Genomic DNA, 54910 nt, shown 5'->3' with positions numbered 1-54910 from the left:
CCGCCAGGACGCGTTGCTCCTGTGCCGCCGATGTCCGGCCGGGGCTGACATGCGGGCGCCGCGAACGATCCCGCATCGCCGCGCGAAGATCCTGTCCCTCATCGCCAGCGCGCCGCAGCCATTTGTAGCCGGTCTGCCGGCTGATCCCGATGCGGCGGCACAACTCGCTCACATTCGCCCCGGGCAACCGCGCCAAAAGCACAAATTCCAGTCGTTGATCCATGATCGACATCTCCCGCCATGGCATGTCGGCCTCCTCCGCCTATCCATGCCAAAACTGTCAACCATCTCCCCGAACGCTGTAAGCCATCTCCCCGGGACATACACCCCGAGCCGGGGCCTAATGCCCGCCGCGACACGGTATGCCGTCGGTTCGTAGAACGATGCCTTGGCGGACTCCGGATCAGGACCCGCACCGGGCTACCGTGTCGCGGCGGGCATTGGGCCCCGGGTCTCCGCTTCGCTCCGCCCGGGGTGACGGGAGAGGGTGAGGCGACGGGAACTCGAGCATCGTGAGCAAGCTTGCGGTTGGGCGCCCCGGACAACAGGCACCGACGATGATGCAGTGTCGACCGCCACCTATCACTCAAAATTGACTAATATTCATGTTTGAAACATCAATTCTTATTTGATATATGGGCATTATAAAATTTTTCCCGTGAGCACCTGAAAATGATAACCGCCGCACAGATGCGCGCCGCGCGCGCCCTTCTCGGCATCGACCAGAAGACGCTCGCCGCCCGCGCCGGCGTCTCCCTTCCCACCATCCAGCGCATGGAAGCCTCGAACGGCCATGTCCGGGGCGTCGTCGACACTCTGGTCAAGGTGGTGGAGGCGCTGGAGGCTTCCGGCATCGAATTGATCGGCGACGGCGCGGAAAGCCCGTCCGGCGGCCGCGGCGTGCGCCTGAAGGAACCCGCACCGCGGGAGGGACAGTCGTGAGCAACGCAGACATCACCCGCGCGACCCCTGCCGGCCCGAGCTTCCAGGAGCTGTTCACCCCGAAACTCATCACGGCCCTGAAGGAAGGCTATGGCCTTGCCCGCCTGAAGGCCGACGCCGTCGCCGGGCTGACCGTCGCCATCGTCGCCCTGCCGCTGTCGATGGCGATCGCCATCGCCTCCGGCGCCAGCCCGGCGCAGGGGCTCTATACGGCGATCGTCGGCGGCTTCTTCGTCTCGCTCCTCGGCGGCAGCCGGTTCCAGATCGGCGGTCCGGCCGGCGCCTTCATCGTGCTCGTCGCAACCACCGTCCAGACCCACGGCATGGACGGCTTGCTGATCGCCACCATCCTCTCCGGCCTGATGCTCGTCGCCATCGGCTTCCTGCGCCTCGGCACCTACATCAAGTTCGTGCCCTATCCGGTCACAGTCGGCTTCACCGCCGGCATCGCCGTCATCATCTTTTCCAGCCAGATCAAGGACCTCCTCGGCCTGACGCTTGCCCGTCCGGAACCCGGCCCGCTGCTCGACAAGCTGCCGGTGCTCTGGGAGAGCCTGCCGTCCCTCGATCCGGCAACCGTCTTCCTTGCCCTTGCCACCATCGTCGGCATCTCGGTCCTGAAGCACATCAGGCCGCACTGGCCGGGCCTCCTGCTCGCCGTTGCCGGTGCGGCGGCCGTCACCGCCCTCCTCGACCTCGACGTCGCCACCATCGGCAGCCGCTTCGGCGGCATCCCGAGCCATCCGCCGATCCCCTCGCTGCCCGCGGTGACGATGGACAAGGTCATCGCCGTCCTGCCGAGCGCCTTCGCCTTCACGCTGCTCGGCTCCATCGAATCCTTACTCTCGGCCGTCGTTGCCGACGGCATGACCGGCCGGCGCCACCGCTCCAACTGCGAACTGGTGGCGCAGGGCGTCGCCAATGTCGCATCCGGCATCTTCGGCGGCGTCTGCGTCACCGGCACCATCGCCCGAACGGCCACCAATGTGCGCGCCGGCGCGGCAACGCCGATCGCCGGCATGCTGCATTCCGGCTTCCTCCTGACCTTCATCCTCGTCGCCGCGCCGCTCGCCAGCTACATTCCGCTCGCCAGCCTTGCCGGCGTGCTGGCCATCGTCGCCTGGAACATGATCGAGAAGCAGGCGATCCGCACGCTGATGACCGCGTCCCGCGGCGACGCCGCGGTGCTGTTGACGACGTTCCTGTTGACCATCTTCCGCGACCTGACGGAGGCCATCGTCGTCGGCTTTGCCCTCGGCTCGGTGCTCTTCATCCACCGCATGTCGAAGACAACGGCCATCGAGACCGATACGCCCTTCGTCGCCGAGGACGAGGCCGACCCGGTCGGCGGCCGCGGCGGCGCGGCCCCCTCGGACCCGGAGGTCGTCGTGTTCCGGATATCCGGCGCCTTCTTCTTCGGTGCGGCGGCCTCGATCGGCTCGGTGCTCGACCGCATCGCCGACACCCACCGGGTGCTGATCGTCGACTTTGCCGCCGTGCCGTTCCTCGACTCAACGGCGGCGGAGACCATCCGCGGCATGGCCGAAAAGGCCGAGCGGCGCCATGTGCGGGTGATCATCACCGGGACCGACCACGGGCTCAGGCGCGTGCTCTTTGCCCATGGCGTCAAGCCGCCGCTTGTCGCCTATGAGCGCGCCATTGCGGACGCGTTGGAGAACACGAAGACCGCCTGACCGGACGCCTCAGCCGCGCGCCATGTCGAGGCCGGCGCCGTCGCGCAGCACCGCCTTCGCCCAGGCGCAGAAATCGCCGTCCGCCTCGTGCAGGACCCTGCCCTGCAGCAGGCGGAACGGCGCCCGGCTGCCCTTCCTGGCTGTGACGAGCACCCTGAGCGCCGGCGTGTCGGCATAGGGGTGAAGCGGCAGGACGGCGATGCCGCCGAAGCGCCCCGACAACGCGCCGAGAAGCGCCGCCAGCCGCTCCGCCGGCCAGACGACCGAGAGCCCGCCGCCGGGCACAAGCAGCGTCACCGCGGTCCGCATCCAGCGATCGAGGTCCTCATCGGACAGCACATGGGCGGCGGCCCGCGCCGCATTCGGCGAGGCGCGCACCCGGCCCTCCTCGCGGAACGGCGGGTTCATGATGACGGTATCGGCCATCGCGCGGGTGAGCCCCGCCGCCACCCGCACCTTTTCCGGCCCGACGATGTCCGTCTCCACCACGCTGACCCGGCCGGCAAATGCCATATTGTCGGCGAGCGCCAGCGCCCGCCGCGCCAGATCCGAGGCAACGGGATCATTATCGACCAGCACCACCCGTGCCGCCGGCGCCCGCGCGGCGACGCAGAAGCCGGCGACCCCGCTGCCGGCGCCGAGATCGACCACTGTCCCGTCCGTGTCGGCTGAGAGCGTCGCCGCGAGCATCACCGCATCGAGCCCGGAGCGGTGCCGGCCGCGCCCCGGCTGCAGCGCGGTGACCGCCCCGCCGAGGAACGCGTCGCGCGTCGCCCCTTCCGGCAGGACCGGATCCGATGCCTCCGAAGCCGCGCTCATCGCCACCGCCTCGCCGTCTTGCCGCAAATCGTCACAAGCCCTTCTGTTCCGGCGTCAGCTCGTGGCCGATGCCGGCATCGACGCAAAGCGCCCTTGCCTGCGTCAGCGCATCGCGTTCCACGAGCAGGCGCCGCGGGATGATGCCGAGCGAGCCTTCCACGATGCTCATGTGCTGGTCGACCACCAGATGCCCGATTCCCGCCTCTTCCAGCAGCGACGTGGCAAAGGAGAGGGTCACCGGATCGTTGGTCTTCAGGAGCTCTTCCATCGTCGCCTTTCGCTCGTTCCGTGCAGTCCCCGGCCGGCGCCATCATAGGCGACAAAGCAACATTTGCCGAACAATCAGAACGCGTGCGGCGAAAACGCGACCGAAAGGTGTTGACTTGCCGACCGCCTCTCCCCTTCCTATCCTCCCTTGCGAACAGGGACCGATGGAGTTTCAAGGCGTGGGCATCGTTTTATCTTTTGACGACAAAAAACCGGCCGAACCGGATCTTTCGGCGCTGCTCGCGCTTACCACCGAGGATATGGGCCGGGTCAACGAGCTGATCCTGTCCAAGGCCGCCTCCCATGTGGAGATGATCCCGGAGATCGCCAACCACCTGATCGCCTCCGGCGGCAAGCGCCTGCGCCCGATGCTGACGCTCGCCTCGGCCCAGATGTTCGGCTACGAGGGCGTCGGCCACGTCAAGCTGGCGACCAGCGTCGAATTCATGCACACGGCGACGCTGCTGCACGACGACGTCGTCGACGAGAGCGACATGCGCCGCGGCAAGAAGGCGGCGCGCATGCTCTGGGGCAACCAGGCGAGCGTGCTGGTCGGTGACTTCCTGCTCGGCCAGGCGTTCCGGATGATGGTCGACGTCGGCTCGCTCGAGGCGCTGCGCATCCTCTCCGATGCCGCCTCCATCATCGCCGAGGGCGAGGTGCTGCAGCTTTCCGCCGCCAAGAACATGGAGACCACCGAGGACGAGTACCTCGCCGTCATCAAGGCAAAGACCGCGGCGCTGTTTTCCGCCGCCGCCGAGGTCGGCCCGGTGATTTCCGGCGCCGACCGCGCCGAGCAGGCGGCGCTGCGCTCCTACGGCATCAATCTCGGCCTTGCCTTCCAGCTCATCGACGACGCGCTCGACTATGGCGGCAGCGCCAGCGCGCTCGGCAAGAATGTCGGCGACGACTTCCGCGAGGGCAAGATCACCCTGCCGGTGGTGCTGTCCTATCGCCGCGGCTCCGATGCCGACCGCGCCTTCTGGACCCGCTGCATGGAGCGCGGCGAGAACGAGGACGCGGAACTGCAGGAGGCGATCGCGCTGCTGCGCAAGCACAACGCCATCGAGGACACCGTGGAGCGCGCACGGCACTACGGCGCCGTCGCCCGCGACGCGCTGGCCCCCCTCGCCGACAACGAGCACAAGTCGGCCCTGCTCGACGTCATCTCGTTCTGCATCGCCCGCGCCTACTGACCGGACGATCGCCGGTCCTGGGCGCCGGGTCCGATCCCGACGACGGAGGACCCGCATCCCATGGTCACTGCCGAGCAACTGGCGTTCTTCGTGCCCGCCGCGCTGCTGGTCGCCGCCTCGCCCGGCGCCAACAACCTGCTTTCCCTCACCCACGGCATAAGGGCCGGCTTTGCGGTGACGGCCATGAGCCTTGCCGGCCGGCTCGCCGCCTTTCTGTTGATGATTATTGCGGTCGCTATCGGTCTCGGCGCCGTGTTGGCCGCCTCGGAGACCGCCTTCACGGTCATCAAATGGGCGGGCGTTGCCTATCTCGTCTATCTGGGCATCAGGACGTTCCGCTCGCGTGAGCTCCACATCGAGGCCGATGCCGGACAAGCAACGGCGCTCGGCCTTGCCCGGCGCGAGTTCCTTGTCGCCATCATGAACCCGAAGGCGGCGCTCCTCTTCACCGCCTTCATCCCGCAATTCGTCGATCCCGCGAACGGGTCCTTTGCCGCGCAGTTCCTGATTCTGGGACTGGTCTATCTGGCAACGGAATTCACGGCCGCCTGCGGCTACGCGGCGGTCGGCGCCACGGTCCGGCGCTTCGACATCACGCCGCGGCGCGCGCGAGCCATCAACCGCACCACCGGCTCCATGCTGCTCGGCGCGGCAACGGCGCTGGCATTTGCCAAAAGGGCCTGACTACTCCGCGTAGGCCGAAAGATCGACGTGCCGCCGTCGCGCGCCCCAATGGCCGACCGGACCGTCGAAGATGCCCGAAAGCTTCGTGCCGCAGGAAAGGCAATGGCCGGCATCGTCGAGATGCCAGCGGCCGATGGTGTAGCCGGTCCGCCCGATGACCTCCTCGCCGCAACCGTGGCAGTACGTCGACTGCCGTGCGCCGTCCAGCACATTGCCGAGATAGACGTGGCGGATGCCGTTCCGCTTGGCGATGCCATGGGCGCGGATCAGCCGGTCGTGCCGGGTCGGCGGCCGGTCGCGCATCCGGTAGTCGGGCCGGAAGGCGGAAAAATGCAGCGGCGTGTCGGGCCCAAGGTGTTCCACGAACCAGGTCGTCATCTCCTCGATCTCCCGGTCCGTGTCGTTGAGGCCGGGGATCAGCAGAGTGGTGACCTCGACCCAGACATCGGTCTCTGTCTTCAGGTAGACGAGCGTGTCGAGCACCGGCCCGAGCGCCGCCTTCGTCACGCTCTTGTAGAACTCCTCGGTGAACCCCTTGAGATCGACATTGGCCGCATCGATGCCGGCAAAGAAGGCCGGCCGCGACCAGTCGGTGAGATAGCCGGCAGTGACCGCCACGGTCCGGATGCCGCGCTCGTGGCAGGCGTCCGCAATGTCGGCGGCATATTCATGGAAGATGGTCGGGTCGTTGTAGGTGAAGGCGACCGACCGGCAGCCGAGATCGGCGGCGGCACGCGCCACCATCTCCGGCGAGGCCTTGTCCTGCAGGATGTCCATCTCGCGGCTGCGCGAAATGTCGTGGTTCTGGCAGAAATTGCAGGCAAGGCTGCAGCCGGCGGTGCCGAGCGACAGGATCGCCGAGCCCGGCAGGAAATGGTTGAGCGGCTTTTTCTCCACCGGATCGACGCAGAAGCCCGACGAGCGCCCGTAGGTCGTCAAGACGATCTGGTCGTCGAGCCGCGCCCGAACGAAGCAGAGCCCCCGAGCACCCTCCTTCAGCTTGCAGTAGCGCGGGCACATCTCGCATTGCACTCGCCCGTCGTCGAGCATCCGCCAGAACTCGGTCGGCACGATCGAATCGGGATCGCCGAGCGCCGCCCGCGCGCTGTCCGAAAGGCGCTTTGCGCCGGGTGTGTCGTCAAGCCGTATCGTTGCCATGGCTGCTACCGTTGAGGGGTCGTCTGCGGACATATGTTCCTATCCCATATAGGTATTGCCGGCATCCGCTTCCCGGCGCCTGCGCGCTTTCGCCCCGTGAAATATTATGGCTCCCCTGACGGACCGTTTGCACTTATATTGCAATCTGGGGATGCCGCATTGTGCATCCGCAAACGTCATGACCGACGGTTCGACCATGCGAAACGTTCATCCGCCCCAGGTTGCCGGCATGTTCTATCCCGGCGACGCCAAAACGCTTGACGCCATGCTCGACGATTGTTTTGCCGATGCCCGCACCGCCGATATCGGCACGCCCAAGGTGCTCGTGGTGCCCCATGCCGGCTATGTCTATTCCGGCGCCGTCGCCGCCTCCGCCTATCGCCTTTTGGAGCGCCGCGCCGACGCCATCCGCCGCGTCGTCCTCGTCGGCCCGGCCCACCGCTATCCGGTCCACGGCATCGCCACGACGAGCGCGGAGCGCTGGCACACCCCGCTCGGCGACGTCCCTGTCGACCTGGAAGCGGTCTCCGCGCTCGCCCGCATGCCGGAGCTGTCGATCAACGACAGCGCCTTTCGCGGCGAGCACAGCCTGGAGGTCCAGCTTCCCTTCCTGCAGGAAACCCTCGGCGACTTTTCCCTGGTGCCGCTGCTTGCCGGCGACATCCGGCCGGAGCGCCTCGCCGACGCCCTCTCCTATGTCTGGGGCGGCGCCGAGACGCTGATCGTCGTCTCCTCCGACCTCAGCCACTTCCACGACTACGACACGGCGAAACGGCTCGACGGCGCCACGGTGGCAAAGATCGAGACCCTTGCCGGCATCGACCTTGACGGCGGCGAGGCCTGCGGCTGCCGCGGCATCTCCGCCGCCCTCATCGAGGCCCGCCGGCGGGATCTGCGCGTCACTGCGCTTGACGTGCGCAATTCCGGCGACACCGCCGGCGACCGCAACCGCGTCGTCGGCTATGCGGCCTTTGCCATGGAGGACGCGGCGACCGCCGAACTGTCGAAGGCCGACCGCGATACGCTGATCCGGGCTGCCGGCAACGCCCTTGCCGAGGCCGTCGAGACACGGCAAATGCCCGAAGCCCGCCTGCCCGCGGACCTGTCGCCGCCGCTGCGCGCACCGCGGGCGACCTTCGTCACCCTGCATCTGGACGGCGCCTTGCGCGGCTGCATCGGCAACATCGTGCCGAGCCGCCCGCTCTATGCGGACGTTATCGAAAGCGCCTACAAGGCGGGCTTCGCCGACCGCCGCTTCGCGCCGCTGACGGCATCGGAACTGCCGCGGCTCACCATCGACATCTCGATCCTCTCCTGGCCGCGGCCGATCAGCTTCGCCGACGAGGCGGACCTCCTCACCAAACTGCGCCCGGGCGTCGACGGCCTCATCCTCGAAGCCGGCCCCCACCGCGGCCTGTTCCTGCCGGCGGTCTGGCAATCGCTGCCCGAACCGCGGGCGTTCCTCGCCCACCTGAAGGACAAGGCCGGCATCGGCGACGCCCCACTCCCCCACGACAGCGTCGTGCGCCGCTTCGTCACCGAAAGCTTCGGCGGGCCGTTCATGGCGTCGTGAGGGGTCGACGGTCCGGCGTCTTTGAAAAACGCACGCTCCCGCCCGCCAAAAACAACTGCCGTCACCCCGGACTTGATCCGGGGCCCATTGCCCATCTCAACGCGGTATGCCGTCGGTTGGTGGGAAAGGATATCGGCTCCGGGACAGGTCGTGTCGACACCGATACGGGCTACTGTGCGGAAAGGGGCAATGGGCCCCGGGTCTCCGCTTCGCTTCGCCCGGGGTGACGGGGAGAGTTTGGGGCAAAGGGCGCAACAATCGCCGCCGTCATTGCAAGTGAGCAACGCGAGCGCGGCACTCCAGATACCGCCCAATCACAGCCATGGGGGGCTCAATCCACCCGCCATTTCGGCAGAAACCGCTGCCCCTCCGAGGCCAGAAACGCCCGTAGCGCCTCGGCCGCGGGCAACAGCCTCTTGTCGGCACGCTTGACGACGAACCACTGGCGCATCAGGGGCAGGCCGTTGACCTTCAGCTCGACAAGCCGCCCGTCGGCGAGTTCGGCCGCGACCGTGTGGGCGGAGATGAAGGAGATGCCGAGCCCGGCCATCACCGCCTGCTTGATGGTCTCGTTGGAGCCGATCTCGATGCCGATCTTCGGGCTGACGTCGGCCTCGGCGAGCCGCCGCTCCATCAGCGTGCGGGTGCCGGAGCCGGGCTCGCGGACGAGGAAGGTCTCCCGGGCGAGTTCGGAGATGGCGATCGAGCGGCGCCCGACCAGCGGATGGTCCGGGGCAGCGATGATGATGTGTGGATGATCGCCGATCACCCAGCGTTCCACCTCGATGTCCTCCGGCGGCCGACCCATCACGGCGATGTCCACCGCGTCATTTCGTAGCACCGTGAAGAGGTCGTCGCGGTTGGAGACGAGGAGCTTCAATTCGATCGTCGGGTGCACCTTGCCGAAGGCGCCGAGCGCATGCGGGGCGAAATATTTCGCCGTGCTGACCACCGCCAGCGAGGCCTTGCCGCCGGTCAAGCCCTTCAGGGATCGAAGCACGTCGTCGCAATCGGAGAGCGCCGATTCGATCCGCGCGCCGGCCGCAAGAACCTGCCGTCCCGCCTCGGTCGGCTGGAACCGGTCGCCGACCCGTTCGATCAGCGGCAGCCCGGCCGCCTCCTCCAGTTGGCGCACCTGGGTGGTCACCGCCGGCGGTGTCAGGTTCAGCTCTTTTGCCGCACCCGAGACGGTGCCGATCCGGGCAAGAGCCTCAAGTCCGCGGAACTGCTTGAAAGTCGTGTTGCGCATGGCGTCACTTTAAAATTTTTTTTGGCAAAGGCAATTTTTTTTAAATTTACTTTTCGAGCCGCTTTGGTGATCGTCCGTCCATCGGCGGAAACGACGGGTCCATTGGATACGGGGGGCCCGGAACGGACAACAACAACGCCGACTGCGGGAAGATGTCGCTGGACCATGACCGTAGGAAACGTTGCCCGCCCGGCCTAGGTGTACGTCACTCAGCACTACACCGCCTGCGAGCGGGAAACGGGAGGAACGAAAATGACCACCTTCGTCGGTCTTGAGGAACACCTTGAGACCTGGGCGGGCGCGGACGAGACGTGCCGGGGGATCGCCCAGACCATTGTTTCGATCGCCGGCAACGGCATCGCCGTCGCCGAACTCATCGCCGCCGGGCCGCTCGCCGGCACCCTCGGGGCATCGCTCGGCGAGAACGCCGACGGCGACACCCAGAAGGAACTCGACGTCCGCGCCCACGAGATGATCGTGGACGGCCTGAAGAAGACGCCGGTCGCCTATATGGGTTCCGAAGAGGCCGAGGAACCGGTCGCCATCAACCCGGACACCGGCACGCTGGTCGTCGCCATCGATCCGCTCGACGGCTCGTCGAATATCGACACCAACGTCTCCGTCGGCACCATCTTTTCGATCCTGCCGGTGCAGCCGGGCTCCGACCGCGGCCCGCTCAGCGACCTCCTGCAGCCGGGCACGGCACAGCTTGCCGCCGGCATCATCGTCTACGGCCCGCAGACGACGCTGGTGCTGACCGTCGGCGAAGGCACCGAGATCTACACCCTCGACCGCGCCAACCGCCGCTTTCTCTTGGTCCGCGAGAAGGTCGAGATCCCGCTCAACAAGCCGGAATACGCCATCAACGCGTCGAACTACCGGTTCTGGGACGAGCCCGTGCGCGCTTATATCGACGACTGCATCGCCGGCGAGGAAGGCCCGCGCGCGACCAATTTCAACATGCGCTGGATCGCCTCGCTGGTTGCCGAGGTCTACCGCATCCTCGCCCGCGGCGGCATCTTCCTCTATCCGCGCGACTCCCGGAAGGGCTACCAGCGCGGCCGCCTGCGGCTGGTCTACGAGGCCAACCCGGTCGCCTTCATCATCGAGCAGGCGGGCGGCGGCGCCACCGACGGCACCGGCCGCATCATGGAGATCCAGCCGAGCGAATTGCACGAGCGCGTGCCGCTGATCTTCGGCGCCAAGCCGAAGACCGACCGCGTCATCCGCTACCACACCGAACCGCACAGTTTCGTCGATCGCGCGCCGCTCTTCGGCAAGCGCGGCCTGTTCCGCATGTAGCCTGCCGGGGGGAGCCTACAAGAATGTCCACCAAACACCCGATCATTTCCATCACCGGATCCTCCGGCGCCGGCACCACGTCGGTGAAGGCCACGTTCCAGCAGATCTTCTATCGCGAGAAGATCCATGCCGCCTTCATCGAGGGCGACGCCTTCCACGCCTATGACCGCGCCGAGATGAAGCGCGTCATGGCCGAGGAAGAGGCCAAGGGAAACAACACCTTCAGCCATTTCGGCCCGGAGGCGAACATCCTCGACAAGCTGGAGGCGGTGTTCAAGGAATACGCCGAGACCGGCTCCGGCAACACGCGCCACTACGTCCACGACGACAAGGAGGCGGAGAAGTTCGGCCACGCGCCGGGCACCTTCACCGACTGGCGGCCGTTCGAGGAGAACACCGACCTCCTCTTCTATGAGGGCCTGCACGGCGCGGTCGTCACCGATGCAGTCAACATCGCCCAGCACGCGGACCTCAAGATCGGCGTCGTGCCGGTGATCAATCTGGAGTGGATCCAGAAGATCCACCGCGACCGCGCCACCCGCGGCTACACCACCGAGGCTGTCACTGACACGATCCTCAGGCGCATGCATGACTACGTGCATTACATCTGCCCGCAGTTCACCCAGACCGACATCAATTTCCAGCGGGTGCCGACGGTCGATACCTCGAACCCCTTCATTGCCCGGTGGATCCCGACGGCCGACGAGTCGATCGTCGTCATCCGCTTCCGCGACCCGCGCGGCATCGACTTCCCCTATCTCCTGTCGATGATCCACGGCAGCTGGATGTCGCGCGCCAACTCCATCGTCATTCCGGGCAACAAGCTCGACATTGCCATGCAGGTGATCCTGACGCCGCTGATCCTGCAACTGGTCGATCGCCGCCGGCGGGCGATGTAACGGGAGGCCTTTTCCATGATCCTCAAGCAATCCGACACCATCGCCAGGGCCCCGGTCGACGCCGCCGCGGCGACCGCGGTGGAGATCACCGAACGCGACATGGCCAACGCCCTGCGCGCCCTTTCCATGGACGCCGTCCAGGCCGCCAATTCCGGCCATCCCGGCATGCCGATGGGCATGGCGGATGTCGCCACCGTGCTGTTCAACCGGTTCCTGAAGTTCGATCCGGCCGAGCCGCACTGGCCCGACCGCGACCGCTTCGTGCTGTCGGCCGGCCACGGCTCCATGCTGCTCTATTCGCTCCTGCACCTGACCGGCTACGCCGACTTCACGATGGAGGAGCTGAAGAACTTCCGCCAGTTCGGCTCCCGCACCGCCGGCCATCCGGAATTCGGCCACGGCGCCGGCATCGAGACCACCACCGGCCCGCTCGGCCAGGGCATCGCCACCGCCGTCGGCATGGCCATCGCCGAGCGCATGATGGCGGCCCGCTATGGCGACGACATTGTCGACCACAAGACCTATGTCATCGCCGGCGACGGCTGCCTGATGGAGGGCATCAGCCACGAGGCGATCGACCTCGCCGGCCATTTGAAGCTCAATAAGCTGATCGTGCTGTGGGACGACAACACCATCACCATCGATGGCTCGACGGGGCTCTCCACCTCCACCGACCAGCTCGAGCGCTTCAAGGCCCACGGCTGGGACGTTGCCCGCGTCGACGGCCACGATCCGGAGGCGGTCGCCGCCGCCATCGAGGCGGCAAATGCGAGCGACAAGCCGTCCCTGATCGCCTGCAAGACCATCATCGGCTTCGGCGCCCCGAACAAGCAGGGCACCGCCGCCACCCATGGCGCACCCCTCGGCGACGAGGAGATCGCGGCTGCCCGCAAGACCCTCGGCTGGACAGCCGCACCGTTCGAGATCCCGGGCGACATCGCCGATGCCTGGCTCCATGCCGGCGGCCGCGGCGGCGCCGAGCGCACTGCCTGGTCCGCGCGCCTCAACGCCAAGCCGGAGGACGTGCGCACCACCTTTGAAGCGGCAATCGCCGGCAAGGTGCCGGAGGCCGCCGACAAGGCGCTCGCCGACCTCATCGAGAGCTTTGCCGAGGAAAAGCCGAAGCTCGCCACCCGCCAGTCGTCCCAGAAGACGATCGAGGCGGTGCTGCCGGCAATGCCCGCCCTGATCGGCGGCTCGGCCGACCTCACTGGCTCCAACGGCACCCGCGCCAAGGGCCAGCCGGAGATCACCGCCGACGACTTTGCCGGCTCCTACATCCATTTCGGCGTCCGCGAGCACGGCATGGCGGCTGCCATGAACGGCATCGCGCTGCATGGCGGGTTCGTGCCCTATGGCGGCACCTTCCTGATCTTCACCGACTACTGCCGGCCGTCGATCCGCCTCTCCGCCCTGATGGGCGTGCGCGTCATCTACGTCATGACCCACGACTCCATCGGCCTCGGCGAGGACGGCCCTACCCACCAGCCGGTGGAGCACCTGGCGGCGCTTCGGGCGATCCCGAACCTCAACGTCATCCGCCCCGCCGACGCGGTGGAGGCTGCCGAAGCCTGGCAAGCGGCACTGCATGCCGAGGGAACGCCGACGGTGCTGTGCCTCTCGCGCCAGGGCCTTGCGACCCTGCGCTCCGACCCGACGACGGAGAACCTGACCGCCCGCGGCGGCTATGTCCTGAAGGACGGCGAGAAGCGCGACGTCACCCTGATCGGCACCGGTTCGGAAGTCGCCATTGCGCTTGCGGCCGCCGAACTGCTCGCCGCAGAAGGCATCCACGCCGCCGTCGTCTCCATGCCCTCGTTCGAACTGTTCGAGGCCCAGGACGCCGCCTACCAGGACGAGGTCCTCGGCGATGTCCCGTGTGTCGCCGTGGAAGCTGCCGTCCGCGACGGCTGGGACCGCTTCATCGGCCGCAAGGGCGCCTTCGTCGGCATGAAGAGCTTCGGTGCCTCGGCGCCGGCCAACGAGCTCTACGAGCATTTCGGCATCACCGCCGAGGCCGTTGCCGCAGAAGCCCGCCGCCTCGTCGGCTGAATCGAGACCCGGCGGACATCCGCCCTAGAGACCGTCAGGAGATCAAAGACATGGCCCGAATTACCCTTCGCCAGCTTCTCGATCACGCCGCCGAAAACGGCTACGGCATGCCGGCGTTCAACGTCAACAACATGGAGCAGGTCATCGCCATCATGGAGGCGGCCCGCGAGGTCGACGCTCCGGTGATCCTGCAGGCCAGCCGCGGCGCCCGCAACTACGCCAACGACATCATGCTCGCCAAGATGATCGAGGCGGCCGAGCTGATCTTTCCGGAGATCCCGATCTGCGTCCACCAGGACCACGGCAACAACGAGGCGACCTGCCTGACCGCCATCCAGCACGGCTTCACCTCCGTGATGATGGACGGCTCGCTGGAAGGCGACGGCAAGACCCCGGCCAGCTACGAGTACAATGTCGACATCACCAAGCGCGTCACCGACATGGCGCACTGGGTCGGCGCCTCGACCGAGGGTGAGCTCGGCGTCCTCGGCTCGCTGGAGACCGGCGAGGGCGAGAAGGAGGACGGCCACGGCTTTGAGGGCAAGCTCGACCACAGCCAGCTCCTCACCGATCCCGACCAGGCCGTCGACTTCGTGAAAAAGACCAAGGTCGACGCGCTGGCCATCGCCATGGGCACCTCGCACGGCGCCTACAAGTTCACGCGTGCGCCGGACGGCGACATCCTCGCCATGCACGTGATCAAGGAGATCAACGAGAAGCTGCCGAACACGCACCTCGTCATGCACGGCTCCTCCGCGGTGCCGCAGGAGCTGCAGGACATCATCAACGAGTTCGGCGGGGACATGCCGCAGACCTGGGGCGTGCCGGTGCACGAATGCCAGCTCGGCATCAAGCACGGCGTGCGCAAGATCAACATCGACACCGACTGCCGCCTCGCCATGAGCGGCCAGGTCCGCCGCGTGCTGACCCAGTCGCCGGCCGAGTTCGACCCCCGCAAGTACCTGAAGCCCGCCCTGGACGCCATGCGCGCGCTCTGCAAGCAGCGCTACCAGGAATTCGGCGCCGACGGCCAGGCATCGAAGATCAAGGTCATCCCGATCAAGGAGATGGCCGCCCGTTACGCTTCCGGCGCGCTCGACCCGCAGGTCGGCGTCGCGCAGGCAGCCGAGTAACGCCGCCAAGGCGGCCGAGTAACAACGACGTCGGACACGACCGTTCGACGCCATCCGCGAAGAGGAGAAGGCTATGGCTGGTGAAGCCAAGAGTGGCGGCTACGTCGCCGGCGTGAAAGAGTATCGGGAAACCTACTGGATGCCCGACTACACCCCGAAGGACACGGACCTGCTGGCCTGTTTCAAGGTCACCCCGCAGGCCGGCGTCCCGCGCGAAGAGGCGGCTGCGGCCGTGGCGGCCGAATCCTCGACCGGCACCTGGACCACCGTCTGGACCGACCTCCTGACCGACCTGGAGTACTACAAGGGCCGCGCCTACGCGATCGAGGACGTGCCCGGCGACGACGAGGCCTTCTACGCCTTCATCGCCTATCCCATCGACCTGTTCGAAGAGGGATCGGTGGTGAACGTGTTCACCTCGCTGGTCGGCAACGTCTTCGGCTTCAAGGCGGTGCGCGCCCTGCGCCTGGAAGATGTGCGCTTCCCGATCGCCTATGTGATGACCTGCAACGGCCCCCCGCACGGCATCCAGGTCGAGCGCGACATCATGAACAAGTACGGCCGCGCCCTCCTCGGCTGCACCATCAAGCCGAAGCTCGGCCTCTCGGCCAAGAACTACGGCCGCGCCGTCTATGAGTGCCTGCGCGGCGGCCTCGACTTCACCAAGGACGACGAGAACGTCAACTCCCAGCCCTTCATGCGCTGGAAGCAGCGCTTCGACTTCGTCATGGAGGCGATCGAGAAGGCCGAGGCCGAGACCGGCGAGCGCAAGGGCCACTACCTGAACGTCACCGCGCCGACCCCGGACGAGATGTTCAAGCGGGCCGAATACGCCAAGGAACTCGGCGCGCCGATCATCATGCACGACTACCTGACCGGCGGCTTCTGCGCCAATACCGGTCTGGCCCAGTGGTGCCGCGACAACGGCCTGCTGTTGCACATCCACCGCGCCATGCACGCCGTCATCGACCGCAACCCGCGCCACGGCATCCACTTCCGCGTTCTCGCCAAGGCGCTGCGCCTGTCCGGCGGCGACCACCTGCACACCGGCACCGTGGTCGGCAAGCTGGAAGGCGACCGGGCCTCGACCCTCGGCTGGATCGACCTGTTGCGCGACAAGTACGTCAAGGAAGACCGCTCGCGCGGCATCTTCTTCGACCAGGACTGGGGCGCCATGCCCGGCGCCTTCGCCGTCGCCTCCGGCGGCATCCATGTCTGGCACATGCCGGCGCTGGTCTCGATCTTCGGCGACGACGCTGTCCTGCAGTTCGGCGGTGGCACCCTCGGCCACCCCTGGGGCAATGCGGCCGGTGCCGCGGCCAACCGCGTCGCGCTGGAAGCCTGCGTGGAAGCCCGCAACCAGGGCCGCGTGCTGGAGAAGGAAGGCAAGGAAATCCTGACCGCCGCCGCCGAATCCAGCCCCGAGCTGAAGATGGCGATGGAGACCTGGAAAGAGATCAAGTTCGAGTTCGACACCGTCGACAAGCTCGACGTCGCCCACCGCTAGGAACCGCAGCCCGGGAATGAAGCGTTCGATGGCCGCCCCGACTTCCATATCCGCGTCATTGCCGGGCTTGACCCGGCAATCCATCAGGCCTGTCGGAACACTCCGCCGGCGCCGCATGGACCACCGGGTCAAGCCCGGTGGTGACGCGGAGTGGGCGGGACCGCCGGAGATGACGCGGCGAACGCCAACCCGGACAGCCAGGGTTTCCAACGCACTGACATCAAACGGGCCAGTCGCTTCCCGCGCTGCCCGAATGTATGAGGAATGAAGCAATGACCGAGATGCAGGACTACAAGTCGAGCCTTGCCGACGTTACCAGCCGCAAGTTCGAGACCTTTTCCTACCTGCCGGAGATGGATGACGAGCGCATCCGCAAGCAGGTCGCCTATATCGTCTCCAAGGGCTGGAACCCGGCCATCGAGCATGTCGAGCCGGAGAACGCCTTCGACCACTACTGGTACATGTGGAAGCTGCCGATGTTCGGCGAGACCGACGTCGACCGCATCCTCGCCGAGGTCGATGCCTGCCACAAGGCGCACCCGGACAACCACATCCGCCTCATCGGCTACGACAACTACCAGCAGACCAAGGGCGCCGAGATGGTCGTCCGCCGCGGCACCCCGGTCTGATCCGGCACGCTTCGCGGATGCACTTTCGTCATTGCGAGCGAAGCGAAGCAATCCAGGGCCGCAAGCGCCGAACTGGATTGCTTCGTCGGCTCCTCGGGCTCGCGTCACGCGCCGCTCGCCGTCCTTCGGACCCTCGCAATGACGGCCACGACTGAACAAACACCCAAGACCCAACCGACCAGCGACCAGACCCATGACCGAGATGTCCATCGACCAGTTCCGCCTGAAAGCCGAGCCCTACTACCGGCCCGTCGGCAACGAGGTCGACCTGTTCGAGGCCGCCTATGCCCGGCGCATGCCGGTGATGCTGAAGGGCCCGACCGGCTGCGGCAAGTCCCGCTTCGTGGAGTATATGGCGTTCAAGCTCGGCCGGCCGCTGATCACGGTCGCCTGCAACGAGGACATGACGGCGTCCGACCTCGTCGGCCGCTTCCTCCTCGACAAGGACGGGACCAGGTGGCAGGACGGCCCGCTGACGACCGCCGCCCGCATCGGCGCCATCTGCTACCTCGACGAGGTCGTCGAGGCGCGCCAGGACACCACAGTGGTGATCCACCCGCTGACCGACCACCGCCGCTGCCTGCCCCTCGACAAGAAGCAAGAGCTGCTTCAGGCGCACGAGGACTTCCAGCTCGTCATCTCCTACAACCCCGGCTACCAGAGCCTGATGAAGGACCTGAAGCCCTCGACCAAGCAGCGCTTCGGCGCGCTCGCCTTCGACTATCCGGAGGCCGAGCTTGAGACCGAGATCGTCGCCGCGGAGACCGGCGTCGACAGGGAGATCGCCGGAAAGCTGGTGCAGATCGCCCACCGCGCCCGCAACCTCAAGGGCCACGGCCTCGACGAGGGCATCTCCACCCGCCTCCTCGTCTATGCCGGCCAGATCATCGCCGAGGGCGTCGATCCGGTGCTCGCCTGCGAGATGACGCTGGTCACCCCGCTGACGGACGATCCCGACATGCAGGAGACCCTGGAGGCCGCCGTCGCCACCTACTTCTTCGCGTGAGGTAAGGCGATGCCGGCACGGGCAAAACCATGACCGTCGACCTTGAGGAGTACCGCGAGACCCTGTCGAAAAGGGCGCCGGAAATCGCCGACATCCTGACGGCGGTGTTCCCGGATGCGGCGCGCCACATGTCGCCGGCGGGCTTGAAGACCTGGCTCGACGGCGCCCGCGCCCTCGCCGACCTCGGCCGCGGCATCAATGTCGTGGAAGCGTTCCTGCGCGAAATGCCGACGGTCGCCAAGGAATGCGGCGACGACGTCATCGAGGACTGCGTCGTCGCGGCGATGAAGCTCTCCTCCATGACCTCCGGCGAGGTCATCACGCTTTTGATCGAGAGCCTCCCCGTCGCCGCCCGCCGGCTCGGCGACCCGGAGCTCCTGCGCGGCTACCTCGCCCTCATCCACCAGATCTCGGCCAAGGCCCCGCGCGGCCTTCGACCCATGCTCGGCATCATCGACGAGCTCCTCGACAAGCTGACGCTCTCCGGCCTCCGGCGCTGGGCCAATTTCGGCGCCGAGGCGCACCGCCGCGACCTCAATTCGCTGACCGCTTATTTCAGCCTCTCCGCCCCGGACAGCCAGGCGGTGCTGCGCAAGGAGCGCCGCGGAACGCTCTTCATCAACGTCCAGAGGAAGCTCAACTATTATCTGCGCGCCCTCTGGGGCCGCGACTTCTTCCTCCGCCCCACCGCCGCCGACCATGCCGGGTTCCGGCCCTATATCGAGGACTTCATCCTCCACCTGCCGGACGCCGTCGACCCGGTGGGAAAAACCTCCGGCCTCGACCTCTTCCGCGCAATGGCCGCGCACCTCGCCTCCCACGTCCACTACACGCGCGAACGCATCTCCGCCGAGCAACTGACGCCGGCCCAAATGTTCTTCATCGGCCTCATCGAGGACGCGCGCGTCGAATACCTCGCGATCCGCGACTTCCCCGGACTGAAGCCGCTGTGGCGCGGGCTGCTGTCGCTGGAGCGCGACGACAAGGTGGAACATCCCACGGTCGTCGCCCTGGAACGCCTCGCCCTGATGCTGATCGACGAGACCGTGACGACGGGCGATGCAGATCTCGCTGCGCTCGCAGCCAAATTCCACGCCGAGATCGAAGAGCGCTGCGACGACGCCCAGTTTTCATGGCATCTCGGCCTCGACGTTTTCAACCTGTTTGCCGGCCGGCGCGACGTTCCAAGCCTTCGCATCCTGGAATCGATCCGCATCCCCTACCGCGACGACAACCGCTATGTCTGGGCCTTCGACGAGACCGCCTGGGAGAACGACGTGGAGCGCATCGCCGGCAGCCGGGCCCAGAAGCGCCGGGTCGTCGGCCTGATGGAGATGGTCAACGAGGTCAACAACGAATTCGCCAGCGACGACGCGGAAGAAATCTGGCGCCTCACCACCCCGTTCTGGCTCGACCAGGAGGAGATGACCATCAACGAGTTGGAAGGCACCGAGCCGATCTCCGAGCCCTACCACTACCATGAGTGGGACTATCAGGTTCAGCTCTTCCGGCCCGACTGGGCGACGGTCTACGAGCGCCGCCAGCCGAAGGGCGAGGTCGGGGACATCGACCGCATCCTCGTCGAGCACCGCCCCGTCACCCAGCGCATCCGCCAGATCATCGACCTGTTGCAGCCCCAGGGCGTCCAGCGGATCCGCAACATGGAGGACGGCGACGAGATCGACATCAACGCCGCGGTCGATGCCATGATCGCCATCCGCATGGGCGACCAGCCGGACCCGCGCATCACCATGCGCAACGTGCTGAAGACGCGCGACCTGGCCGTCCTCGTCCTCCTGGACCTCTCCGAATCCACCAACGACGTTGTCGACGAGGTGGATGGCAAGACCGTGCTCGACCTCACCCGCGAGGCGACGGCGCTGGTCGCCACCGCCATTGCCGGCATCGGCGATGCCTTCGCCGTCCACGGTTTTGCCTCCGACAGCCGCCACGACGTGCAGTATTTCCGCTTCAAGGATTTCACCGAGCGCTTCGACGACGACGCCAAGGCGCGGCTCGCCGGCATGCGCGGCGGGCTTTCCACCCGCATGGGCGCCGCCATGCGCCATGCCGCCCACCATTTGACGCGCCGCCCGGAACGCCACAAACTGCTCCTGCTGGTCACCGACGGCGAACCGGCCGACATCGACGAGCGCGATCCGCAGCACCTGCGCCACGATACGCGCAAGGCCGTGGAGGAGCTCTACACCAGGGGCGTCCTCTCCTACTGCCTGACGCTCGACGCCGAGGCCGATGACTACGTGCAGCGCATTTTCGGCATCAACAACTACACGATCATCGACAATGTCGAGCGGTTGCCGGAAAAGCTGCCGACGCTGTTCGCCAGTTTGACCAGATGAGAAACGCGGAGACCGCCGGTGAGTGACCAAAAACGCTATGTCGGCATCGACAAGGACATCAATGGCGGCATGACCGACACCGCCAAGATCATCCGCGATGCCTGGGTCTTCGGCATCATCCCGGAGACCGAGACCTGCGCCGGCTGGAACGCGGCCGGCATCGAGACGTTGTGGGAAAAGGTCAACGCCGAATGGGGCCGCTACGGCTTTCGCGTCGCCGCCCTGCCGCCGGAGTTGCGCGAGCGCTTCGAGCGCATCCAGTCCGGCGCCGTCGCCACCGCGAGAGCCGGCGGCTGGGACCCGGACCGCGAGATCGCCGAGGATTGATGCGATGATCGCCGCCCCCTCGCCCTGCTTTTTGAACAACCGCAAACCGCGATAGACACGTCGCCGACAGAGGAAACACCGCCATGACCCAAGGATCGAGCCGCCCGATCGTGATCGCCCCGTCCATCCTGTCCGCCGACTTCGCAAAGCTCGGCGAGGAAGTCTGCGCCATCGACCGCGCCGGCTGCGACTGGGTCCATGTCGACGTCATGGACGGTCACTACGTCCCGAACATCACCATCGGCCCGGCCGTGGTGAAGGCGCTCCGGCCCCACACCGACAAGGTCATGGACGTCCACCTGATGATCGCCCCGGCCGACCCCTATCTGGAGGCCTTCGCCGACGCCGGCTCCGACATCATCACGGTGCATGCAGAGGCCGGCCCCCATCTCGACCGCTCGCTGCAGGTGATCAAGAACCTCGGCAAGAAGGCGGGCGTGTCGCTCAATCCCTCGACCCCGGAAAGCGCCATCGAATACGTCCTCGACCGCCTCGACCTGATCCTCGTCATGAGCGTCAATCCGGGCTTCGGCGGCCAGGCCTTCATCCCGGCGGTGCTGGAAAAAATCCGCCGCATCAAGCAAATGATCGGCGACCGCCCGATCGACATCGAAGTCGACGGCGGCGTCTCGCCGGACACCGTGGGGCAAATCACCGAAGCCGGCGCCAACGCCCTCGTCGCCGGCTCCGCGGTCTTCAAGGGCGGCACGGAAGAGGCCTACAAGGCCAACATCGACGCCATCCGCACCAACGGCCTCGCGGCTCTGGGGAAGGCGGCTTGAGGCATTTGGAAACCCATTGTTCTGCCGCGGCTAAATCTAAGTCGCGGCAAACACTCGCGAAGCCCAAAACAAAAAACTACGGATACTCGCATCCGCGTTGAATATTATTCATTTAGAATGGCCAGCACGAAAACAGATTTCAAGCGGTCCGTTACACTCCGATGCTTGTAGACTCTAAAAGAGACAATCGCATCGTCGCGTTTTCTGTCGATTGCATTAAGTCTTAGACTTTCCACTATTCGACCCACAGACCGAGCATTTCTAGCCTCGTGAGAAAGCTCAAATGGAACAGGTCTTTTTTCATCGATAATATAGATTCTTCCCTTATAAGTATTTATGTTATAACTTGAGACTTTCCCAGAAATTATCTCGCGGCTCTCGTCAACAATTGTCTCATTAATATACTCATAAGTGCGACTCGTCAGAGCGTGACCCAGACTGAAAGAATCATCATCCGTCTCGTAGTAAATATTAGCTCTCTCCGCCGAGGTTGATTTCACTATTGGTCGGTGCATATCACGGACTGCTTTTTCGCATTTCTCAATAACGGAGTCAAAATTCGACTGATCAAGCAACGGGATTTTATTTTTCCGATCAGCAGAAAGTTCTTCATATTGCTTACCTAATGTCTTTTCATAATCAACATGAAAACCAAGCGTTTCTGAAATAATGTAGTCATAGGCAGAACATACCAAATTTCCTAGGGGAGTTTCTCTCGGCGCGGTTCCCAGCTTATACAGAACAACCGCCGATAGAGAAATTATTGTGGCTATCTCCCAGCTTCCTTCTCTCGGAGGAACAACAAAAATCTGCGCATCCTTTAAAGAGGGCGCTTGAGTTATTACTTCTCCATTTAAGACTAAATGTGTAGTAAGGGCTAGCGTTCTTTGAAAACCTAACATTGCTTGAGCTGCATCATAAAATTCTAACTTGTTCTCAGATGCATCATAACCATCAAAGCTCAACGTAAACCCGATCATCACAATTCAGCCTGTTATTTGGGCACCACCGACTGAGATTTCCGCAGCACATTGGATGCGCATTGAACATTCTTTTAAACCGATCCCAGCCCTCTAAACTTACACGTGAAAGGCCAGAATAGAAAACCTATCAAGAGGGCCTTACACAACATGACACTTAAAGGCGCCCCCTCACCGCCTCCGCCCATGCAGGATCATCGCCGCGACGGCCGAGGAAATTGTCGCGGCGGAGTAGAACCAGATGCCCGGCAGGGTGACGGCGGCGGCGAGCCCGCTCGTTTTCGCCGCGACGATGGCGAGCGCCACCACCATCACGTCCATCATCGACCATTTGGAAACGGCCGACAGCGCGCCGAGCCGCTTGGCCGACGAGCCGCCGACGGCGACGAGGAACAGCAACAAAAGCTTCAGCGCCGGGAAGGCGATCGAGAACGCGCCGATGACGAAGGCAAGGAACGTGTCGCCTTCCCGGTAGAGCGTCTCGACGATCTCGATCAGCGTCGGCGTGTCCTCGAAGAAATAGAGCGTTTCGAACCGCACCAGCGGCAGGGTCAGCCCGAGGCCGAAGGAAAACCCGGCGACATAGAGAAGAACGGCAAGGAGAAGGCGCATGGAAGATGGCGTCCGGTCGTCTCCGGCCCGGCCGGATGATCCGGGCACCACTCCCACCTAAATGTGCGGTTCGCGCGCAGAACGCAACTGCGCCGGGCGCCGCGCTTTCCGGCCTTGCCAGAATGCGGCCCCCATGGGACACAGGCGAAGCATTCCAAAAGCCGCAAAGGTCGCCAAGAAATGTCCACCGGCACCCACGAATACGCCGCCGATCCACGCAATGCCGATATCCTCATTTCGCTGAACGGCCGGCTGGTGCCGCGGGCCGAAGCGGTCGTCTCCGTGTTCGACTCCGGCTTTATCCTCGGCGACGGCGTCTGGGAGGGCCTGAGGGTCGTCGACGGCGGCATCGCCTTCCTCGATGAGCATCTCGACCGGCTGTTCGAGGGCGCCAAGGCCCTCGACATGGACATCGGCCTTTCCCGCGCGGAGCTGACGACCCGGCTCTACGCGTGCCTCGACGCCAACGGCATGACCGACCACGTCCACATCCGCCTGATGGTCACGCGCGGCGAAAAGGCGACGCCCTACCAGGACCCCCGCATCACCATCGGCCCGCCGACCATCGTCATCATCCCGGAATACAAGGAGCCGAAGCCGGAGGTGACCAAGAACGGCGTCCGGCTCTTCACCGTCCATGTGCGGCGCACCGCGCCCGACATGCAGGACCAGAAGATCAATTCGCACTCCAAGCTCAACTGCATCCAGGCCTGCATCCAGGCGACCAAGGCCGGCGCCGATGAGGGCCTGATGCTCGACCCGGACGGCTGCGTCGCCACCTGCAACTCCACCCACTTCTTTATCGTCAGGAAGGGCGAGCTCTGGACCTCCGACGGCACCTACTGCCTCGGCGGCATCACCCGCGGTAACGTCTTGTCCGTCGCCCGAAACGCCGGCATCCCGACCTTCGAAAAACGCTTCTCCCTGGTCGACGTCTACGGCGCCGACGAGGCTTTTGTGACCGGCACCTTCGCCGGCCTCGTCCCGGTCGTGGAGGTCGACGGCAGGACGATCGGCGACGGCGAAAAGGCCGACGACGGCGACGCCGCCGGCCCGGTGACCCGGCGCCTCAGAACCCTTTACAAGGACTACGCCCGTGCCAGCGCCAAGCGGCCAAGCTGACGCGCCATCGGAGGCACAGCGCCCGCCGCGCCTGTCGGTGCGCGGGCTGAAGACCCACACCGCGACCGTGGAGCGGCTGGATGTGGCCGCCGGCGAGATCGTCGCCCTCACCGGCCCCTCCGGCTCCGGCAAGAGCCTGATCCTGCGCGCCATCGCCGACCTCGACCCGGCCCCCGGCACGGTCCTCCTTGATGGCACCGACCGCAACGCGATGCCGGCGCCGGACTGGCGCCGCAAGGTCGGCTATCTGGCGGCCGAGACCGGCTGGTGGGCGGAACGGGTCGGCGTCCACTTTGCCGCCCGCGCCGCCGCCGCGCCGCTCGTTGAAAGGCTCGGCTTTCCCGATGACGTCTGGGACTGGGAGATCGCCCGCCTCTCCACCGGCGAAAAGCAGCGCCTCGGCCTTGCCAGGATGCTCGCCGGCGGCCCGGAGGTCCTGCTCCTCGATGAGCCCACCAGCGCCCTCGATCCGGAGGCGACGACAAGCGTGGAAGCCCTGATCGAGGAGCGACTTTCGGCCGGCGTCGCGATCATCCTCGTCACCCACGACGCCGACCAGGCTTCCCGCCTCGCCCGGCGCCACGTCACCATCCGCGATGCCCGCGTGACGGATGCGGGAGGCACGCCATGAGCGACTACGTCCAGCTCACCTATGGCCATGTGGCGATGGCGGCCATCTTCCTCTGCCTCAACGGCGCGATCTCCATCGCGCTCGGCCTCGGCCTAGCGAAAAAGCTCGCCGTCTCGGCCGTGCGCATGGCGATCCAGCTCGTCCTCGTCGGGCTCGTCCTCAAAACCCTGTTCGACATTTCCTCGCCCTGGCTGACGCTGGCCGTCGCCCTCCTGATGGGTGCGATCGCCGGCCGCGAGGTGCTGTCGCGCCAGGAAACGCCCGTCGCCGGCCCCTGGGGCTACGGCATCGGCACCGGCGCCATGGTGCTTTCCGGCGGCATCGTCCTCATCTTCGCCCTCACCCTGCAGATCGACGCCGACCCGTGGTATTCGCCGCGCTACGCCCTGCCGCTGTTCGGCATGATCCTCGGCAACGCCATGACCGGCGTCGCCCTCGGCCTTGAGACGCTGACCCGCGCCGCCCGCCGCGAGCGCCCGGCGATCGAGGCCCGCCTGGCGCTTGGCGCGACCCGCTGGGAGGCGCTGCGCCCCTTCACCCGCCAGGCGCTCGCCACCGGCTTCATGCCGTCGATCAACGCCATGGCAGCCACCGGCGTCGTCTCCCTGCCGGGCATGATGACCGGCCAGATCCTTGCCGGCATTGCGCCGACCGAGGCGGTGAAATACCAGTTGATGATCATGTTCCTGATCGCCGGCTCGACCGGCATGGGCGTGCTCCTGTCGGTGCTGATCTCCACCTGGCGCCTCACCGACACACGGCACCGCCTGCGCCTCGACCGGCTTGTCAGTTCTAATTGAGGCCCGCTCCACCTGAGACCCGCCATGCCTGAAGAGACCGAGAACGCCGTCCGCATCGCCCCAATCCGGATTGCCCCAATCCGGATCGCTATGTGGTCGGGCCCGCGCAACATATCGACGGCGATGATGCGCTCCTTCGAGAACCGGCCGGACACCGCCGTCGTCGACGAGCCGTTCTACGCCGCCTATCTGCAGATGACAGGCATCGACCACCCGATGACCGAGGAGATCATCGCGGACGGCGAGACGGACTGGAAAAAGGTCGTCGACTTCCTCCTCGGCCCGGTGCCGGAAGGCTGCCTGGTGTTCTACCAGAAGCAGATGACCCACCACATGATCGACGGGGTCGGGCGCGACTGGCTGGACGACGTCGTCAACGTCTTCCTCATCCGCCGGCCGGAGAGCGTCCTTGCGTCCTACAGCGCCAAGCGCGAGGAGGTGACGCTGCGCGACATCGGCTTCCAGGAACAGGCGGACATCTTCGATGAAGTGGCCGACCGGCTCGGCAAAGCCCCGCCGGTGATCGACGCCGCCGACGTCCTCGCCGACCCGCGCGTGACCCTCATCCGGCTCTGCGAGGCCGTCGGCATCCCGTTTTCTGAAAACATGCTGTCATGGCCCGCCGGCCGCCGCGACAGCGACGGCGTCTGGGCGCCCCACTGGTACGGAGCCGTGGAAAAATCGACGGGCTTTGCCCCGCCCTCAAAGCCGGTCGCCTATGACGACCTCAGCGACGACCTCAAACCCATCTGCGACGCGGCCCGACCGCTCTATGAGCGGCTGGCGTGGTATCGGATCATGGGTGATGCGTCCGAAGATTGAGGTCTTCTGCGATCCTCTTTGAACTAGTCAATGAGGACATATTCACGCGGAATCTGGACGCGATGTCCGCAGGTATCGGACCAGCTTCCGCTGAGCATGTCGAACGAATCGGCGTCACCGCTCGTCGTTTCAATAAAGACTTTGTATTTTACCGAAACAAGTTTCCAGGCCTTTCCAGAAATAACAAAATACCAAGATGGCTCAAAATAGGTCAAATCAGCAAAATGAATCGATGACGCGAAATCGCAACAATCGCTATTTACTCGAAAAAATTGTTCAATATCTTCGTATGGAATTGTCCTTTTGATATCCTCTCTTCCGGATCTGTATCTGGCTGTAAACGGACGGACGTCGTGGCCGATATATTCGGAGCTTTGAATCAGATTCCTGAAAATCTCCTGCTTGGACAGAAAGCGTCCTTCCTGCCAGCAGAACCCTTGCGCGTTCAACGTTGCCCACACCGAAAGACCGATGACGGCGAATACCGCTATGGAACCGCCAATCACCCAGGCTGCGATGGTCTCGCTTTTCACAATGAAGAGCCCCCGGATCAATCCAATGCGACAGGGCGCAAACAACATCAACCCGAGTCCTTGGCGGACATCGGGACTCCCCCGGCACCACAGCGATAGCGCTTTTTGACGTCCGGTCGGTATACGCAGGATAAATAACACAGCCGACACGTGCAATCGTCCCGCCGCGATCAGGCGGCAGGTGCGTCATTGCATCCTGGAGGCTGGGGAGAAAACGGGGCCTTGAGGCGGTTCTTGGCGGCGCGGCCTAGTAGGCCGCGCGCTGGCCGGCGATCTCGTCGAGGACGTCCTGCTCGGCCGCTTCCTCGGCGTGGCGCTCGCGTTCCTGGTCACGCTCGTGCAGGAGCTCGACCTTCTTCAGCTCTTCCACGGCCTTGGCCATCTCGTCCTGGGCGTGTTCGAGCTGCGGCCTCAGATCCTCGACCGAGGCCATCAAGTTGTCCCGCCGCGTCCGCGCCGCCTTGGCGAAGGTCGGATAGGCGAAATGGGTCACGTCGGTGATGCCGACGCGTTCCTGCTCTGAGACGATCTGCTGGTCGAGCTCGTTCGCCATGCGCTCGAACTCGGCCATCATGGATTCGATCTGGGCCACCTGGCGGCGCTTCTCGTCAAGCTGGAAGCGCTTCAGACGGATGAAATTTTCACGCGACTTCATTACTCGTTACTCCCCGAGTTGGGAGGAGAATAGGTCGAATACATTTCCAAAAGGTTGGCAAGTTCGGAAAAACCGTCCGCAAAGGTCGACGCCTCGTCCTTGCCCTGGGAGAGAAACGTCTCCATCGGCTCGTTGAGCCGGATCGCCTCGTCGACGGTGGTGTCGGACCCGGAGCGATAGGCGCCGAGGCGGATCAGCTCCTCCATATCGGCAAAGACCGACATCAGCCGCTTGGCCTCGCGGATCGCCGGACGGTACTCCTCCGGCGTCGCCTTCGGCAGCGTCCGCGACACGGATTTGAGGACGTTGATCGCCGGATAGCGGCCGCGTTCGGCGATGCTGCGCTCCATGACGATATGGCCGTCGAGGATGCCGCGCACCGCATCTGCGATCGGCTCATTATGGTTGTCGCCCTCCACCAGCACCGTAAAGAGCCCGGTGACGGTGCCCGAGCCGCGCCGCCCCGGCCCGGCCCGCTCCAGCAGCCGCGGCAATTCGGAAAAGACCGTCGGCGTATAGCCCTTGGAGGTCGGCGGCTCGCCGGCGGCAAGGCCGATCTCGCGCTGGGCCTGGGCGAAGCGGGTCACAGAGTCCATAAGGCAGAGGACGTCCTTGCCCTCGTCGCGGAAGAACTCCGACATGGTAAGGGTCAGATAGGCCGCCTGCCGGCGCATCAGGGCGGATTCGTCGGAGGTGGCGACGACGACGACGGAACGCGCGATGCCCTCCTCGCCGAGATCGTCTTCGAGAAATTCCTGCACCTCGCGGCCGCGCTCGCCGATCAGGCCGATGACGGAGACGTCGGCAGCGGTGTTGCGCGCCAGCATGGACAGGAGCACCGACTTGCCGACGCCGCTGCCGGCAAAGACGCCCATGCGCTGGCCGCGGCAGCAGGTCACGAACGTATTGAGCGCCCTGACGCCGAGATCGATCGCGCCGCCGACCCGGGCCCGGTCGTGCGCCGGCGGCGGCGGCGCCCGGAGCGGGCGCGCCTCCTCACCCTTTGCGATTGGCCCCCTGCCGTCGATCGGCTCGCCGAAGGCGTTGACCACCCGGCCGAGCCAGGCCGTCGACGGCAGCACGGAGGATTCCGCCGACATGATGATCGCCCGGCAGCCCATGCGCACGCCCTCCAGCCGGCCGAACGGCAGGCACAGCGCCCGCTCGCCGCGGAAGCCGACCACTTCGCACTGCATGGCGCCGCCGGCGGTCTCGATCGCCAGCCGGGCGCCGACGCCCATCTGGTGCAGCGGCCCGGCAACCTCGACCAGCAGCCCCTGCACGCCCACGACGCGGCCGAAAATCTCGACCGGGCGCAGTGATTCGATCTGTCCGATGAGGGAGTCCACGAATCGCTCACATCTTGTTTAGAAGCCCGCGATGGTAACCCTTCGTTTACGGGTTTCGTCAAACATCGTTTTCGAAGGCTTAAGGAGCCGCTTTCCGTTGATGGTAAATGCCGTCCGGAGAGGGTGAGTCAGAAGAGTCACTTAGGAGAGTTTCTTAATCCGGATTCTATCACCTGATACGTTGGATTCCGGCTTTTGAATCAGGAAGATGAAGTTAATTCTCCACGCTAAGTATGAATGCTCTTCCACTGCGAATCAGTTTTTGTTAACCATTGGCGTGTAGCGTTTCGAAATGGGGTTAACGAGGACTTTCGGGTCGGTCGCGCTGCGCCTTCGGCACCGCATCCGGCAACTGAGAATGAGGATTTTGGCATGCGAGTACTGCTGATCGAAGACGACGGCGCTACCGCCCAGAGCATCGAGCTGATGCTTAAATCGGAGAGTTTCAACGTCTATACGACCGACCTCGGCGAGGAAGGCATAGACCTCGGAAAAATCTACGATTACGACATCATTCTTCTTGATCTCAATCTGCCGGACATGTCGGGCTACGAGGTGCTGCGCACCCTCAGGGTTTCCAAGGTCAAGACGCCGATCCTGATCCTGTCCGGCCTTGCCGGCATCGAGGACAAGGTCCGCGGCCTCGGCTTCGGCGCCGACGACTATATGACCAAGCCGTTCCACAAGGACGAGCTGGTCGCCCGCATCCATGCCATCGTCCGTCGCTCCAAGGGCCATGCCCAGTCGGTCATCACCACCGGTGATCTGCGCGTCAACCTCGACACCAAGACGGTTGAGGTCAACGGCCAGCGCGTCCACCTGACCGGCAAGGAATACCAGATGCTCGAGCTGCTCTCCCTGAGGAAGGGCACGACGCTGACCAAGGAGATGTTCCTCAACCATCTCTATGGCGGCATGGACGAGCCGGAACTGAAGATCATCGACGTCTTCATCTGCAAGCTGCGCAAGAAGCTGGCGGCAGCGACCGGCGGAAAGAATTACATCGAGACGGTCTGGGGCCGCGGCTACGTGCTGCGCGAGCCGGACGAGGACAGCATCCTGGAAAGCGCCTGATCCTCTTCTTCGACCTCTTCGCGACTGCCCAAGAACCCCGCCCCTCCCGGCGGGGTTTTTGCTTTTTGGCGCCCCCTCCCCCGGATCGCCTCGCGTACCGCCCCCCACCCCACCGACATTGCGACAAACGAAAGCCGCCGGACCGCTTTTTTCGGGCGGTCCGGCGGTTTCCTGGTTTCGAACGGTTTTGCGTCAGGCCCGTCAGCGCACGGTGGCACTTCCGGCGATCGCCGCAAAGCGCGGCGTGGCGAGGCCACCGGTCGGCGACGCCTTGCCGTTGACGGCGTAGAGCCCGCGCTTGTCCTGCACCGGATGGAAGACGTCGGTCAGGCCGACGACGGTCTCGGCCGCGCCGAGCACCAGGAAGCCGTCCTGCGCCATCTGCGCCTGGACCCGCTTCAGGACATCAACCTTGGTCGGATGGTCGAAATAGATCAGCACGTTGCGGCAGAACACGATGTCGAACTGGCCGAGGCCCCGGAGGCTCTCCAGGAGGTTCAGCTTGCGCCACTGCACCATGGACCGCAGTTCCGGCGCGATCTGCCACATGTCGCCCTTCTGGCTGAAGAACTTCATCAGCATCTGGATCGGCATGCCGCGCTGCACCTCGAACTGGGTGTAGAGACCGGACTTCGCCTTCTCCAGCACGTCGTTGGACAGGTCCGTGCCGATGATCTCGATGCGCCAGCCGGCGAGCCTGGAGGCCATTTCCTTCAGGTTCATGGCCAGCGAATAGGGCTCCTGGCCGGTCGAGGCGGCGGCACACCAGATCCTCAGGCGCTTGCTGTCGGCACGCGCCCGCAGCATGTGCGGCATCATCGTTTCGGTGAAATGCTGGAACGGCGTCTTGTCGCGGAAGAAGAAGGATTCATTGGTCGTCATCGCCTCGACGACCGTCTCCTCCAGTTGCCGCGCGCCGGGCCGGCGCAGCGCGGTGACGAGCTGGCCGATCGACTCCAGGCCGTTCTTGCGGGCGACCGGCAACAGCCGGTTTTCCACCAGGTACTGTTTCTCGTCGGCCAGCACCAGGCCGGAGCGGCTCTTCACGAAGCCGCGGATGAATTCATATTCTTGCGGCGTCACAGGCGCTGACCTCCAAGGATCCGGATGACTTTCGGCCCGATCTGGTCGAGCGGCAGGACTTCCGAGCACTCGCCGGTATGGGCGGCGGCCCCGGGCATGCCCCAGACGACGCTGGAGGCTTCGTCCTGCGCGATGATGCTGCCTCCGGCACGCGCGATGGTGCGGGTGCCGTTCTCGCCGTCATTGCCCATGCCGGTCAGGACCAGCGCCAGCGTCGACGAGCCGAAGGCCCTGGCGACGCTGTCGAACAGCGGATCGACGGCCGGCTTGCAGAAATTCACCGGCGGTCCGTCGTTGAGGCGGACGACCACGTCGGTGCCGGACTTCTCCACCGTCATGTGCTTGCCGCCGGGCGCGACATAGATGATCCCCGGCTTGACGACCTCGCCCTCCTGGCCCTCATGGGCCGGGCGGCCGGCGACCTTGGCCAGATGCTCGGCGAGGATCGCGGTGAAGGTCGGCGGCATGTGCTGGGTGACCAGCACCGGAACCTTGTCGATGGCCCGGCCGATCTGGCCGAACAGGACGGCAAGTGCCTGCGGTCCGCCGGTTGAGGTGCCGATGGTCAGCACCCGCGGCATCTGCGGCGAATAGGGCCGCAGCTTGATGCCGGCCATGCTGCGGCCGCCGATCGGCGCGGCATGGGGCTGCTGCGGACGTGCGGCCGGCTGCGGCGCGGCAGCGGCCCGGCCCATCGGCCGGGTCGATCCGAGGCCGCCGCCGGGACGCTCGGCAGCGAAGGAGCGCCCGCTGGCGGGCCGGCCGGTCGACGCCGGCGGCACGGCGGGCGGGCGGCCCGCGCGGCGGCGACGGGCGGCACCGAGGTGCTTGACCTTGCGCAGGAGCTCCTGGCGGAACTCCACCGAGGTGGTGACGCCGGAATTGGTCTCCGGCTTGGCGAGGTAGTCCTGGGCGCCGAGCGAGAGGGCGCGGATGCTGATCTCCGCGTTGCGGCGGGTCAGCGTCGAGGCGATGATGACGATCAGGCCGGGCTTCTTGGCGAGCATCTTCGGCAGCGCCGTCAGCCCGTCCATTTCCGGCATTTCGATGTCGAGGATGACGACGTCCGGATCGGAGCGCTCGACATCTTCCACCGCGAGGCGACCGTTGCGATGGGAGGCGACGACGGCGATTTCGGGTTCTTCGTCGATCCAGCGTCCGATCAGGCCGCGCACGACGACGGAGTCGTCGACGACCATGACACGAATTGGGTCGGTGACCGGGCCGGATCTCGGCGGGGCCGCATTGACGGCAAAGCTCATGGGCGTTCTCCGGGGATCAGTCGATCAGGCCGACTTCGTGAAATTTCGCAGCCACGATGTCCCGGTCGAACGGCTTCATGATGTATTCGTTGGCGCCGGCGCGGATCGCCCTGGCGATGTGGTCGATATCGTTTTCCGTGGTGCAGAAAACCACCGTCGGCCGCTCGCCCTCGGGTTCGGCGCGCAGCGTGTTGAGGAACTCCAGCCCGTCCATCACCGGCATGTTCCAGTCCAGTAGGATGGCGTCCGGCATGCCCTCGCGGCAGATGTTGAGGGCCTTCTGGCCGTCCTCGGCTTCGGAAATCTCGAAATCCAGATCCTCCAGGATCCGGCGGGCAACCTTGCGGATGACGCTTGAGTCGTCGACGATGAGACAATGCTTCATCGATAATTCTCCCTTGACCGTCAGCCGTCGCCTGGCTGCGGCACCACGTTGCTGGGTGACCGGGACGAAGCGGCTCCGCCCCGCCGGTCGAAGGCAAGTCGACGTCAGGCCGCGATGGTTGCGGTCAGCGTTTCCAGAAGGCGCGAGACGTCGAGAATGACCATCAGGCGGCCTTCCAGGCGATGGACGCCCTTGGAGACAGAACCCCACCGCGGGTCGAGATTGGTCGGGTTCGGCTCGCGTTCGGCCACCGGCAGGTTGAGCACCTCGCCGACCGTATCGATGATCAGGCCGTAGGACTCGCCCTTGAACTCGATGCCGACAGCCATCGAGGAGGCACCCTCCTCGCGCGGCGGCAGGTTGAGGCGCCGGCGCATGTCGATGGCGGTGACGATCCGGCCGCGCAGGTTGAGGACGCCCGCGACCTCGGCCGGCGACAGCGGCACCCGCGTCATCCGGTCGGGCATGAAGACGTCGTGCACCTGTTCGATCGGCAGCCCGAAGAGCTGGTCGGCAATGACGACGGTCACGTACTGGATGGTCGAGGCGTTGCTGTTGGCAGCCTCGATGACTTCTACACTCATGCCGCAACTCCCAACTCGGTGTTCGTGAGATCCTTCAGCGCGGAGATCAGCCCCGGCCGGTCAAACTTGGCGACGTAGTCGTCGAGGCCGGCAGCCCGGCCCTTGTCAATCGAGGCCGGCGTGCAGATCGCCGACACGGCGATCACCGGCAGGTCGCGCCAGCGCTCGTCGCGGCGCAGCGCCTCGGCGAAGGCGAAGCCGTCCATGCCCGGCATCTCGATGTCGGTGACGATGACGTCGAAGCGGCGGCCCTTCTCCAGGAGCACCATGGCGTCGTCGGCGGATTCGCGGGTGGTGACGTTGAAGCCCGCGGCCTTCAGCACCGGCGACAGCATGTTGCGGAAGAACGAGGAGTCGTCCACATAGAGCAGCTCCTTGGCGACGATCTGCGTCTGCATCTCGTTGCGCTGGAACCAGTCCGGGAACGCCAGCGGCAGGAAGTGGCCGACATCGACGATTTCCGTCGCGATGCCCTTGATCACCGCGGACCCGAGCAGGCCCGGCGTATCGGAACTGATCTCGATCTTGAGCTGGTCCTCGACGATGTCGACGATCTCGTCGACGACGAGGCCCATGGAGCGGCCGTTGTCGGTGAACACCAGCATCGGCTGGGTGCCCTCGGTGCGCCGGTGCATCATGTCGCTGACATAGACCAGCGGCATCAGCGAGCCGCGGTACTGCACCAGATCGCGGCCGTTGGCGGTCTCGATCTTGTTGACGTTGAACTCTTCCAGGCGCGTGACCAGCGAGAGCGGCACCGCCTTCGGCTCCGGCGAGCCGGCCCGGAACAGCAACATGGACAGCGTCTCGATGCCCGCAGCGGCCTCCACGTCGGCGGCCGACTGCTGGCCCTCGGTGACCTCGCTGGATATCTCCTGGGCGATGCCGTTCGGATCGATGATCATGATCACCGAGCCGTCGCCGAGAATGGTGTTGCCCGAGAACATGGTGATGTTGCGCAGCATCGAGGTCATCGGCTTGACGACGATTTCCTCGGTATGGAAGACGCCGTCGACGACGATGCCGAAATTCTGGCTGCCGACCTGCATGACGACGATGAAGCCGTTGTCGTCATGGATCGCATCCGCCGCGATCTCGGCCTTTTCCTGGCCGAGAAGCTGCGACATGTGAACCAGCGGCAGCAGCTTGTTGCGCAGGCGAAGAACCGGGGTCTCCTTGATGCGCTCGATGCGGTGCTCGGAGTTCTCGTGCACCCGAACCAGTTCGACGACGGAGAGCTGGGGAATGGCGAAGCGGTCGCCGGCGGCTTCCACGATAAGCGCCGAGACGATGGCCAGCGTCAGCGGGATCTTGATGATCACCGAGGTGCCGGCACCGGCCGTCGACTTCAGGTCGATGGTGCCGCCGATCTGCTCGATGTTGGTGCGCACCACGTCCATGCCGACGCCGCGGCCGGAGACGTTGGTGACCTTTGCGGCGGTCGAGAAGCCGGCGTGGAACAGATGCTTGAAGATCTGCGCCTCGGTCATCTTTTCGACCTCGGCCTCGGTGGCAAGGCCGTTGGCGAGGATCTTGGCGCAGATGCGGTCCTTGTCGAGGCCGCGGCCGTCGTCGGCCACCTCGATGATGATGTGACCGCCCTCGTGATAGGCCGAGAGCCGGATCTTGCCGACGGCCGGCTTGCCGGCGGTCTGGCGGCCTTCCTTGGTCTCAAGCCCGTGGTCGGCGGAGTTGCGGACCATATGGGTGAGCGGATCCTTGATCAGCTCCAGCACCTGGCGGTCGAGCTCGGTATCGGCGCCGACCATCTCAAGCTCGATCTGCTTGTCCAGTTCCTGGGCCAGATCGCGGACGATGCGCGGCAGCTTCTGCCAGGCGTTGCCGATCGGCTGCATGCGCGTCTTCATGACGCCTTCCTGCAGCTCGGCGGTGACGTTGGAGAGCCGCTGCAGCGGCACCTTGAATTCGGAGTCCTCGTGCTGACGGACGATTTCCAGGAGCTGGTTGCGGGTCAGCACCAGTTCGGAGACCATCGTCATCAGGTCTTCCAGCGTCTCCACATGGACGCGGATCGACTGGTTGGAAACGTTGTGCTTCTGGTCGCCCTTGGCCTCGTGATCCTTGGCCTTTTCCGCCTTGCGCGCGGCCGGCTTCGGCGCGGCAGCAGCCGCAGGGGCGGCTTCGGCGACCGGCTCGGCAACGGGTTCCGGAGCAGGTTCGGCGGCCGGCGCTTCCGGCGTCGCCTCGGCTACGGCCTCATCCTCGACCGGGACGATTTCCACGTCGGTCTCCTGGAACGCCCGCTCCAGCTCGTCGAGCGAAACCTCGCCAGGCCGCAGGTCGCGCTCCAGCGTCTGGACCACCAGCGGCGGGTCTTCGTCCGTGTCAGCGGCACCGTCTTCAGCCGGCGTCCCGGCCGGCTCCGCTGACGGGTCCAGGACGGCATCGGCGCCATGCTCGGCCATGTGTTCGAGCTGGCTGATGAGATCGGCGTCCGATCCCTCCGGCTCCTGACCTTCCATCTCTTCCAGTTCGCCGAGGATGTCCTTGATCCGGTCGATCGAGGTCAGGATCAGGGAAACCGCAGCCCCGGTGACCGGCACGCCATCACGGAACTTGCCCATGAGCGTTTCGCCGGCATGCGCCAGCGCCTCGAGCCTCGGCAGGCCGAGAAATCCGCAGGTGCCCTTGATGGTGTGCACGAGGCGGAAAATGTTGTCGAGGATTTTCGCATCGTTCGGGTTCTGCTCGAACTTCACCAGTTCGACGTCGACCACGTCGAGGCTTTCGTTTGTTTCGGTCAAGAACTCGCGCAGAAGATCATCCATTACCTTGGTCCGCAATCGCTGTGGTCCGCTGGGAACGACATGCTCCAGCCCTTCACCGGCCGATTTTGGTGCGAAAGCGTTAAGAATGGCTGAAAGGCAAGGCGCAAAAAGTGCAATCGTTCCGACAGTTAAAGAAAGCCGGCGGCCTTGACGGGACAAAATGGTTCTTAAAGTTAGTACTTTTCACGTACAATACAGATTATACAGCCCGGAATGAAAGCATTGCCCGCAATATTGAAGGTTAACGACTTGGGTTGCAGAGCGGCGAAACAGGCATCACCGGGTGTAACAGGGTGGCACAGCAATTTTTCCGGAGAACGCGTGTCACGGCGTTGTGTCGGCGCACCGGCGGCGAAATCTGACCAAAAAACCGCCGGCGCAGCGCTCTTTTTAAGGCGCTTGCACCAACCGCGCCGCAAGGCGCCGCGTTGCCGGATAGCCTTGACGGGTCGCCGTCAGGCCGGCGCGGCGGTCAGGACGATCTCGGCTTCGGAGACGTCCCATGAGACCGCGGTCCCGCAGGCGCGCGCCAGCATGCCGGTATAGACCGGCTGGATCTCGTGGGCGGTGAGGCCGTCGGGCTCGACCTCGCCGGACAGTTGTCCGCCAAGATGCTCCGGCACCCGCATGCCCGTTCCCTTGATCAGGTAGCGAAACACCGGTGCGTCGGCCGGCCCGGAGATGCTGAAGTCGATGGTGCCGCCGCGCGGGATCATCGAATTGGCGACCAGCAGCAGGTTGAGCAGCAGCTTGACCCGGTTCTTGGCCATCAGCACCCGCTCGCCGGCCCAGCTCAGCGTCGCCTTCTCTCCGGCCATGTAGCCCTCGGCCACCTTCTGGGCATCGCCGGTGTCAACTTCCGCGCCGGCGGACCCTGCCGCACCGAACGCGATGCGGGCGAACTGCAGCTTCGCCGAGGCCTGCACCGCGCTCTTGCGGATCAGGTCCATGGCGAATTCCTGCATCTCCTCCGCGCCGCCCTCGTCGAGCACCTCCAGCCCGTTGTTGATCGCGCCGACGGGACTGATGATGTCGTGACAGACCCGGCTGCACAGGAGCGCGCCGAGATCGATTGCAGAGATGTCGTCAGACTGTGCCATGGTCGAGCCGCCTTTCGAGCCGTGGTCGAATCGCGGCCGCAGCCGCCCCGACAGGGATACACAGGCCGGCCATCACTGCCAACCCGGCAAGCGACGTCGATACGCGGAACGGTTGCCCGATGGGAAGAGGTATTTAAGAAGCGGCGGTCAGCGGACCAGCGTCTTTTCGATCGCCGGCCACTTCCGCTCGCTGGCTTTGACGAACTGCTCCGGATCCTTCATCCAGACCGTACGGTTGACCGGCGAGCCGAAGAAATAAAGCCGGTCGTGGTGGATGGTCCAGATCAGCGGGCTCGCCTCCACGGTATAGCCCATGGAAACGGACAGCGCGCCGTAGCCGCCATAGCGCGGGGTGTAGACATCCGGCGCGGCACGGAACGCTTCCATATTGCCGCGATTGACGAAGCGCCAGACGGCGCCGTTGACGATGATCTCGTATTCCCGCTTGCCGACCCGGGGCTTGCGGTCGGCGAAATAGGCCACCGGATCGTAGCCGCCGAGGGCAAGGCCGGTCATCGGATCGGAGAGCACGCGCTCGCCGAACGGACTGAACGCCTCCTCCGCCCGCGCGCCGCCGAAAACGCTCGCGCTTGCCGCCACCATCATCGCGGCGACAAGCATCGCCCGCCAATTGATCGCCCGAATTGTCATCTAGGTCCCGTCACAGGATTGCTAACACGCCGATCCATATAGGACCGCCGTGAGCGTTCCGTTAACACCCTTTCGGCATGATCGAAGTTAAGCTTAACGTTTCGCTACTCCAGGAGACCGACTGATGCGTGCCCCGATCTTCGCCTCGGCCTTCGGCCTTGCCCTTGTCGCCCTTGTCGCCTTCATGCCGCCGGCCGCGGCACAAAGCAGCGACCAGAAATACTCCTCGTCCCAGCTCGTCGACGCCGGCCACCGCTTCTTCGGCGGTGTCACCGGCGGCTTTGCCGGCGTCATCGAGGTCGCCGTCGAGCGCTACGGCCTGCCCAATGGCTATATCCTCGGCGAGGAGGCGTCCGGGGCCTTCGTCGGCGGCCTGCGCTACGGCGAGGGCGTCCTGCACACCCGCAACGCCGGCAGCCACAAGGTGTTCTGGCAAGGCCCGTCGGTCGGCTGGGACGTCGGCGGCGACGGCGACCGGGTCATGATGCTGGTCTACGACCTGCCCTCGGTTCAGGAGATCCACCGGCGCTATGTCGGCGTCAACGGCTCCGCCTATTTCGTCGCCGGCTTCGGCATGACGGTGCTGTCCAACAACGACATCACCCTGGTGCCGGTGCGCACCGGCGTCGGCGCCCGCCTCGGCGTCAATGTGGGCTACCTCAAATTCACCCCGACGCCGACCTGGAACCCGTTCTAGGCCCCACCGGGCATCCCCGCATGTGCCGGCCCGCGCACGGGCGCTAGCGCAACCGCGGCAACGCGGTAGAATACTTGACGCCTTTTCTGTATGTTGCGGATAATCGGGGCGAAACGGTAACATTGATTGCCGGAAGGACGGGCGCCCGTCATTCCGGTGTTGTCTTGCAGCCTGACGTGCTAGAGCTTCGCACCATAGCGAAGCAACGGTGCAACGCTGTGGGGAATGGTTTGCGCCCGGGCATCTTTTGCATACGAGCAGTCGCGGGAGACTGAGCTTGATCGAGATCGCCATGTATATTGCGCTCGGCGCTCTCGGCGCGGGGCTGCTTGCCCTGATGATCGCGCCCGCGATCTGGAACCGGGCGGTGCACCTGACCCGGCGCCGGATCGAGGCGACGGTGCCGCTCGAGGTCGAGGAAATCCGCGCCGAAAAGGATCTCATGCGGGCCGATTTCGCGCTCGCCCTCCGGCGCATGGAAAAGAAGCTGGAGGCCGAAAAGCAGGCCTCGGCCGAACGCCGCTTCGAGATCGCCCGCCAGGCCGAGACCCTGCATGCCGCCAATACCGACCGCGACGCCAAGGCCGACGCCGTCTTCGAGCTGGAAGAGCGCGAGCGGGTGCTGCGGTCCGAACTGCGCAGCCGCGAGGAGGAACTGGTCCGCACCGCCGCGCACCTGCGCGAGGCCGAACGCAAGCTCGTCAACCGCAACAACGAGATCGCCATCCTGAAGGGCAGCGCGCCGCGCCCGGAAAGCTCCTTTGCGTTCCTGGAAACCAGCGCCGACGGCGACGACATCGACGCCACCCTGGAAGAGCTGGACGCCAAGAGCCTGCGCCGCGAGGTCAAGGCCTCCAAGCGCGAGTTCGACGCCGCCAAGGTGCGCATCTCCACGCTCAGCAGCGAGCTCGACTCGACCCGCGCGGCCCTGGAAGCCGCCAAGAAGACCATCGCCGAACTGCGCGAGCAGAGCGAGGAAGGCGAAGCGTTCTCGCGCATCGACGCCTACGCCCATTCCGAGAGCGCCGAGCTCAAGCAGATGGAGACCCGGATCCTGGAGCTTGAGGCCCACCGGGTGCAGTCGGAGGCCGAGATCACCCGCCTGACCATCGCCCTTGAGAATGCCGGCGGAAGCGCCGGCCCGGGCGGGTCCGGCGACGGCGACAGCCCCCGCGATGCGGCGCGCAGGAACCTGCAGGCCGCCAACGAAGCGCTTCGCGCCGAGGTCGCGACCCTCGTCGCCGAGCGCGATCGCCTCCGCGGCGACGTCGCCCGCCTCACCGGGGATACCGGCGACTTCCCCAGCGGCCCGATCACGCCGCCGGCGCTCCAGGCCGTGCCGTCGATCGATGCCGACGAGGACGGCGATGCGGCCCTTCGCGACAAGATCAGCGAACTGGCCGCCGACATCGCCAGCCTGACGGGCACCGGCGAGAGCGGCGACACCCACCTCAACAAGGTGATCGCCTCCGGCGAGGACGACGGCGACGAGACGACCCTGTTCTCGCGCATCCGCCGCAAGACCAAGTCGCGCACCAACGGCCGCAAGCTGCCGTAGCGGGCCGCCGTGGCAGCAGCGACCTGCCCTGCCCTTACCGCCTCGACCGCAACCGGAAAGTGCTGAAACAGCGTTTCGAAAACGGCAAAAAGTCGCGCCCCGAAACGTTAACCGGCTGCCTCCGCAAAACACCAGCGATCCGGATTTTGCCGCAATTTGATCCGCTTACGGCGGAACGCGGCGCCCGCATTCCTTAACCTGTCGTTTGCCATCCTTGGAAAATCGCCGCCAATCCATGCGGTAATCTTAGAACTTTAAAAAGCCGGCCGTGTTTAAGTGGCGTCAATTGGGGTTCTTATTGGCAGTGGGCGATGACACAACCTTCTCCGGTCACATTTACCCAGCGGACACAGCAGCCCGGTCCGGGCGCTGAGCCGGGTCAGCCGCCGGCGCCGGCGCGGCGTGAGCCGATCGGGACGATCGTTTCGGTTTCCGGATCGAGAGGCACGATCGCACTGGAAGACCCCGCGAGCGCCGGCCCGGGCCCGGGCAAGAACCGCATCTCCGTCGGCAAGCTCCTGAAGATCGATACCGACCGCGGCGAGGTCATCGGCGTCGTCGCCTCCATGTCGGCGGTCAGCGCGCCGGGCAATGCCAACGCCATCGTCAAGCGCCTCGTCGAGGTCGACCTGGTCGGCGAAATCACCATCAACGGCAACAATACGGCCCAGTTCAAGCGCGGCGTCAGCTCCTATCCGACGATCGGCGATGCCGTCTGCCACATCGACGCCAGCGAGTTGGAAGCCACCTACGGGCGCGGCACCGCGTCCGGCATCTGCATCGGCACCCTGCAGCAGGACAATTCCGTCCGCGCCATCGTCGACGGCCACAATCTGCTCGCCAAGCACTTCGCCATCCTCGGCGCCACCGGCGTCGGCAAATCCTGCGGCGTCGCCCTCGTGCTGCAGGAAGTGCTGCAGAATGTCGGCGGCATGCGGATCTTCCTCATCGATCCGCACAACGAATACAGCAACTGTTTCGGCGGCAACGCCGAAGTGATCAACCCGAACAACGTCAACCTGCCGTTCTGGCTGTTCAATTTCGAGGAGATCGTCGACGTCTTCTTCAAGGCCCGCCCGGGCGTCGAGGAAGAGATCGAGGTCTTGTCGGAGCTGATCCCGCTCGCCAAGAAGCGCTTCGCGGCCGGCCGCGCCAGCCACACCTCGAGCCTGCGCAAGGACGACCCGTCGATCAACTACACCGCCGACACGCCGGTCCCCTATCGCATCTCCGACCTGATGGCGCTCTTGAATGCGCGCATCGGCAGCCTGGAGAACAAGTCGCACATCCAGAAATATCTGCGCCTGAAGACCCGCATCGAGACCATCGCGCTCGATCCGCGCTACGCCTTCATGTTCGGCAACCTGACCGTCGACGACCAGATGGCCAACGTGCTCGGCCGCCTGTTCCGCATTCCCACGAACGGCAAGCCGATGACGATCATGGAGGTCGCCGGCTTTCCCGCCGAGGTGGTCGACGCCCTCGTCTCGGTGCTCTGCCGCATGGCCTTCGACCTCGGCGTCTGGAGCGACGGCGGCGTGCCGATCCTGGTCGTCTGCGAGGAAGCCCACCGCTACGTCCCCGGCAACCCCAATGCCGGCTTCGGCCCGACCAAGCGGGCGATCTCGCGGATCGCCAAGGAAGGCCGCAAATACGGCGTCTTCCTCGGCGTCGTCAGCCAGCGCCCTTCCGAGCTCGACCCGACGATCCTGTCCCAGTGCAATACGCTGATCGCCATGCGCATGGCCAATGAGCGCGACCAGGCGATCGTCCGCTCGGCGATTGCCGACACGGCATCCGGCCTGATGGAGTTCCTGCCGTCCCTTGGCGCCCGAGAGGCCGTCGCCTTCGGCGATGCCGTGGCGCTGCCGATGCGCATGACCTTCTCCGAGCTCTCGCCGGAGCGCATGCCGCACAGCTCCATGCACCTGAAGCAGACGCCGATCATCGACCGGCCCGGCGCGGACGGCCGCGGCATGCTGGAAGGCATCGTCACCAAATGGCGCTCCGTCACCACCTTCACCCGCGGCGACGACCATGCCCAGACGGTGCAGGCGGCGGCCAACGCCATGGGCGACGTGCCCTCGACCAAGGGCGGCGTACTGCGCAAGACCCCCGAGGAACGCCCGCGCATCAACATCCGCAAGCCCGGATCGGAACAGCGCCTGATGGAAGGCGGCGCCGGGCCCTCGATCCGCAAGCTCTGACCGGCCGGCATCCGGCGCCATCGCCCCGGACGGGTCGGTCGGAACGTCGCGGCCGGCCCGGCAAAGCTGGATTCCCGGCGCGGACACCATAGATAACAATTGCCACGTCGCGGGAGCCAGCCATGCAGCATGTCTCATCGATTTCCCGTCTCTCCGTCCTCGGGGCAAGCGCGATGCTAGTCGCCCTTGCCGCCGCTGTCCCTGCCCGCGGCTTTGAGCCGAGCCCGGAGATGAAGGCGCGGATGGAGCAACTGGAAAAGACAGGCGCCTGCCCCGGCTGCGATTTCCGCGACCAGACGCTGCGCATCATGCGCGTCGAGAACGCCGACCTGTCCGGCGCCATCCTGCGCGACACCGATATGAAGAACGCCGCCTTTCCCGGCGCCGACCTGACGAGGGCCGACCTCCGGCGCGCCGGCGCGGAAGGGGCGGACTTTGCCGGCGCCCGCTTCGACCGGGCGGAAATGCGCGCCGTCGACCTGGAAAAGGCGACCCTTGCCAAGGCCTCGCTGCGGGGCGCGGACCTGCGCGATGCGGACCTGCGCAAGGTCGCCGCCGACGGCGCCGATTTCGGCGGTGCGGACCTGCGCAACGCGCTGATGTCCCGCTCCGACCTCACCGGCGGGCATTTCGCCAACGCCAAGATGAGCGGCAGCCGGATGGAGCGCTCGCGCATCATCGGCGCCGACTTCACCGGGGCCGAACTGGACCACGCCGACCTGGAACGGGCGACCGCCCGCAACGCGGCCTTCCGCGGCACCGGCCTTGCCTATTCCAAGCTCAGCCACGGCGATTTCGCCGGGGCGGACTTCGCCGGCGCCGACCTGAAGAATGCGAGCCTGCGCAAGACGGACCTGTCCGGCGCCGACCTCTCCAGCGCCAGGGGGCTTACCCAGCGCCAGCTCGACATGGCCTGCGGCAGCAGCTCAACGAAGCTGCCCTACGGCCTTTCCATTCAGCCCTGCCGATAGGTCTGACAGCCGCAACCGGGCCCTGATCCGTGGAACCTGGACAAGCCAGGCGCGTTCTGCATCGACCAGACATTCACATGTTTGCGTTTGAGAATTGTCAGTGGGACGTGCTACCAAGTCCGCAGCCGTCGCTCGCCGACGACATCAACACATCGATTTTGTTCCGGAGGAGAATGATATGAAGAAACTGATTTTGGCGATCGCCCTGACCGTCGCTGCGACCAGCGCGGCATCCGCTGCCGGCGACGCCGCCGAGGGCGAGAAGGTCTCCAAGAAGTGCATGGCCTGCCACACCTTTGACGAAGGCGGCAAGAACAAGGTCGGCCCGAACCTTTGGGGCGTTGTCGGACGCCCGATCGGCAGCCACGAAGGCTACAAGTACTCCAAGGACTATGTCGTCCTCGGCGAGGAAAAGAGCATGACCTGGACGGAAGAGAACATCGCCGCCTACCTGCCGGACCCGAAGGCCTTCATCCGCGAGCAGTCGGGCGACGAGAAGGCCCGCTCCAAGATGACCTTCAAGCTGACCAAGGACGAAGACATCGCCAACATCATCGCCTATCTGGCGACGCTGAAATAGGTTTCGCGTCCAGTTTTGCGGCGGCCACATAGGGCCGCCGCGGCGAAAAGTGAGCCGGGCCTTGGTGCCCGGCTTTTTTGTCTGCACGTGGCCCGGGCTGCGTCATCAGAACGTCATTTTAGAGCCAAATCGTGTTGCATTCCCGAGAAGGCATGATAACCTATGGTTGCGACTTCAATAATCTCGCCGCTTAAATCTCACCTAGTTTCAACGAATCGAGACACACATGTTTGCAATTGGTATTTTGACTGGCTGTTTGCTCTTTTTTTTGGTGTTGAGCGTCGTCAACAAGGCCAGCAACCGCAGGAAGATTGAAATCAAAGAATCTCGGGATAAAAACTCGGGAAGCCCGATTTTTATTGAAGCTGCGACGATTGCTGACGATCTCGTTCCACTACTGACGCCTCATGTCAGCGAAGGCGCCGAAATAATGATTCTAGGCTCTGATGGGCACTACGCGCGATCGACCAACGCCAAGAAACTTCTAACCGGACTTCGAGATTGGATCGAAAAAGGTGCACAAGTTCGCTACCTTCTTCTCGAACCTAACGATTCCGTCGACGATGACGGGTTTAGAGTTTTACTCGAAGATTACCCAAATAATTTTAACATATCGCATATTAACCGAGCAGCCTGTCGCGACGTTCCAAACGTAGAATTTTTGCTCGAAAAATATAAAACGCGCCACCCGACCCTTTTAATTAATGGCGACCGATCAGCCATGTGGGTCGAAGGATATCACCAGCCCCAATCTGTATTTGCATATAACGTCAAGTTCGTCTCACCCAAAGCGCTAACTGATCTTGACGAACGGAAAGAGTTCAACACATACAAAGAAGATTTTGAAAGACTCGTCGATCATTGCAACATCGCGCCCACGAAAAGTGAGCAAAAGTCATCATTTGGCCTGCTTAGCGTACCTCGTGATTTCAATGATAGAAAGACGAGAGTATTGCTTCCAAAAACGGCATGAAAGATTATAAAAACAAACAATCGGCGTTCTAGTGATCCGCATCGCCGAGACAACCACTCGAAAAAATTCCTTCGCTGAGCGCCCCCTCACGAATTCCGATATTAGATCGGGGAAAACATGTCAGCTCTCGCTCCCACTGCCATCGCGGAGATTTCGGTAGCGGTTACGTTGGCGGCGCTCGCCACCGGTGCCAGCATATTGTCGATCGGTAGCATGGCGCTCGTAAATGCAATTTCGGGCGAACTTTTTCGAAAAAAGGCGACTACTGAAGAACCCTCGGATAGCGCGCAATCAGATCTATTGTACTTACTCTTAAACGATGAATGCCAGCGCGCACGTCAAAAAATATTAACACATCCGGAAAAAGTTCTTCGAGTTTATTTATTTGGACTCACCTCTGCCATCATCACAACATTAATCTTACTTGATGTTATTGCGGCAAATAGTGTGATAGGTTGGCTGGCTAGTCACGCATCTAGGTATCTCGATTTGCGAGACAGCACTCAAACCGAGATTATTGCAGCCACTGAATTATTTGTTTCAAAAATTCTAGTCCCAACGGTAATCACATACCTTCTTGGATACGCGATATATGTAATGGTGAGAACTATGGCAATTTGCAGGTCATATTACAATCATAGAATATAATCTTAACCTTAAATTCAAGAATTCTCCTCACATAACGATTATAGTAAGTGCAAATTTCTTAAAAAAATATAGGCTGAACATAAACGCACATTCTAATCAAATTTGGTATCTGGAAGATGAGTTCACCTTTGAGAGAATTCGAGACAAACTGGCTGTCCCCATTTGGTTTGACGCTGAGTGCAGTCTTACTCATTAGCATTGCATTTGGTTACCCATCTCTGGGCCTGGGCCTAATACTACCATTCGTTATTTCGGAATTTGTCTAGCGACCGCACTTTGCCAGACTAAAACCGTGGCGATGTCGGCAACAATAAATGGCACTCCCAAGGGGACTCGAACCCCTGTTTCCGCCGTGAGAGGGCGGCGTCCTAGACCGCTAGACGATGGGAGCACTAGCGGCGCGCTTGGCGCGGCGAGTTGCGGATATACCGCCGATGCTTTGCCGGTGCAAGGGGCCAAATGCGATCTGCCCCCAGTCGGAACAGCATTTTCGGGGGTCTCAGAGATCGATCCCACAGAGATTGCAATCGCACCCGGAGCTCGGATGTTCCCGACTTGCGCTTTGGGGAGAGCAAGTCGGTGCGCGCCTTGCCTGCAACGACCAGTCGGGGCACCCGACGTGAGACCCCAAACGTGGGCGGGCAGAGAAGCTGCATTTGCCGTGAGTGATCTGGAAAATCAATCCCGCGTGCCGGTCAGCGTCACGCGCCTGAGCACATCCGCCGTGTCGAGGTCGATGACCAGCACCTTCAGGCCGTCCTCGGTGCGCAAGGTGATGGCCAGATGCCGTCCGTCGAGGCTGGTGGAGACGACGTCGCCGTCGAGCGGGTCTTCCACGAGGGCCTCGATATTGGCGGGGATGTCGCGCATCTCGGCGGTATCGCTCTTGACCACCCGATAGACGATGACGGAAAAGACGGCGATCAGGCCGAGCATCATGATCAGGCCGGAGACGAGCACCAGCCGGCGCAGCTTCTTCTGCAGCCGCTCCGTCGCCGGATCGAGAGGCGCCTCGTCCTCATCGTCGAATACAGGATGGGTCATGGCGGATCAGCCCCTTGAGGATCCAAAGCAATTTCCAACGAAGCCGGCACGGCGGAGCGCCGCGAAATTGCGACATCAAAAGGAAGCAGAGCATCTTGCGTGACTCCGATCAAAAGCAAGGTGCTCCGCTGGAGACAATCGAGATCGCGGTCGAGGAGGCCGCGGCAGGAGCGCGGCTCGACGCCTTCGTCGCGGCCAACTCCGAGCGCTGCAGCCGCTCCCGCTTCAAGGCGCTGATCAAGGAAGGCCAGGTCGCGATCGGCGGGCGGACGATAGTCGAGCCCAATTACCGGGTCAATGCGGGCGAGCTCGTGTCGATCACCCTGCCCCCGCCCGAGGATCCGACGCCCGAGCCCGAGCCGATTCCGCTCAATGTCGTCTACGAGGACGACGATCTCATCGTCATCGACAAGCCCCCCGGCCTCGTCGTCCACCCGGCCGCAGGCAACTGGACCGGCACCCTCGTCAACGCGCTGATCGCCCATTGCGGCGACAGCCTTTCCGGCATCGGCGGCGTGCGCCGGCCCGGCATCGTCCACCGCCTCGACAAGGACACCTCCGGCCTGATGGTCGTCGCCAAGACCGACGCCGCCCATCGCGGCCTGTCGGAGCAGTTCGCCGACCATGGCCGCACAGGAAGTCTGGAGCGCGCCTACAAGGCCCTCGTCTGGGGATGCCCCGCCCACATGGCCGGCACGGTGGACGCCGCCCTTGACCGCTCGGGCGGCAACCGGATGAAGCGCGCCGTCGTCAAATTCGGCGGCAAGCATGCCGTCACCCACTGGCGGCGCCTCGCGCGCTATCCGAAGGACCCGGCCAGCGAGGCGATCAGTTCCCTCGTCGAATGCCGGCTTGAGACCGGCCGCACCCACCAGATCCGCGTCCATATGGCCCATATCGGCCACCCGCTCGTCGGCGACCGGGACTATGGCGCCGGCTTCGCGACGCGGGCGAACCGGCTGCCGGAGCCGGCCCGGTCCCTCGCCGCCGCCTTTCCGCGCCAGGCACTCCATGCCGGTATCCTCGGCTTTCGCCATCCGGTGAGCGGCGAGGTGCTTCGCTTCGAAAGCCCGCTGCCGGAAGATTTCGCCGCCCTTGTGGCGGCCATCGAGGCCGCGCTTACGTCTCGCTGACGGGCGTTGACGTGTTTTTGCCAAAAATCGTCCTATATTGGACGAGTTCGGTGGCCATTGTGGTCGCGAATGACCCAGGCACCGATTCGAGCTGCCGAAAACCGGAGCTCGCGACAGACCATCCAAGGGGTGCAGCACCATGGCCCAGAATTCTCTCCCGGCAATCAGTGCGGGCGAAAACGGACTACAACGCTATCTCGACAAGATCCGGCAGTTCCCGATGTTGGAACCGCAGGAAGAATACATGCTGGCAAAGCGCTACAGCGAGCATGAGGACCCGGATGCCGCGCACCGGCTGGTTTCCTCGCATCTGCGCCTCGTTGCCAAGATCGCCATGGGCTATCGCGGCTACGGCCTGCCGATCGGCGAGGTGATCTCCGAAGGCAATGTCGGCCTGATGCAGGCGGTCAAGCGGTTCGACCCGGAAAAGGGGTTCCGGCTCGCCACCTACGCCATGTGGTGGATCAAGGCCGCGATTCAGGAATACATCCTGCGCTCGTGGAGCCTCGTGAAGATGGGCACCACGGCGAACCAGAAGCGCCTGTTCTTCAACCTTCGCAAGGTCAAGGGCCAGATCCAGGCCCTCGACGAGGGCGACCTCAAGCCCGAGCAGGTTGCCGAGATCGCCCGGCGCCTCGGCGTCAGCGAGGAGGAGGTCATCTCCATGAACCGCCGCCTCGGCGGCGATGCCTCGCTCAACGCGCCGATCCGCCAGGAGGCCGACGGCGGCGAGTGGCAGGACTGGCTGGTCGACGAGAGCGAGAGCCAGGAAAAGATGCTGGCCGACCAGGAAGAGCTCGACATGCGCCGGGCCATGCTGAAGGACGCGCTGGGCATCCTCAACGACCGCGAACGGCGCATCTTCGAGGCGCGGCGCCTCGCCGAGGATCCGATGACGCTGGAAGCGCTGTCGGAGGAGTTCGGCGTCAGCCGCGAGCGCGTCCGCCAGATTGAGGTCCGGGCCTTCGAAAAGGTCCAGAAGGTGATGCAGAAGCGCGCCGCCCAGATCGAGCAGCAACAGCAGCTCGCCGACGCTTAGACACGCCGCTGAACGGACGCAGGCCTCAGGTCTGCGTCCCGGCGTTTTCCTCGGCCCGGAACCGCGCAACCCACGCCTGGTTGGTCGCATCCGACAATTTCGCGACGCCGATCTCGACAGCATCCGCCGCAGCGGGATCGCGGCCGAGCGCCGTCAGCACCGTCTTCAGCGTTCCGATGGGATCGGCTGCAAGCCCGTTATAGGTGAGGCGCAGCGGATCGATCCCCTCCCCGTCGAACCAAGCGGCCCAGGCCGCATCCATGGCGACCATCTCGGCTCGTTGCGCCGCGATCGCCTCGCGGTCATAGCGCAGCTCCTGCGGGGCCGAGAGGCGCTCCAGCTCCGAGCCGTCCGGCGCCCGGTGCCAGAGGCCCGACTGCTGCGCCTTCAGATAGGAGACGGCCTGGTCCAGCTTGTCCTCGCGTGTCAGATGGATGAAGAGAGTTCGCCCGAAGGCGGCCTCGATCCGCGAGCGGTCGCCCGGCGGGTCCGGGTAAAGGACCGCCAGCTTTTCGGTAAAACAGGCAAAGCTGTGCCGCTGCAGGCGGAGCCCGAACATGCCCGTATCGCCGCTTCCCTGCGCGATGGCCTCCCGGAACACGTCCTTGAGGGTTTCCACCTCCCGCTTCGCAGGATCGGGCGAGAGCCCCAGATCCTTGATCCATTCCTCCAAGGACGGCTGATGGAAATAGGAGTCCGGTATCCCGGCAACGCCGGTGGCTTCCAGCAGAGAGCACAGCAGCGTGCTGCCGCTGCGGGGAGAGGTGCAGATCACATAGGCATCAAAAGGCGTCGCGGTCATGCAGCCCCTCCCCGGGATTCCGGTCTATTCAAGCTCGACGGCGTAATCGCCGACCGGCCGCACCTCGTCGATCAGCCCGCTCGTCTTCATGAACGCCGCAAAGCGCTTGTAGCGCGCGCTGTCGAGCGCCGCCGGCCGCTTGGCAAAGCGCGGGATGGTGTCCATGAAGGCACGCCGGTTGAGCTCGTTGTCGAGGTCCGGATGGGCCTTCAGGAACATCTGCCGCGCCTCTTCCGGGTGGTTGGTGAGAAAGATGCTCGCCTTCTCCACCGCTGCGAGGAACCGCCGCAGCCGCGCATCGTCCAGATGGTCGCGATGGGCCAGGTAGATGAGTTCGTCATAGACCGGCACGCCGTGCTCTTCCAGATAGAAGGCGCGGCCCTTGCTGCCTTCCAGTTCGAGCTGGGTCAGCTCGAAATTGCGGAACGAGCCGACGACGGCATCGACCCGGCCGGCCAGCAGCGCCGGCGACAGGGCGAAATTGACGTTGACGAGCTCGACATCGTCCATCGTCAGACCGGCATTCTTGAGCATCGCGCCGAGGATCGCGTCCTCGAAGCCGGCGACGGAGAACCCGACCTTCTTGCCCTTGAGGTCGGCGATCTCCTTCACCGGCCCGTCGGCGAGAGCAACCACGGTGTTGAGCGGCGTCTCCACGAGCGTGCCGAAGCGCACCAACGGCAGGCCCTCGGCCACATGCTGGTAGAGGTTCGGCTGGTAGGAGATGGCGATATCCCCCTTGCCGGCGGCAACGAGCCGCGGCGGCGCGCTCGGATCGGCCGGCGGCACCAGCGTGACGTCGAGCCCTTCCTCGTCGAAATAGCCGGCCTCCTTGGCGATCACCAGCGGCGCATGGTCGGGATTGACGAACCAGTCGAGCAGCACGGTCAGCTTGTCGGCGGCGAGCGCCGGCGACGTCAGCGTCACCGCCAGCGCGGTGGCAAGGGCGAGAACGAGGCGTTTCATCTCAAAAGTCCTTTCGTTTCTGATGGGTGACAATCGGCTTGAGGCGGTCAGGCATCCGTTTCCGGAGCCCAGAAGACGAGGCGCCGCGTTGCCCGGTCGACGACCTGGCGCAGGGTGACGGCGATGACGGCAAGGACGATCAGCGCGGCAAAGACGGTGTCGGTCTGCATGCGCGCATTGGCCTGGATCATGACGAAGCCGAGGCCGCCGGAGGCGCCGACCCATTCGCCGACGACGGCGCCGATCGGCGCGACGGCAACGGCGACCCGGAGGCCGGAGGCAAGGTTCGGCAGCGCAGCCGGAATGCGGATATGGATGAGCGTCTGCCAGCGCGAGGCGCCGGATAGGCCGGCGAGTTCGACGAGGCCGCGATCGGTCCGCGTCAGCCCGTCATAGAAGGACGAGGCGACGGGGAAATAGATGATCAGCGAGGCCATGACGATCTTGGAGGCCATGCCGAAGCCGAACCAGACGACGAGCAGCGGCGCGATGGCAAAGACCGGCAGCGCCTGGCTGGCAACGACCACCGGCAGCACCAGCTTGCGGGCGAGCGGCAGGAAGCTCATGACCAGCGCGGTGGTCACGCCGAGGAGCGCGCCGGTCGCCAGGCCGACGACGATTTCCAGCAAGGTGGTGAGGCCGTGCGCGGCGAGATAGCCGGGCTGCATACGGAACACGGCGGCAACCCGCTCCGGCGACGGCAGCATGTAGTGCGGCAGCGAAAAGCCCGTGACCACAGCCTGCCACAGGGCAACGAGGGCGGCGGAGATCAGGACCGCGCGCGCGGACGCCAGGACGATGCGGGACATGGCCGGACGGACGGGATCAGGCCCGGCTGCGCCGAATGCGGCGCAGAGGAAGTCGTGCGGCAGGGGAAGAAAGATCGGACATCGGCGACACCTCCAACAGGATGACCGACGTCAGGAGATGTCCGCATAAGCCGTGCATGCGCCCCGTCCCTTCGCCGGTATGATCCGGATCAGGTTCGAAGGGTTCGGCATCCCGCGATGCCATCTCAGCTCCTTGTCGGAGCACCCCTCGGAACGGGTCAGAGGATGCGCGGGATCGCGGCCCATTGCAAGCGGGCTGAAAAAGATTTTCGAAAAGACGGAAAAGGCCGGCGCTGCCGCGCTCAGCCGGCCTGCCATTTGGCGAAGGCCTGCTCGATCATGCGATCGCCGGGAGCGCCCTTTTCGAGCGTCAGGATCGCCCGCTTGTCGGTCTCGAACAGCACCGGAATGTCGATCCACCCGCGATCCTTCAGGAGCGTCTGGTTGCGATCGTTCTCCACGTCGTTCTGCGACAGCGCGATCCAGAAAAGGTTTTCCAGGACCCGGGCGGAGGCGCCGCGCAGGGCATCGCCCCGTGCCGCCTCGCTGGTCTTCAGGATCAGGCCCGGCACGTTGGCGATTCCCCCGCCTTCGAAGTCTTCCGGCAGGGTGAAGGCGATCTCGATCGTGTAGGGCGCCGGCAGGGCGGTGTCCCGGTTCGGCCGCAGCTTGACGTCGACCGCCATGTTCTTGTCCGGAATGTCCGCATGGGCATGCAGCACGGTATCGGTGCCGCCGCTCGCCGACGGCTCTTCGGCCAGCGACCAGACGACGCTGCCGTTATAGGCGGTGTTGCCGGCGCCGGGCTCGGTGTTCTCCTCATAAAGGATGGCCCGCTGGCCAACGCCGACGGTGTTGCCGGAATCGACGATCGGTGCCGGATTGTCTTCCGGCGCCGGTTCGACGGCCGACTGGTCGTCCGGAACCGCCTCGTCCGGTCCGGTTTCCTCGGCCGCCTCCGCCGGTTCCTCGCTCACCGCCGCATCGTCCTCGACCGCCGCGGCATCCGCGCCGTCATCGGCCGGAGCGGCTTCCTCGTCGCTCGCTGCGTCCTCGCCCTCGCTGCCGGGCGCACGCACGCGCATGGTCCGGACGCTCTTGGCATCGGGCGCCGCGCCGTTCTCGCCGCCGAGCGAGGGCAGCCGGTCGGTGATCTTCGGGGCGAGACCGTCCGGCGCAAGGGCCGGCTCGTCGGTCGTCTGGGTGTCCATTTCGGTGACGGTCGGCTGGGCCGTGCCGTCATCGGCAAGGTCGGCCGGCCCGAACAGGAGATCGCGCTGGGCGTAGATCCAGCCGGCAACGCCGACAAAGATGACGAGGAGGATCGCGGCGGCGACCATCCACATCGTCCGCGACGACAGCGGCTGGGCGACCCGGCCGTGAAATTCGGTGCCGGCAAGGGCGTCGTCGGCGACGGGCGCATCGCCGGCAAGGTGCGCCTCGCCGGCCGTCGAGACCGGCGGTTCGGCGGCCATCTCCGTGCCGGGCTCCTCCGGCGGCGTCTCCGGCAGTTCCGGTTCGGTGCGCTGGCGCCGGCGCTCGGCGCGGCGCTGCTTCTTTTCCGTCGCGTCGAGGACCTCGCGCGCCGACTTCGAGGCCTTGCCCGAGGCAGCCCCGAGCGCACCGGCCGCCTTGACCGCGCGCCGGAACACATCGACGCCGCGCGCCTTCTTCGGCGGCACCGAATCGTTCGCCGCTTCCGGCCGGTCCGGCTCCTCGGCGGGGCCGGGAACGGGAACGGCAAGGTCTTCCTTCGGCCGCGCCGGCGCCGTCGGCTCCGGCGCCCGCGGTTCCGCGGCCGGGGCGTGCCTTGCGGCCGGCGGCTCTGCGGGCCTTGCCGACGCGGGCGGCTCCCTGCGCGGCGGCGCCTCGAAACGCGGCGGTGCGGCAGGCGCCGGCCTCTCCGCCGGGGCGGAAGGCTTTGCCGGTTCGGCGGGTGCGGCGGTCTGCGGATCGATCTTGGAGGCCGGCGCAACGGGCTTGGGGACCTCGGCGCGCGGCCGGTTCGAGCCCATCAGCGCCCGCGCCGTCTCCGATTCCACCTTGCGGATCGATTCTTCCAGGGCGAGGCGCTGCTTGGTGATTTCCGAGGGCGCCAGCGGCGGCTCGACGGACTTCAACTGGGTGACCAGCGCGCTGCGGGCCTTTTCATAGACGGCGCGCCGAGCCTCGCCGGTGTTGTCCGGCAAGGCATCGAGAGCCCGTTTCAGGATTGCGTAATAGTCCGCCATGTCTCAACGCTCGGTCGGGCGCGTATTACTGTCGTCGAGGGCCGTTCGCGCCGAAGCGGTCTCCCGTCTGCAGGAACGCCGGCCGGTCCGAAGACGTTCCGAAGCGCGCCCTGCCCTCGCTCCTCCCCGCTCTAACCTTCAACTCCCCGTCTCTACGCACCCAGCGCCGCGGCCGCAATACTTGGCGGCCGCCAAGTCTTACAAAAAGTGCTAATCCTGAAACGGATCCTGGACAAGGATAGTGTCGTCTCTTTCGGGACTTGTCGACAACAGCGCGACCTGGGTGCCGATCAGTTCCTCCAGGTAGCGCACATATTTGACGGCCTGGGCCGGCAGTTCCGCCCAGCTCCGGGCGCCGGCGGTCGAGGCCTCCCAGCCTTCCAGCGTCTCGTAGACCGGCTCGACCTGGCGCTGCGCTTCCTGGGCGGCCGGCAGGTAGTCGATCCTGGCGCCGTTGAGCATATAGCCGGTGCAGATCTTCAGCTCCTTCAGGCCGTCGAGCACGTCGAGCTTGGTGAGCGCGATGCCGTCGATGCCGCTGGTCCTGACCGTCTGGCGCACCAGCGCGGCATCGAACCAGCCGCAGCGCCGCTTGCGCCCGGTGACCGTGCCGAATTCGCGCCCGCGTTCGCCGAGGAACTGGCCGACCTCGTCATCTAGCTCGGTCGGGAACGGCCCCTCGCCGACCCGGGTCGTGTAGGCCTTGGTGATGCCGAGCACATAGTCGATGGCGCCGGGGCCCATGCCCGAGCCCGTCGCCGCCTGGCCGGCGCCGGTGTTCGACGAGGTGACGAACGGATAGGTGCCGTGATCGTTGTCGAGCAGCGCGCCCTGCGCACCCTCAAAGAGGATGCGCTTGCCGGTCTTGCGCATCTCGTCGAGGAGCTGCCAGACCGAATCCATGAACGGCAGCACGGCATCGGCCGCCGCGGCCAGTTCGTCATAGAGCGCATCGGCCGAGATCTCCGGCTCCCCGAGCCCGCGCCGGAGCGCGTTGTGGTGGATGAGCATGCGGTCGATCTTGGTCTTCAGGGTGCCAAGGTCGGCAAGGTCCATCAGGCGAATCGCCCGGCGGCCGACCTTGTCCTCATAGGCCGGGCCGATGCCGCGTCCCGTGGTGCCGATCTTGCCGGCGGCGAGCGCCTTCTCGCGCAGCGCGTCGAGTTCGCGGTGCAGCGACAGGATCAGCGTGCAGTTCTCGGCAATCCGCAGATTGTCTC

Annotated in this window: 52 protein-coding genes, 1 tRNA gene and 1 riboswitch (1 of these 54 cut by a window edge); of the genes, 29 read left to right on the top strand and 24 right to left on the bottom strand. The window is 65.0% G+C overall.

Features of this window, described 5'->3' with window-relative positions; genetic code table 11:
• Positions 1 to 247, bottom strand: a 247-nt coding sequence (locus M2319_RS02895; protein ID WP_264599918.1) for a helix-turn-helix domain-containing protein, incomplete at its 3' end; no start/stop codon positions are given.
• Positions 248 to 672: 425 nt separating this feature from the next.
• On the opposite strand from M2319_RS02895, the gene M2319_RS02890 reads away from it, so the two are divergent.
• Together M2319_RS02890 and M2319_RS02885 are read left to right on the top strand one after the other, a co-directional pair.
• Complete coding sequence (locus M2319_RS02890; RefSeq protein WP_264599917.1) at positions 673 to 942, top strand: helix-turn-helix domain-containing protein; 270 nt, start codon at positions 673 to 675, stop codon at positions 940 to 942.
• Positions 939 to 2636, top strand: a complete 1698-nt coding sequence (locus M2319_RS02885) for a SulP family inorganic anion transporter (RefSeq protein ID WP_264599916.1) — start codon at positions 939 to 941, stop codon at positions 2634 to 2636. Before M2319_RS02890 ends, M2319_RS02885 begins: the two co-directional genes overlap by 4 nt.
• A 9-nt stretch (positions 2637 to 2645) precedes the next feature.
• Here M2319_RS02885 and M2319_RS02880 read toward each other — a convergent pair whose 3' ends face one another.
• Positions 2646 to 3455 carry a tRNA1(Val) (adenine(37)-N6)-methyltransferase gene (locus M2319_RS02880; protein WP_264599915.1) on the bottom strand — a complete coding sequence of 270 codons (810 nt, stop codon included), beginning with the start codon at positions 3453 to 3455 and terminating at the stop codon, positions 2646 to 2648.
• 31 nt (positions 3456 to 3486) lie between these two features.
• On the bottom strand, positions 3487 to 3723 hold the full coding sequence (locus M2319_RS02875; RefSeq protein WP_264599914.1) for a putative signal transducing protein: 237 nt from the start codon (positions 3721 to 3723) through the stop codon (positions 3487 to 3489).
• A 178-nt stretch (positions 3724 to 3901) separates the two neighbouring features.
• Here M2319_RS02875 and M2319_RS02870 point away from each other — a divergent pair, with 178 nt between their 5' ends.
• Positions 3902 to 4918: a polyprenyl synthetase family protein gene (locus M2319_RS02870; RefSeq protein WP_264599913.1), complete on the top strand. Its 1017-nt coding sequence runs from the start codon at positions 3902 to 3904 to the stop codon at positions 4916 to 4918.
• Positions 4919 to 4978: 60 nt separating this feature from the next.
• Positions 4979 to 5602 carry a LysE family translocator gene (locus M2319_RS02865; RefSeq protein ID WP_264599912.1) on the top strand — a complete coding sequence of 208 codons (624 nt, stop codon included), beginning with the start codon at positions 4979 to 4981 and terminating at the stop codon, positions 5600 to 5602.
• Here M2319_RS02865 and amrS read toward each other — a convergent pair whose 3' ends face one another.
• Complete coding sequence (amrS, locus tag M2319_RS02860) at positions 5603 to 6760, bottom strand: AmmeMemoRadiSam system radical SAM enzyme (protein WP_264599911.1); 1158 nt, start codon at positions 6758 to 6760, stop codon at positions 5603 to 5605.
• Between the two features lie 178 nt (positions 6761 to 6938).
• Between amrS and amrB the strand changes: the two genes are divergently transcribed.
• Positions 6939 to 8333, top strand: coding sequence for an AmmeMemoRadiSam system protein B (gene amrB, locus M2319_RS02855; protein WP_264599910.1), 1395 nt, complete (start codon positions 6939 to 6941; stop codon positions 8331 to 8333).
• Positions 8334 to 8664: 331 nt separating this feature from the next.
• Here the strand turns inward: amrB and M2319_RS02850 are convergent, their stop codons facing one another.
• The gene (locus M2319_RS02850) at positions 8665 to 9582 is read right to left on the bottom strand and encodes a LysR family transcriptional regulator (RefSeq protein ID WP_264599909.1); all 918 of its coding nucleotides are present in this window, start codon (positions 9580 to 9582) and stop codon (positions 8665 to 8667) included.
• 252 nt (positions 9583 to 9834) lie between these two features.
• On the opposite strand from M2319_RS02850, the gene M2319_RS02845 reads away from it, so the two are divergent.
• The 10 genes from M2319_RS02845 to rpe all read left to right on the top strand — a co-directional run bounded on the left by M2319_RS02845 (position 9835) and on the right by rpe (position 21579).
• Positions 9835 to 10884: a class 1 fructose-bisphosphatase gene (locus tag M2319_RS02845; protein WP_264599908.1), complete on the top strand. Its 1050-nt coding sequence runs from the start codon at positions 9835 to 9837 to the stop codon at positions 10882 to 10884.
• Positions 10885 to 10907: 23 nt separating this feature from the next.
• Complete coding sequence (locus tag M2319_RS02840; protein WP_264599907.1) at positions 10908 to 11783, top strand: phosphoribulokinase; 876 nt, start codon at positions 10908 to 10910, stop codon at positions 11781 to 11783.
• Positions 11784 to 11798: 15 nt separating this feature from the next.
• On the top strand, positions 11799 to 13835 hold the full coding sequence (gene tkt, locus M2319_RS02835) for a transketolase (protein ID WP_406682066.1): 2037 nt from the start codon (positions 11799 to 11801) through the stop codon (positions 13833 to 13835).
• 50 nt (positions 13836 to 13885) lie between these two features.
• Positions 13886 to 14968, top strand: coding sequence for a class II fructose-bisphosphate aldolase (gene fba, locus M2319_RS02830; protein ID WP_264599906.1), 1083 nt, complete (start codon positions 13886 to 13888; stop codon positions 14966 to 14968).
• A gap of 73 nt (positions 14969 to 15041) precedes the next feature.
• Entirely contained in the window at positions 15042 to 16475 is a 1434-nt protein-coding gene (locus M2319_RS02825; protein ID WP_264599905.1) for a form I ribulose bisphosphate carboxylase large subunit, read from the top strand.
• Positions 16476 to 16747: 272 nt separating this feature from the next.
• On the top strand, positions 16748 to 17104 hold the full coding sequence (locus tag M2319_RS02820) for a ribulose bisphosphate carboxylase small subunit (protein ID WP_264599904.1): 357 nt from the start codon (positions 16748 to 16750) through the stop codon (positions 17102 to 17104).
• Between the two features lie 193 nt (positions 17105 to 17297).
• Positions 17298 to 18110 carry a CbbQ/NirQ/NorQ/GpvN family protein gene (locus M2319_RS02815; RefSeq protein WP_264599903.1) on the top strand — a complete coding sequence of 271 codons (813 nt, stop codon included), beginning with the start codon at positions 17298 to 17300 and terminating at the stop codon, positions 18108 to 18110.
• Positions 18111 to 18139: 29 nt separating this feature from the next.
• Complete coding sequence (locus M2319_RS02810; protein ID WP_264599902.1) at positions 18140 to 20470, top strand: nitric oxide reductase activation protein NorD; 2331 nt, start codon at positions 18140 to 18142, stop codon at positions 20468 to 20470.
• An 18-nt stretch (positions 20471 to 20488) separates the two neighbouring features.
• Positions 20489 to 20797 carry a hypothetical protein gene (locus M2319_RS02805; RefSeq protein ID WP_264599901.1) on the top strand — a complete coding sequence of 103 codons (309 nt, stop codon included), beginning with the start codon at positions 20489 to 20491 and terminating at the stop codon, positions 20795 to 20797.
• Positions 20798 to 20880: 83 nt separating this feature from the next.
• Entirely contained in the window at positions 20881 to 21579 is a 699-nt protein-coding gene (gene rpe, locus M2319_RS02800; protein WP_264599900.1) for a ribulose-phosphate 3-epimerase, read from the top strand.
• Positions 21580 to 21683: 104 nt separating this feature from the next.
• Here rpe and M2319_RS02795 read toward each other — a convergent pair whose 3' ends face one another.
• Positions 21684 to 22559 (bottom strand): DUF7946 domain-containing protein, encoded by an 876-nt coding sequence (locus M2319_RS02795; protein ID WP_264599899.1) that lies wholly within the window; start codon positions 22557 to 22559, stop codon positions 21684 to 21686.
• Between the two features lie 171 nt (positions 22560 to 22730).
• A complete protein-coding gene (locus tag M2319_RS02790) occupies positions 22731 to 23171 on the bottom strand; it encodes a paraquat-inducible protein A (protein ID WP_264599898.1) in 441 nt (146 codons plus the stop codon).
• 180 nt (positions 23172 to 23351) lie between these two features.
• On the opposite strand from M2319_RS02790, the gene M2319_RS02785 reads away from it, so the two are divergent.
• The 4 genes from M2319_RS02785 to M2319_RS02770 are packed head-to-tail and all read left to right on the top strand — an operon-like array spanning position 23352 to position 26546.
• A complete protein-coding gene (locus tag M2319_RS02785; RefSeq protein ID WP_264599897.1) occupies positions 23352 to 24293 on the top strand; it encodes an aminotransferase class IV in 942 nt (313 codons plus the stop codon).
• On the top strand, positions 24268 to 24924 hold the full coding sequence (locus tag M2319_RS02780) for an ABC transporter ATP-binding protein (protein ID WP_264599896.1): 657 nt from the start codon (positions 24268 to 24270) through the stop codon (positions 24922 to 24924). The genes M2319_RS02785 and M2319_RS02780 overlap by 26 nt, the downstream gene beginning before the upstream one ends.
• The gene (locus tag M2319_RS02775; RefSeq protein ID WP_264599895.1) at positions 24921 to 25724 is read left to right on the top strand and encodes an ABC transporter permease; all 804 of its coding nucleotides are present in this window, start codon (positions 24921 to 24923) and stop codon (positions 25722 to 25724) included. Before M2319_RS02780 ends, M2319_RS02775 begins: the two co-directional genes overlap by 4 nt.
• Positions 25725 to 25748: 24 nt before the next feature.
• Positions 25749 to 26546: a sulfotransferase-like domain-containing protein gene (locus M2319_RS02770; RefSeq protein ID WP_264599894.1), complete on the top strand. Its 798-nt coding sequence runs from the start codon at positions 25749 to 25751 to the stop codon at positions 26544 to 26546.
• Between the two features lie 23 nt (positions 26547 to 26569).
• On the opposite strand, the gene M2319_RS02765 is transcribed toward M2319_RS02770, so the two are convergent.
• From M2319_RS02765 to fliI, 3 genes are all read right to left on the bottom strand, one after another.
• Positions 26570 to 27229 carry a hypothetical protein gene (locus M2319_RS02765; RefSeq protein WP_264599893.1) on the bottom strand — a complete coding sequence of 220 codons (660 nt, stop codon included), beginning with the start codon at positions 27227 to 27229 and terminating at the stop codon, positions 26570 to 26572.
• Positions 27230 to 27326: 97 nt separating this feature from the next.
• On the bottom strand, positions 27327 to 27734 hold the full coding sequence (gene fliJ, locus M2319_RS02760; RefSeq protein WP_264599892.1) for a flagellar export protein FliJ: 408 nt from the start codon (positions 27732 to 27734) through the stop codon (positions 27327 to 27329).
• The gene (gene fliI, locus M2319_RS02755) at positions 27734 to 29083 is read right to left on the bottom strand and encodes a flagellar protein export ATPase FliI (protein WP_264599891.1); all 1350 of its coding nucleotides are present in this window, start codon (positions 29081 to 29083) and stop codon (positions 27734 to 27736) included. The genes fliJ and fliI overlap by 1 nt, the downstream gene beginning before the upstream one ends.
• A 372-nt stretch (positions 29084 to 29455) precedes the next feature.
• Between fliI and ctrA the strand changes: the two genes are divergently transcribed.
• Positions 29456 to 30157, top strand: coding sequence for a response regulator transcription factor CtrA (gene ctrA, locus M2319_RS02750; RefSeq protein ID WP_111436085.1), 702 nt, complete (start codon positions 29456 to 29458; stop codon positions 30155 to 30157).
• Positions 30158 to 30358: 201 nt separating this feature from the next.
• Here ctrA and M2319_RS02745 read toward each other — a convergent pair whose 3' ends face one another.
• The 7 genes from M2319_RS02745 to M2319_RS02715 form a co-directional block, all read right to left on the bottom strand.
• Positions 30359 to 31240, bottom strand: a complete 882-nt coding sequence (locus tag M2319_RS02745; RefSeq protein WP_264599890.1) for a CheR family methyltransferase — start codon at positions 31238 to 31240, stop codon at positions 30359 to 30361.
• Positions 31237 to 32502, bottom strand: a complete 1266-nt coding sequence (locus M2319_RS02740; RefSeq protein ID WP_264599889.1) for a protein-glutamate methylesterase/protein-glutamine glutaminase — start codon at positions 32500 to 32502, stop codon at positions 31237 to 31239. Before M2319_RS02740 ends, M2319_RS02745 begins: the two co-directional genes overlap by 4 nt.
• A 16-nt stretch (positions 32503 to 32518) precedes the next feature.
• Positions 32519 to 32887, bottom strand: a complete 369-nt coding sequence (locus M2319_RS02735; RefSeq protein ID WP_111432933.1) for a response regulator — start codon at positions 32885 to 32887, stop codon at positions 32519 to 32521.
• A 104-nt stretch (positions 32888 to 32991) separates the two neighbouring features.
• Positions 32992 to 33471 carry a chemotaxis protein CheW gene (locus M2319_RS02730; protein ID WP_264599888.1) on the bottom strand — a complete coding sequence of 160 codons (480 nt, stop codon included), beginning with the start codon at positions 33469 to 33471 and terminating at the stop codon, positions 32992 to 32994.
• Positions 33468 to 36260, bottom strand: a complete 2793-nt coding sequence (locus M2319_RS02725; protein WP_264599887.1) for a hybrid sensor histidine kinase/response regulator — start codon at positions 36258 to 36260, stop codon at positions 33468 to 33470. The genes M2319_RS02730 and M2319_RS02725 overlap by 4 nt, the downstream gene beginning before the upstream one ends.
• Positions 36261 to 36715: 455 nt before the next feature.
• The gene (chpT, locus tag M2319_RS02720) at positions 36716 to 37360 is read right to left on the bottom strand and encodes a histidine phosphotransferase ChpT (RefSeq protein ID WP_264599886.1); all 645 of its coding nucleotides are present in this window, start codon (positions 37358 to 37360) and stop codon (positions 36716 to 36718) included.
• A 147-nt stretch (positions 37361 to 37507) separates the two neighbouring features.
• Complete coding sequence (locus M2319_RS02715; protein WP_264599885.1) at positions 37508 to 38011, bottom strand: YHS domain-containing (seleno)protein; 504 nt, start codon at positions 38009 to 38011, stop codon at positions 37508 to 37510.
• Between the two features lie 124 nt (positions 38012 to 38135).
• Between M2319_RS02715 and M2319_RS02710 the strand changes: the two genes are divergently transcribed.
• From M2319_RS02710 to M2319_RS02680, 7 genes are all read left to right on the top strand, one after another.
• Entirely contained in the window at positions 38136 to 38708 is a 573-nt protein-coding gene (locus tag M2319_RS02710; RefSeq protein ID WP_264599884.1) for a DUF1134 domain-containing protein, read from the top strand.
• 277 nt (positions 38709 to 38985) lie between these two features.
• A complete protein-coding gene (locus M2319_RS02705) occupies positions 38986 to 40266 on the top strand; it encodes a coiled-coil domain-containing protein (RefSeq protein WP_264599883.1) in 1281 nt (426 codons plus the stop codon).
• A gap of 311 nt (positions 40267 to 40577) precedes the next feature.
• On the top strand, positions 40578 to 42473 hold the full coding sequence (locus tag M2319_RS02700; protein ID WP_264599882.1) for a helicase HerA domain-containing protein: 1896 nt from the start codon (positions 40578 to 40580) through the stop codon (positions 42471 to 42473).
• A 122-nt stretch (positions 42474 to 42595) separates the two neighbouring features.
• A complete protein-coding gene (locus M2319_RS02695) occupies positions 42596 to 43444 on the top strand; it encodes a pentapeptide repeat-containing protein (protein ID WP_264599881.1) in 849 nt (282 codons plus the stop codon).
• Between the two features lie 178 nt (positions 43445 to 43622).
• Entirely contained in the window at positions 43623 to 44024 is a 402-nt protein-coding gene (locus tag M2319_RS02690) for a c-type cytochrome (RefSeq protein ID WP_264599880.1), read from the top strand.
• A gap of 226 nt (positions 44025 to 44250) precedes the next feature.
• Entirely contained in the window at positions 44251 to 44997 is a 747-nt protein-coding gene (locus M2319_RS02685; RefSeq protein WP_264599879.1) for a hypothetical protein, read from the top strand.
• 117 nt (positions 44998 to 45114) lie between these two features.
• Entirely contained in the window at positions 45115 to 45645 is a 531-nt protein-coding gene (locus M2319_RS02680; protein WP_264599878.1) for a hypothetical protein, read from the top strand.
• A 315-nt stretch (positions 45646 to 45960) separates the two neighbouring features.
• On the opposite strand, the gene M2319_RS02675 is transcribed toward M2319_RS02680, so the two are convergent.
• A tRNA-Glu gene (locus M2319_RS02675) sits at positions 45961 to 46036 on the bottom strand.
• A gap of 287 nt (positions 46037 to 46323) precedes the next feature.
• Positions 46324 to 46689, bottom strand: coding sequence for a hypothetical protein (locus M2319_RS02670; protein WP_264599877.1), 366 nt, complete (start codon positions 46687 to 46689; stop codon positions 46324 to 46326).
• Between the two features lie 95 nt (positions 46690 to 46784).
• On the opposite strand from M2319_RS02670, the gene M2319_RS02665 reads away from it, so the two are divergent.
• Positions 46785 to 47822: an RluA family pseudouridine synthase gene (locus tag M2319_RS02665; protein WP_406682065.1), complete on the top strand. Its 1038-nt coding sequence runs from the start codon at positions 46785 to 46787 to the stop codon at positions 47820 to 47822.
• A 139-nt stretch (positions 47823 to 47961) separates the two neighbouring features.
• Positions 47962 to 48861, top strand: a complete 900-nt coding sequence (gene rpoH, locus M2319_RS02660) for an RNA polymerase sigma factor RpoH (protein WP_264599876.1) — start codon at positions 47962 to 47964, stop codon at positions 48859 to 48861.
• 25 nt (positions 48862 to 48886) lie between these two features.
• Here the strand turns inward: rpoH and M2319_RS02655 are convergent, their stop codons facing one another.
• The 5 genes from M2319_RS02655 to M2319_RS02635 all read right to left on the bottom strand — a co-directional run.
• On the bottom strand, positions 48887 to 49663 hold the full coding sequence (locus M2319_RS02655) for a Stf0 sulfotransferase family protein (protein WP_264599875.1): 777 nt from the start codon (positions 49661 to 49663) through the stop codon (positions 48887 to 48889).
• Between the two features lie 24 nt (positions 49664 to 49687).
• A complete protein-coding gene (locus M2319_RS02650; protein ID WP_264599874.1) occupies positions 49688 to 50629 on the bottom strand; it encodes an ABC transporter substrate-binding protein in 942 nt (313 codons plus the stop codon).
• Positions 50630 to 50676: 47 nt separating this feature from the next.
• Entirely contained in the window at positions 50677 to 51438 is a 762-nt protein-coding gene (locus tag M2319_RS02645) for an ABC transporter permease (protein WP_264599873.1), read from the bottom strand.
• Between the two features lie 130 nt (positions 51439 to 51568).
• A riboswitch (TPP riboswitch) is annotated at positions 51569 to 51678 on the bottom strand.
• Positions 51679 to 51761: 83 nt separating this feature from the next.
• A complete protein-coding gene (locus tag M2319_RS02640) occupies positions 51762 to 53690 on the bottom strand; it encodes a hypothetical protein (protein WP_264599872.1) in 1929 nt (642 codons plus the stop codon).
• Between the two features lie 210 nt (positions 53691 to 53900).
• On the bottom strand, positions 53901 to 54910 hold the 3' portion of the coding sequence (locus tag M2319_RS02635; RefSeq protein ID WP_264599871.1) for an adenylosuccinate synthase. The gene runs 283 nt beyond the window's last position; only the last 1010 of its 1293 coding nucleotides appear in the window; its start codon lies beyond the right edge, outside the window; its stop codon occupies positions 53901 to 53903.

The organism is Rhodobium gokarnense, from assembly GCF_025961475.1.
Classification (GTDB): Bacteria; Pseudomonadota; Alphaproteobacteria; order Rhizobiales; family Rhodobiaceae; genus Rhodobium; species Rhodobium gokarnense.
The sequence above is the reverse complement of the archived record's forward strand: the minus strand, read 5'-3'. Positions and strand labels throughout refer to the sequence as shown.

What these genes read in the sequence shown, in the direction of transcription:
- M2319_RS02890 (WP_264599917.1), top strand. Translation starts at nt 673, where the DNA reads ATGATAACCGCCGCACAGATGCGCGCCGCGCGCGCCCTTCTCGGCATC.
- M2319_RS02880 (WP_264599915.1), bottom strand. Translation starts at nt 3,455, where the DNA reads ATGAGCGCGGCTTCGGAGGCATCGGATCCGGTCCTGCCGGAAGGGGCG.
- M2319_RS02875 (WP_264599914.1), bottom strand. Translation starts at nt 3,723, where the DNA reads ATGGAAGAGCTCCTGAAGACCAACGATCCGGTGACCCTCTCCTTTGCC.
- M2319_RS02865 (WP_264599912.1), top strand. Translation starts at nt 4,979, where the DNA reads ATGGTCACTGCCGAGCAACTGGCGTTCTTCGTGCCCGCCGCGCTGCTG.
- amrS (WP_264599911.1), bottom strand. Translation starts at nt 6,760, where the DNA reads ATGGCAACGATACGGCTTGACGACACACCCGGCGCAAAGCGCCTTTCG.
- amrB (WP_264599910.1), top strand. Translation starts at nt 6,939, where the DNA reads ATGACCGACGGTTCGACCATGCGAAACGTTCATCCGCCCCAGGTTGCC.
- M2319_RS02850 (WP_264599909.1), bottom strand. Translation starts at nt 9,582, where the DNA reads ATGCGCAACACGACTTTCAAGCAGTTCCGCGGACTTGAGGCTCTTGCC.
- M2319_RS02845 (WP_264599908.1), top strand. Translation starts at nt 9,835, where the DNA reads ATGACCACCTTCGTCGGTCTTGAGGAACACCTTGAGACCTGGGCGGGC.
- M2319_RS02840 (WP_264599907.1), top strand. Translation starts at nt 10,908, where the DNA reads ATGTCCACCAAACACCCGATCATTTCCATCACCGGATCCTCCGGCGCC.
- tkt (WP_406682066.1), top strand. Translation starts at nt 11,799, where the DNA reads ATGATCCTCAAGCAATCCGACACCATCGCCAGGGCCCCGGTCGACGCC.
- fba (WP_264599906.1), top strand. Translation starts at nt 13,886, where the DNA reads ATGGCCCGAATTACCCTTCGCCAGCTTCTCGATCACGCCGCCGAAAAC.
- M2319_RS02825 (WP_264599905.1), top strand. Translation starts at nt 15,042, where the DNA reads ATGGCTGGTGAAGCCAAGAGTGGCGGCTACGTCGCCGGCGTGAAAGAG.
- M2319_RS02820 (WP_264599904.1), top strand. Translation starts at nt 16,748, where the DNA reads ATGACCGAGATGCAGGACTACAAGTCGAGCCTTGCCGACGTTACCAGC.
- M2319_RS02815 (WP_264599903.1), top strand. Translation starts at nt 17,298, where the DNA reads ATGACCGAGATGTCCATCGACCAGTTCCGCCTGAAAGCCGAGCCCTAC.
- M2319_RS02810 (WP_264599902.1), top strand. Translation starts at nt 18,140, where the DNA reads ATGACCGTCGACCTTGAGGAGTACCGCGAGACCCTGTCGAAAAGGGCG.
- rpe (WP_264599900.1), top strand. Translation starts at nt 20,881, where the DNA reads ATGACCCAAGGATCGAGCCGCCCGATCGTGATCGCCCCGTCCATCCTG.
- M2319_RS02795 (WP_264599899.1), bottom strand. Translation starts at nt 22,559, where the DNA reads ATGATCGGGTTTACGTTGAGCTTTGATGGTTATGATGCATCTGAGAAC.
- M2319_RS02790 (WP_264599898.1), bottom strand. Translation starts at nt 23,171, where the DNA reads ATGCGCCTTCTCCTTGCCGTTCTTCTCTATGTCGCCGGGTTTTCCTTC.
- M2319_RS02785 (WP_264599897.1), top strand. Translation starts at nt 23,352, where the DNA reads ATGTCCACCGGCACCCACGAATACGCCGCCGATCCACGCAATGCCGAT.
- M2319_RS02775 (WP_264599895.1), top strand. Translation starts at nt 24,921, where the DNA reads ATGAGCGACTACGTCCAGCTCACCTATGGCCATGTGGCGATGGCGGCC.
- M2319_RS02770 (WP_264599894.1), top strand. Translation starts at nt 25,749, where the DNA reads ATGCCTGAAGAGACCGAGAACGCCGTCCGCATCGCCCCAATCCGGATT.
- fliJ (WP_264599892.1), bottom strand. Translation starts at nt 27,734, where the DNA reads ATGAAGTCGCGTGAAAATTTCATCCGTCTGAAGCGCTTCCAGCTTGAC.
- ctrA (WP_111436085.1), top strand. Translation starts at nt 29,456, where the DNA reads ATGCGAGTACTGCTGATCGAAGACGACGGCGCTACCGCCCAGAGCATC.
- M2319_RS02740 (WP_264599889.1), bottom strand. Translation starts at nt 32,502, where the DNA reads ATGAGCTTTGCCGTCAATGCGGCCCCGCCGAGATCCGGCCCGGTCACC.
- M2319_RS02735 (WP_111432933.1), bottom strand. Translation starts at nt 32,887, where the DNA reads ATGAAGCATTGTCTCATCGTCGACGACTCAAGCGTCATCCGCAAGGTT.
- M2319_RS02730 (WP_264599888.1), bottom strand. Translation starts at nt 33,471, where the DNA reads ATGAGTGTAGAAGTCATCGAGGCTGCCAACAGCAACGCCTCGACCATC.
- M2319_RS02725 (WP_264599887.1), bottom strand. Translation starts at nt 36,260, where the DNA reads ATGGATGATCTTCTGCGCGAGTTCTTGACCGAAACAAACGAAAGCCTC.
- chpT (WP_264599886.1), bottom strand. Translation starts at nt 37,360, where the DNA reads ATGGCACAGTCTGACGACATCTCTGCAATCGATCTCGGCGCGCTCCTG.
- M2319_RS02715 (WP_264599885.1), bottom strand. Translation starts at nt 38,011, where the DNA reads ATGACAATTCGGGCGATCAATTGGCGGGCGATGCTTGTCGCCGCGATG.
- M2319_RS02710 (WP_264599884.1), top strand. Translation starts at nt 38,136, where the DNA reads ATGCGTGCCCCGATCTTCGCCTCGGCCTTCGGCCTTGCCCTTGTCGCC.
- M2319_RS02700 (WP_264599882.1), top strand. Translation starts at nt 40,578, where the DNA reads ATGACACAACCTTCTCCGGTCACATTTACCCAGCGGACACAGCAGCCC.
- M2319_RS02695 (WP_264599881.1), top strand. Translation starts at nt 42,596, where the DNA reads ATGCAGCATGTCTCATCGATTTCCCGTCTCTCCGTCCTCGGGGCAAGC.
- M2319_RS02690 (WP_264599880.1), top strand. Translation starts at nt 43,623, where the DNA reads ATGAAGAAACTGATTTTGGCGATCGCCCTGACCGTCGCTGCGACCAGC.
- M2319_RS02685 (WP_264599879.1), top strand. Translation starts at nt 44,251, where the DNA reads ATGTTTGCAATTGGTATTTTGACTGGCTGTTTGCTCTTTTTTTTGGTG.
- M2319_RS02680 (WP_264599878.1), top strand. Translation starts at nt 45,115, where the DNA reads ATGTCAGCTCTCGCTCCCACTGCCATCGCGGAGATTTCGGTAGCGGTT.
- M2319_RS02670 (WP_264599877.1), bottom strand. Translation starts at nt 46,689, where the DNA reads ATGACCCATCCTGTATTCGACGATGAGGACGAGGCGCCTCTCGATCCG.
- rpoH (WP_264599876.1), top strand. Translation starts at nt 47,962, where the DNA reads ATGGCCCAGAATTCTCTCCCGGCAATCAGTGCGGGCGAAAACGGACTA.
- M2319_RS02655 (WP_264599875.1), bottom strand. Translation starts at nt 49,663, where the DNA reads ATGACCGCGACGCCTTTTGATGCCTATGTGATCTGCACCTCTCCCCGC.
- M2319_RS02650 (WP_264599874.1), bottom strand. Translation starts at nt 50,629, where the DNA reads ATGAAACGCCTCGTTCTCGCCCTTGCCACCGCGCTGGCGGTGACGCTG.
- M2319_RS02645 (WP_264599873.1), bottom strand. Translation starts at nt 51,438, where the DNA reads ATGTCCCGCATCGTCCTGGCGTCCGCGCGCGCGGTCCTGATCTCCGCC.
- M2319_RS02640 (WP_264599872.1), bottom strand. Translation starts at nt 53,690, where the DNA reads ATGGCGGACTATTACGCAATCCTGAAACGGGCTCTCGATGCCTTGCCG.